Source organism: Planktosalinus lacus (genome assembly GCF_014640155.1).
In the GTDB taxonomy this organism is placed as follows: Bacteria; Bacteroidota; Bacteroidia; order Flavobacteriales; family Flavobacteriaceae; genus Planktosalinus; species Planktosalinus lacus.
The window spans coordinates 173,014-230,684 of sequence record NZ_BMGK01000004.1; the positions used below are offsets into that span (position 1 = coordinate 173,014).

The following is a 57,671-nucleotide window of genomic DNA, read 5'->3' on the forward strand; positions in this document are numbered from 1 at the left end:
AATTAGCCGACTTAAAAAACACTGCCAACCTAATTAGTTTCAACTACGAAAAATCGGTGATTATGGCCACCTATATGTTGTGCGGTTTTGCAAACTTTGCATCCATCGGAATCCAAATAGGTGGGATAGGTTCCCTGGCTCCCGGACAACGTAAAACCCTTTCAGAGTTTGGCATCAAGGCATTGATTGGGGGAACCTTAGCCTCATTGCTTTCAGCAACTATAGCCGGGATGATCATCGGCTAACCAATTCCTGCGACTTTGTACTACGAAGCTTTATATCCTCTGAAGCTTCAGTAAAAGAGGAAAGCGTAGTAGTAAGGCGGAAATCTTGGACATTAAAACTCAGTATTGGTTAATAACTTTTTATAGAAAAACTAAACTTTCCAAACACATTCAAAAGCTTTTTTTTATTTTCGGTTTGTAGTAAGAAACTCAACTATATAATCTTAATTGATTAACTCCATTGAACTTAAAGCTTACCTCACCAAGTTGAATTGGGGACAGAAAAAAGATAAAAAAGAAATATGAAACAATACCACGACCTCGTTAAACATGTAATGGAAAACGGCACTTTTAAAGGTGACCGCACCGGTACCGGAACTAAAAGTGTATTTGGCTACCAAATGCGTTTTGACCTCAGCGAAGGCTTTCCCATGGTGACCACCAAAAAACTGCACTTAAAATCCATCATTTACGAATTGCTTTGGTTTTTAAAAGGTGAGACTAACATTGGTTATCTTCAGGAAAATGGCGTGAAAATATGGAACGCCTGGGCCGATGAAAACGGCGACCTGGGCCCTGTTTACGGCCACCAATGGCGCAACTGGAACAGTGAAAACATCGATCAAATCAGTGAACTCATTGAGACCCTCAAAACAAACCCCAACAGCCGCCGAATGCTGGTTTCTGCATGGAACCCAAGCGTGCTGCCCGACACCTCAGTATCCTTTAGCGAAAATGTGGCAAACGGCAAAGCTGCTCTACCACCTTGCCACGCCTTTTTTCAGTTTTATGTATCACCACCCGATGAGTCAAAAGGAGAAACCAATGGTAAACTCTCCTGCCAACTCTACCAACGCAGTGCTGACATCTTTCTCGGTGTACCATTTAACATTGCTTCTTATGCGCTGCTTACTATGATGATTGCCCAGGCTTGTGATTTGGAAGCCGGCGACTTTGTGCATACCTTCGGCGATGCACACATCTATTCAAACCATATGGAACAACTGGAATTGCAACTTTCAAGAGAACCAAGAGCCTTACCCAAAATGATTCTCAATCCTGAAGTAAAAAATATCTTTGATTTTAACTTTGAAGACTTTACCTTAGTCGATTATAATCCGCATCCACATATAAAAGGAGCGGTTGCTGTTTAACAATTTAAAATACCCCAACTTATGAAATACCTTATTTTAGTACTTTGTTTTTCATTTACCTTTACAGGTTTTGCCCAGGAAACATGGGGAAATGTTGACAAAAACAAAGTGTCCATGAAAGAAATTGCCCCGGTTTGGCCAGGTTGTGAAAGCAATGACGTTGCCAAAACCGATGCCTGCTTTAACCAAAAACTGGCGCAACACATTCAATCCAATTTTCGCTATCCTACCAATGCCTGGAAAAATAATATCCAGGAACGCATTGTGGTGACCTTCATTGTCAACACCAAAGGAGAAGTGGAAATCAAAAAAGTTGAAGGCAAAAACAAAGAACTTAAGGAGGAGGCACAAAGAAACATCTTGTCCATTCCCAAAATGAAACCGGGCATGCTTGCCGGAAAACCGAAAGCCATTGAGTATATGGTGCCTTTTAATTTTAAAACCGGTAAATAACTATCAGTCTCAACACCACCATGAGTAAGCAAAATAACAACCCACAAAACGAAGACCGCGAGCAATTTCTGTACGCCCAGGACCGAATCCGTCAAAAAAAACGACTCAATCAACACTTTGTAGTGTTTCTTGTTGGCTCGGCTTTTATTATTGTTCTCGACCAGGTGATGGGGGTGGGTGAAAATATTCCCGTTCAAAATTGGTATATCTGGGCCATCCTTATCTGGGCGTTCTTTTTTCTCATTCACGCCTTAAACGTCTTTTTCACCAACCGCTTTATGGGTAAAAAATGGGAAAACGAGCAACTCGACAAACTCAAAGCAAAACAACAAAAAAGAATTAAAGAACTTCAGGCGAAAGTAGATAAAGACATGCCGTTACCGGAAATATCGGTACAAAAACCACAAAAAAATCAAACCCTTACCATCATCGCCGCAGCTGCTGAAAACGATGCCCTTGGAAAAGACAACGATTTAGTATGGCACCTGCCTGACGACTTTAAACGCTTTAAAAAGCTCACCACAGGACACCATATCATCATGGGCCGAAAAACATTTGAAACCTTCCCGGAACCACTACCTAACAGAATTCACGTGGTGATCACCCGTGATAAAACCTATAAGAAGTTTGGTGCCGTAGTCGTGCATTCCCTTAAAGAAGCATTGGAACTTGCTAAAAGTGACGATCAACCATTCATCATTGGCGGTGGCGAAATCTACAAACAAAGCCTGGAATATGCTGATAAAATCGAACTTACCCGGGTGCACGCCGAAGTAGCAGCAGATACCTTTTTTCCACACATTGACGAACACAAATGGAAAGTGGTAAACGAAGAACACCACCCCAAAGATGAGAAACACGAGTATGCGTTTAGCTATTTGACTTATGTACGAAAGTAATAACAATTCCCCTTTAAGGTTCTTTGCAAAAATACCTTTGAGAACTTTGCGTGAAAAACAGTGAATCCATATCAAATATCTTACAAAACATCCTCCAACAGGAAAAACTAAAACTCCTGAACCACCAGCCACTCAACGGTGGCGATATCAATGAAGTAACCCTCCTGAAAACCAACAAAGGCAACTATGTTCTCAAAACAAACGATGCCAACCGCTTTCCAAAAATGTTTGAAGCAGAAGTTAAAGGGCTCCGCCTTCTAAAAAGCACCCAAACATTTTGCATTCCTGAAGTCATCAATGTAGGTGAAACCGAAAACCAATCCTATCTCTTGATGGAATACATCGCCGAAGGACAAAAACAAACCGTCTTTTGGGTAACCTTTGGATTTCAATTGGCACAACTCCATCAAACCACATCACCGCAATTTGGCCTCGACCACAACAACTACATCGGCAGTCTGCCCCAAAAAAATGATGGAAACCATACCCATGCTGCTGATTTTTACCTCGAAAAAAGACTCCTCCCCCAACTGGACCTCGCAGCAACAAAAGGCTTTTCTTTTCAGAACCTCAATAGTTTTTACTACAACATACAGCAAGAGATTCCTGAAGAACCACCCGCACTCATCCACGGCGACCTCTGGAATGGCAACTATCTGACAGATGAAAACGGAAACCCTTGCCTGATTGACCCGGCGGTATGTTTCGCTTCACGCGAAATGGACCTCGCTATGATGCAGCTCTTTGGTGGTTTCCCCGAAAGGGTATTTGAAAGCTATCACCATGCATTTCCTTTACAACCCGGTTGGAAAACCCGCACCGACCTCTGGCAACTCTACTACCTGCTCGTGCACCTCAACCTCTTTGGGAGCGGCTACTATAATTCCGTAAACACCATCCTTAAGAAGTATTCCTGATTTATTTTGTTATTTTTGTTAAATTAAAGTAATGGAAAATTACCAAAACCACCGTTACATAAAACTTTGAACATTGAACCTAAAACATTGAACCATATTATGAACGCATATATCTTCCCCGGTCAAGGCGCCCAGTTTACCGGAATGGGCAAAGACCTCTACGACAACTCAGACATTGCTAAAAAACGCTTTCAGCAAGCCAACGAGATACTGGGCTTTGACATCACCAAAATCATTTTTGAAGGTACAGCTGACGAACTCAAGGAAACCAAAGTCACCCAGCCCGCCATCTTTTTGCATTCGGTGATACTCGCCGAAGTGCTGGGAGATTCATTCAAGCCCGATATGGTTGCAGGACATTCCCTTGGGGAGTTCTCAGCTTTGGTGGCCAACAAGACCCTTCAGTTTGAAGATGCCTTAAAACTGGTCTCCAAACGCGCACTCGCCATGCAAAAAGCCTGTGAAAAGCAACCTTCAACCATGGCAGCCGTTTTGGGTCTCGAAGACCATATCGTAGAAGCCGTTTGCGCTGATGTGGAGGGCATTGTGGTAGCCGCCAACTACAACTGCCCAGGCCAGCTGGTGATTTCAGGGGAAGTAAAAGCCGTGGAAGAAGCCTGCGAACGCTTAAAAGAACGCGGTGCCAGACGAGCATTATTACTTCCTGTGGGCGGTGCTTTTCACTCACCCTTGATGGAACCCGCCCGTGAAGAACTTGCCAAAGCCATTGAAAGCACACCCTTTGCAACGCCCATGTGCCCCGTCTATCAAAACGTAAGCACCTTTGCCGTAACCGACCCCGAGGAAATCAAAAAGAACCTCATCTTTCAGCTCACCGCCCCGGTTAAATGGACCCAAAGCGTCCAAAACATGGTAAGCGATGGCGCCACCAAATTCATCGAAGTAGGCCCCGGAAACGTGCTACAAGGCCTGGTCAAAAAAATACACAAAGACGCTGTGACTGAAGCTGCAAAATTTGATTAAAAAAAACCCTCTCAGGGTTTTAAACCCTGAGAGGGTTATATGCTGTAAAAATCAGCTCAATCTGAGCACTGCCACTGAATACTGAACACTATTTCTTGGAATTTGGTGCTTGCTTTTTGGTATTTAAAATGTTCCTGCAGTCCTAAGTCAACACCATCAATCCTTATAAACCACCCCATCCTTCATCACAAACACCACTTCTTCAACTGCATGGATGTTTTGGGTAGGGTCATCGTTGGTCGCGATAATATCAGCAATATAGCCGGCTTCCAGGGCGCCCAACTTTCCTTTCATACCGAGTAAGTCGGCATTGGTCACTGTGGCCGATTGTAAGGCTTCCATCACCGGCATCCCGGCTTCGGTCATATAGATAAATTCTTTGGCATTTTCGCCGTGAGGAAATACACCCGCATCGGTTCCAAAAGCGATGGGGACCCCTGCTTTATAAGCCCTGCCAAAAGTAGCTTGAATCTGCGGACCAATAGCCAACGCCTTGGGAACAATAATCGCAGGATAGAAATTCTCAACCTTGGCCTTTTCAGCTACATACTTCCCGGCAGAAATGGTGGGCACATAAAAGGCATTGTGTTGTTTCATCAGGTCCATGGTTGCTGCACTCATTTCAGTACCGTGCTCAATGGTTTTCACCCCGGCCTTGATGGCACGCTGCATGCCTTCATCGCCGTGGGCATGGGCGGCTACGTTCATACCATAATCCTTGGCAGTGGTTACAATAGCGGCAATCTCATCTTCAAAGAACTGCGGATTGGAACCGCTCTTAGCGACACTCAATACCCCGCCGGTAGCGGTAATCTTGATCCAGTCTGCGCCGTTTTTATAACGCTGGCGCACGGCCTTTTTGGCGTCTTCAAGGCTGTTGACCACGCCCTCTTTAGGTCCCGGGTCGCCCATCAGGTCCTTCTTTCGGCCGTTGGTGGGGTCAGCATGCCCGCCGGTGGTGGCCAGTGATTTTTCGGAAGTATAAATACGTGGTCCGGTTACTTTTTTACTGTTGATGGCATTCCGCAGAGAGACATTCACCCCACTGCCACCCAAATCCCGCACGGTGGTAAAACCGGCCATCAAGGTGCGGTGGGCAATTTCTTGTGCATTAAAAGCAACGTCAGCTTCGTTAAGTGTAAAGGCTTCCAGATATTTTGTGGGGCTGGTCTCAGACTCAATATGCACATGCATATCAATCCACCCGGGCATGACAGTTTTGGTTTTTAAATCGATTATTTTGTCGGCTGAATTGGTTGGGTTGACATAGCCATCTACAACTCTTGAAATGGTATTGCCGGAAACAACAATGGTCTTTTCAGTGAGCACCCGGCCGTTTTGAGTGTCAATGAGTTTACCACAATGGATATACGTGTTTTGGGCAAAGGCTACTGCTGTAAAAGCAAAGAGCAAAAGGGAGAGAAATTTTTTCATAAGCTTCATACACCGCCACGGGCGGAATTTAAGATTTAGTTGGATAAAAAATAAAGATAAAGGTTTTTTTGAAAACAAGCATTCTATTCAAAAGGTAGAAAAATTGAATGTTCACCATCAACTCGCGATTGCATCATAGTTATGCCAATAATTAAATATTATAGTTTTATCGGAAATAATATAACTTCAAAACACTTCAAAGTCTTTCAGAGGGAAAAAGTGTAAGGAATTTATAATCAAACGAACTAACGAAATAATCTTTAAATTGCAATAATGTAGATGTGTAAATCATGACCCAATGTCTTAACTCATCATTGACACAGGGATGATAAACTGTGATTGGAACAGCGCTGTTTTTGGAATATCTGAAGCCAATCATCAAAATATTTTTGTATTTTTAAGTGAAATCACCCAATGGGTAGTTTCATAAACCTAAATTGTTGAATTCTTAGAGTTGCAAGAATGACTTTTCATCAATGATCAGGGTTTTTAAAAGTATCCTGTCTCAAAACAAATGTACATTGAAAATCAAAAATGGTGTCATTGAACTCGTTAGGTGTACTCTTCTTACACTGATTATTAGTTCTTTTAAAGCCTAAAACCCATATCCGTATTTAACGGTTATGGTTTTATTGTTAGTGCAAAATTGTTCATTTTGAAAATAAAACTATGAAAACACATATAGCCATACCCAATTCAAACGGAGAAACCCTCCACGCCACCCTTGAAATACCTGCCGATAAAAAAGTAAATCAATATGCTGTTTTTGCTCATTGCTTTACCTGCAGCAGTCAATTATCCATAGTAAGAACCATCAGCAATGAACTCACTCAACATGGTTTTGGGGTACTCCGTTTTGATTTTACAGGATTGGGTAAAAGTGACGGGGAGTTTGCCGACACAAACTTTAGCCACAACCTGCAAGACTTAATCACGGTAAACACCTTTTTAAAAAATAATTATCAAGCGCCCACTTTGCTCATTGGCCATTCGCTGGGCGGCGCAGCTGCTTTGATGGCTGCCGGTAATCTATCCAATATCAAAGCACTGGTGACAATTGCTGCCCCTGCAGATGTTGCTCACGTCACTCAACTTTTGGGGGAAAGAAAAAAGGAAATCCAACAAAAAGGCGTAGCTTCGCTTTCAATTGGCGGAAGGCCTTTTAAAATTAAAAAACATTTTTTAGATGATTTGGAAAAGCACGACGCCAAAGAAATCATTCCCAAACTTCGTATTCCCCTATTGATTTTGCACTCTCCACAAGATAAAATAGTAGGTATTGAAAATGCTGCCAAAATATACCAATTAGCCCATCATCCCAAAAGCTTTATCAGCCTGGATGGAGCTGACCATTTGCTGTCAAAAAAAGAAGACAGTCTGTATGCCGCACGTTCAATTGCCACCTGGGCAGACAGATATTTGAATGTTTTTAAAGAACGCGCACTATTGAAGCCCCATCAATCGCAAGTAGTCGCTCATCTGGATTTGGAAAATGGCTTTACAACACATATTTCCAATGGCCGAAACACCTTGGTCGCAGACGAACCCCTCAATGTGGGTGGAGATGATGCAGGCTTTGCTCCTTTTGAACTGCTTCAGGCAGCGCTGGGAGCCTGTACAAATATGACTCTAAAACTCTATGCCGAACGCAAAAAATGGCCGCTGGAAGAGGTGTATACACATATGAGTTTTGTGAGAGACACTTTAGATAATGAAAAAATAGAAACCATCACCAAAATGATAAGTCTCGAAGGTAATTTGAATGAAAAACAAAAACAACGTTTATTAGAAATAGCCGCGAAATGCCCGGTTAATAAAACCTTAATGACAGGTGTAAACATTGAAACGCTGGTGGATACAAGTCAATAACCTTCAGGATTGGAATAAAATAATTGAATAATGAAATCATTACAACAGCAATTTGAACAAACCCGAAAGCGTACAGAGGAAATCTGTGAACCTTTGGAAACAGAAGACTTTGTGGTGCAGCCAATGAATAACGTTTCGCCACCCAAGTGGCATTTAGCACACACCACCTGGTTTTTTGAGCAATTTGTTCTGGTAAAATTCAACAGCAACTACAAAGAGTTTCATGCTGATTATGCCTTTTTGTTCAATAGCTACTACAACAATTTAGGGGAACGAACACAACGGGATCATCGCGGATTTATGACACGTCCGGGAGTAAATAAAGTGCTTGAATACCGTGAATATGTGACAAGGGCAGTTCTGCAACTCCTTGATCAAAATGATACTCCTGAAATGTTGAAACTCATAGAAATTGGCATCAACCACGAGCAGCAACATCAAGAGCTTCTGGTGTACGACATCAAGTATATTTTGGGCACCCAACCCACCTTCCCTGCTTTGGGACGTTTTTTTGAGTTGGAAGAAGAAGAATATAGCCACGAATGGATTGAATTTACAGAAGGCGTTTATACCATCGGTAATACCGGTAATTCATTTTGTTTTGATAACGAAATGCCACAGCACAAACACTATTTACAAGCTTTTGAAATTAGCAGTAAATTGGTCACCAATGCAGCCTATCTTGAGTTTATAGAAGATGGAGGCTATGAAAACTTCAATTATTGGCATGATGAAGGCTGGCATTTTTTAAAAGACAACCAAATAAAAAGTCCGCTTTATTGGCATTATAAAAATGGTGAGTGGCTGCAATACACCTTCAACGGGTTGAAAAAAATAAATCCGGAGGAGCCTGTAATGCACATTTCGATGTATGAAGCATTTGCATTTGCCGAATGGAAAGGAATGCGCCTGCCCACTGAATTTGAATGGGAAGTGGCAGCAAGCAAATTGAAATGGGGGAAGTTATGGGAATGGACTCAATCTGCTTACCTGCCTTATCCCGGTTTTACTAAAGCCCCGGGAGCTTTGGGTGAATACAACGGAAAGTTTATGATAAACCAAATGGTATTGCGCGGTGCCTCAGTGGCCACCCCAAAAGGTCATAAAAGGCACACCTATCGCAACTTTTTTCACGCCGCTTCCAGGTGGATTTTTTCAGGTATTAGATTGGTAAAGAAGTAAACACTATGGAAACATTTTTTGAACACGTTAAGGCCGGATTGTCTCAAAAACCCAAAAAATTATCTTCACGCTACTTTTATGATTCCAGAGGTGATGTACTGTTCCAGCAAATTATGCGCATGGAAGAATATTATTTACCTGCCTGTGAAATGAACATCATTAAAGACAAAAGCAACCACATTGCCAGGGATATTTCAAAAACACACAAAGCAATTCAAGTGGTAGAATTAGGTGCCGGAGACGGTAGTAAAACCAAGTATTTTTTGGAACAGTTTAAACCGTTTTTTGAAATAATTGAATACAAAGCTTTAGACATCTCCAAAAATATTTTGGATGCAAACAAACAGCAAATTGAAACCTTTGTTTCAAATATACAATGGACAGGAGTTCCCGGAAACTACTTCCAAACCTACAAGACCTTAGAGCCCACTACAAAAGGAAGGTTAGTGCTCTTTTTAGGAGCTAATATTGGGAATTACACCAAAGAAGGAGCCATTGATTTATTCAAATTCATCAAAAGTCAATTAAAACCGGATGATTTTATACTCATCTCTTTTGATTTGGTTAAAAACCCCCGTAAAATCATTAAAGCATACGACGACAGTAAGGGTATTACAAAGGCATTTAATATGAATTTATTGGAACGAATGAACAGGGAACTGGGTGCCAACTTTGATGTGTCAGCATTCGAACACTTTCCCTTTTACAATCCATTGACCGGTATAACATCCAGCCAAATAATAAGTTTGAAAAAACAAACAGTCCGATTTTCAGATGATTTTGAAGTGCACTTTGAAGCTTTTGAAGCCATCCACACTGAAATATCTAAAAAATACTACCTCTCTGATATTTCTGATTTAGCCAATGAAAGCGGCTTGCAATTGTATGAAACCTATTTTGATGACAATAAAGAATATGCCTTTGGATTGTTTCAACCAAAAGAATGAATAAACAGGGACTGCTCTTGACGGGGAAAAGTCTACATCCCGTGAAAAGTTGTTTAAAGAAGAAAAAGGTGTTCTGAAAAGAATCCTAAGCGATCTTACCCCTTTACATCCAACGCATCCCTGAGAGCGTTGCCAATAAGCATAAACGCCATCACCAGGCTCATTATAGCTGCTCCCGGTATGATGGCCAGATAAGCTTTTCCCAGAATGATATAGGAATAGTGGTCTTTAATCATTGCTCCCCAACTGGGCATCGGGGGTTGTGCACCAATACCCAAAAAACTCAAGCCGCTTTCTATTAAGATAGCTGCTGCAAAATTGGCTGCTGAGATTACAATCACCGGTGCCAGTATATTGGGAATGATATGATTTTTTATGATTCTAAAATCATTGAAACCAAGCGCTTTTGCGGCCGTAACATACTGCATTTGTTTTATGCCCATCACTTGACCCCTCACGACACGCGCAACTTCCACCCACATAGTGAGTCCCACGGCAATAAACACTTGCCAAAAACCCTTCCCTAAGGTAAGTGTAATGGCAATTACCAGCAATAAAGTGGGTATAGACCAGGTAACGTTGATCAACCACATGATAAAAGCATCGGTTTTACCGCCATAATAACCCGCGATTGCTCCAAGGGAAATACCAATAAGCAGCGAAATAAAGACCGCAATAAATCCAATGGACAAAGAAATGCGAATACCCACCAGCATCCTGCTCAAAAGGTCTCTGCCATACTTATCAGTTCCTAAAATAAACGTTTGCTTTTTGATGTATTTCTCTGCGATTTGTTCTGGCCTACTGATATTTGGAAATTGACTTAGTGAAAACTCCTTGGAAAGTCCCTCAGCATCTCCGTCAACATACTGCTGAATGGTAATCCCGTTTGCCGTTAATTGATAGTCTTGTATGGGAATGGCAGTATCAGTATTTTCTTTTCCAAAAAACACACTGTGCAACAAGCTCTTTGTATTGGCTTTACCGGAGGGCACTGTGAGCATCATCACTTCAAAACCCGGCCGTTTAGAGTGAACAGAGACATGCATTTGATTGGCATTTTGAGAGTCATCAGGAGCGATGAGGTAACAAAATACAGCAACTAAAATACAGAGAACCAGAAAGCCAAAACTAAAAACGCCCCAAAAGTTTGTTTTAAACTTTTGGAGCGCCAATTTAGAAAGGGATGTTGCTTTTTGACTCATTGCAAGTCGTTAATCTTTAATGTTTGCGAGTTTTTCTCTTTTAATATTGTTCATTTTAAGGTCTTCCAACACATTGACGGCTTCTTCAACATAAATATCGTGACTTAAATTTTTATGCCATCTGCTGCGTTTTTCACTGAGGATAGAGTCTAACTTTTTAAGCTCTTGTTCTTTGATATGCGAACTAAAGCCGAGGTTGTTTTCATATTCTGTTATGGAATCAAACTCTTTTGATTTTTCCCTGTTTTGTTCAATATCAGCTATGTATTTTTCGTAGTTTAAGGGCACAACATTATTATCTCTACGCTCTTTAATCCAGCGCGCTTGCTGGTCGATCAACTTTAATTGTTCACTTGCGGCAATTCTATTTTTACTTTCCCTGATGGTTCTTTCAAGATTGATATAACCATCCCAGGTTTGATAATCGGCCGGGGCAATTTTATCATAGGGCATCGGGTTTTTATAATCTCTTTCACCCAGGTCAAAATAGCTGTATCTATCAGGCACCACCACATCACTTTTCACACCTTCCAATTGTGTAGAGCCTCCATTGATTCTGTAAAACTTTTGTGTGGTTACTTTTAAAGCTCCCAGGTCGCCGTGCTGATTGTTACGCATCCAGCGGTTGAGGTCAATAACATTTTGAACGGTTCCTTTACCATAGGTTTGTTTGCTGCCAATCACCACGCCACGCTCGTAGTCTTGCATTGCTGCAGCAAGAATTTCGGAAGCTGAGGCTGATATTTCATTGACTAAAATAACCAATGGCCCATCCCATTCCACATCGCTGTTTCGGTCGTTGAGAACTTCTACCTCTCCGTCGCCCGAAGCTACTTGCACTATGGGTCCTTTTTCGATAAACAATCCTGCAATATCGATAGCCGTTTTAAGGGATCCACCTCCATTGTTTCTAAGATCAAGCACCAATCCTTCCATGCCTTCTTCTTTAAGTCTGATGACTTCCTCCTTCACATCGCTGGCGGCATTTCTGGCTTTGTAGTCTGTCATGTCAAAATAAAATCGCGGCAGGTCTATGAGTCCATATTTTTTTCCGTCCTTGTCAATTATAGTTGACTTAGCATAGGTTTCTTCCAGTTCAACCACATCTCTCACAATGGTTACATCTTTAAAGGTGCCATCCATCTTTTTGATGGTCAGCGTTACTTTGGTTCCTTTAGGGCCTTTAATGAGACCCACAGCATCGTCCAGACGCATCCCACCAATACTTACTGATTCGGTTTCACCTTCTTGTCTTACGCGGGTAATCAGGTCTCCCACTTCTATTTCTTCACCCCTCCAGGCAGGTCCTCCACTAATGACCTCGACCACTTTTACGCTTTCGCGTTGTTTTTGCAAACGGGCTCCGATTCCTTCAAGCTTACCTGACATAGCTACATCAAAACGGTCTTTATCCTGAGGAGCAAGATAGTTGGTATGCGGATCAAAATCTTCCACTATGGAATTGACAAAAATGGCAAAGTAATCCTTACGATTTAAATCGTCAATAAATGAAAAATAGTCATCCAAAGAAGAAAGGGTAGATTCCCTGGCTTCAATCTCTATTTCTGAATCTGTTTTGGGTTCTGTGGCTTCTGTAATGTTCTTTTCTGTAGGTTCTTCTTCAAAACGCTCATCTTCAGCCTCACCCGGTTTCAAATCTTTCAGTGCATTTTGTTCCTCCTTGATATCATAGAAAGTTGAGATGGTAGAAAATTTTAACTGCTCTTTCCATCGGGCTTCAAGTTCTTCAGGAGTATTGGCATAAGGAATCTTTTCATAATCTACATCAATGGTTTGATCTTCTGTAAAATCAAAAGGAGAATCAAGCACCTTTTTGTAAATGTCCTTTGCTTCCATCATTCTTTGTTCCAATCGTTCGTGAACTACATTGAAAAAAGTGAGGTCTTTATTTTTTAACTGATCGTCAATCTGATGTTCATAGACTTTAAACTCCTCTATATCAGACGCCAGAAAATAGCGTTTAAGGGGGTCTACATCGTTGATAAACTTGTTATATACCGAGGAAGAAAAGGTATCATCAAGCTCTTTATTGGCAAAGTGGGTTTTCTCGAGCACATAGGATATCAATTCTACCAGAAGTTTATCTTTTTCAGGGTTGTCAAAGCTTTTGGTGGTAAAGCTGCACGATGCGGCAGCTACAAATACTACCAGCAAAAGCACTTTAAAATTCTTTTTCATAAATCGCATAGAAATTCTTTTTTATTATACTAATTTATACAAAAAACCGTGCCATAATCAACAGATGGTACTAATTTTATGTTAAACATAGAATTGTCATGCAAGATAAAAAACTGGAGAGAAACTATTCAACATATTTATACTTTTTTTAAAATTTGATAACTTTTGAAAAGCTGACTACAGGCTTTGTTAAGATTGGAAATTAAATTATGTATTTTAGCACTAAATATTTGAAAGTATGCATAAAAAAAGGCCCTTAATACTGGTAACCAATGACGATGGAATTTCTGCCCCGGGTATCAGAATGTTGATTGCGATTATGAAAGAAATTGGTGATGTAATTGTGGTGGCTCCCGATAAACCCCAAAGCGCAACAGGTCATGCAATCACCATCAACAACACCCTGTACATCAATAAAATCAATATTGACGACGATGTTCAGCAGGAATACAGTTGTTCAGGTACCCCAGTTGATTGCGTAAAACTGGCAGTTCATGAAATCCTGAAACGCAAGCCTGATATTTGTGTTTCGGGGATCAATCACGGCTCCAATTCATCCATCAATGTAATTTATTCCGGTACTATGAGTGCTGCCGTGGAAGCCGGCATAGAAGGGATTCCCGCCATTGGTTTTTCATTGCTGGATTACTCCTGGGAAGCTGATTTTAAATCGGCTTCAAAATACATTCGAAAAATCACTTTAGAAGCCATAAAAAACGGCTTGCCCAAAGGGGTGGTATTGAATGTGAACATTCCCAAATTGAAAGAAAATGAAATAAAAGGCATCAAAGTTTGCCGTCAGGCCAATGCCCAGTGGATAGAAACGTTTGATAAACGCACCAACCCCCAAGGAAGGGATTACTACTGGCTCACCGGTGAGTTTGTAAATGAAGACAAAGGAGAAGATACTGATGAAGCTGCTCTGGAAAATGGGTACATTTCGATTGTTCCTGTTCAATTTGACTTGACCGCTCATCACGCAATTAAAGACATCAACAACTGGGAAATATAAACTGTTAAACATCTTATTACTGTGAAAAAAGAAATAATTATTGGTTTTTTGGTTGGAATCGCTGCAAATCTTGCCGGGATGTATTTATATATTTTCTTCTTCCTGGATTATGATTTTGAAACCTCCATTCAGTTAGCCAGAGAGAATGACAGCATTGGCAACCTGATTGGACTGGGTGCGATTTTAAATTTAATTGTATTTTTTCTGTTTATCAAAAAAAGACAATTGTATCGGGCGCGCGGGGTGTTGCTGGCAACAATCATTGCAGCACTTTTTATTTTGTTTTCAAAATTTTAAAATCAATATAAACCCATTTTTTCAGGAGTTTAAAAATGAAGTATTACATCATTGCCGGAGAGGCCTCAGGAGATTTACACGCTTCCAATTTAATGAAAGAAATCAAGCTCAAGGATACTTCAGCTGATTTTCGATTTTGGGGTGGTGAACTCATGGAAGCTCAGGGAGGTGTTTTAGTAAAACACTACCGGGAGTTGGCTTTTATGGGCTTTATTGAAGTACTTCTCAACCTGGCCACCATTTTAAAAAACATCAAATTCTGCAAGCAGGATATAGAAAACTTTCAGCCTGACGCACTAATATTTATCGATTATCCAGGCTTTAATATGCGCATCGCCAAATGGGCTAAACAAAAAGGCATTCCCACACATTATTACATTTCACCACAAATATGGGCCTGGAAAGAAAACCGCATCAAAGACATCAAACGCGACGTGGATGCGATGTATGTCATCCTTCCGTTTGAAAAAGACTTTTATGAAAAGAAGCACGATTTCCCTGTGCATTTTGTGGGACACCCTTTGATTGATGCCATTTCAAACCGGCCTTTGATCAACCCGAAAGACTTCAGGGAACATTTGGGACTGGATGCCCGGCCCATCATTGCCCTTTTGCCCGGCAGCCGTAAACAGGAAATCAAAGTGATGCTTTCGGTCATGCTGGAGGTAGTCAATGAATTCCCAAATTACCAGTTTGTGATTGCCGGTGCACCCAATCAGGACGAAGCCTTTTACCGACAGTTTATCAAAAAGGAAAACGTGCACTTGCTACTCAATAAAACCTATGATTTACTGAGTGTTTCCTATGCTGCCCTGGTTACTTCAGGAACGGCAACTCTGGAAACCGCTCTCTATAAAGTACCCGAAGTGGTGTGCTATAAAGGAAGCCGCATTTCCTATGAAATTGCCAAACGCGTAATAAAACTCAAATACATTTCGTTAGTAAACCTGATCCTGGATAAAGAAGTGGTCACCGAACTGATTCAAACAGATTTTAATAAAAAGCGTTTAAAGGAAGAACTTGAAAAAATCCTGGATGATTACAAACGCGCCAGTTTATTTCTGGATTATTATGATTTGGAAAAGAAACTTGGTGGAAAAGGTGCCAGTGCTAAAACCGCTCAACTGATCGTGGACAGTTTAAAACAACCTCGCTAATGAAATCGATTGTTTGTACTTTACTACTGAGTTTGCTCATAATTTCCTGCGGGTCTTCCCGAAAAAAATACGATTCAAAAATTAGTTTGGACCCTGAGGATCGATCAATTCCTAAAAACCGTGTTTCCAAGCCTGCCACTAAGCACAAAGAGGTGGTTATTTATAATGAAGACACCCCCAGAGATGAATTGCCTGAAGCTCTTAAAATAAATATAATTGTAGAAACTGCGCGTTCATATCACGGCACCCCTTATAAATATGGTGGAATGACTCAAAAAGGGATTGATTGTTCAGGCTTGGTGTATAATTCCTTTAAAGAAGGAGACATTATTTTACCCCGCATTTCGAGAGACATCGCCCGGGAAGGGAAAAAAATAGCATTTCATGAAATAGAAAAAGGCGATTTGGTTTTCTTCAAAACCAATCGAAACCGCAATGTCATAAACCATGTGGGCATCGTGGTAGATATCTTTCCGGGAAAAGTTTTATTTATTCATTCCTCTACTTCACAAGGGGTTATTGTATCATCACTTGATGAAACCTACTGGAACCAGACGTTTGTCGAAGCCCGAAGGGTTTTGTGATTTTATTTTAATATTTTTTCTCCCTCTCATAATTTTTTTCATTAGATTTGAATTTTACAAGCACAATGAAAAATCTAAACAATACTTATTATTACTATCCAATTCTTACAAGAAGAATCGGACAGTGATGTATTGTTAAAAAATAAATACGTTAACCTAAAATCCCGGTTCTGACAGAACCGGGATTTTTTTATGCCTAAAAATGAAGCGCTATGCAACAAAAGATGAACACTTACACCGTCGAAGACCAAAAAGTATGGAAACTTCTTTTTGACCGCCAATCTGAAAACCTGAAGATTAAAGGTTCCAAAGACTATCTGGAGTCGTTATCGTTAATGCGGTCCGTTTTAAACGGAAACGATATTCCGGAATTTAAAAAAATGAACCGCTGGTTTGAGTCAAAAACAGGCTGGAAAATAGAAGTGGTCCCGGGATTGATTCCTGTGGAAGATTTCTTTGAACTGCTTTCGCAAAAGCGGTTTTGTTCGTCTACCTGGCTGCGCAGTTTTGAAAATCTTGATTATCTTGAAGAGCCTGATATGTTTCACGACACCTTCGGGCATATTCCGTTATTGGCAAATCCTGTGTTTTCAGAGTTTGTCTATGAGTTTGGAAAGCTGGGGAAGGAATTTATCAATGATACCGAAAAACTGGTTCAGTTGCAACGCCTGTACTGGTTTACGATCGAGTTTGGGGTAATTAAAGAAAGTGGAATGATAAAATCCTATGGGGCCGGGATTATTTCGTCTTTTGGGGAAACCAATCAAATTTTCAATCAGGAAGCCAACTTTTTCCCATTTGATATTGAAACCATTTTAAACAAACCCTTTAGAACAGATGTGATGCAGGAAGATTATTTTGTGATTGAGTCACTGGAACAACTGTATGCTTCTCTTGAGGAAGTAAAAAAAATATTGCAGACACCTGTTCCAGCCGTAAACTTTTAAGCCGTTTTTGGTTTTCTTGTGCCTATGTAAATCATCAGCAATACGGCCGGAAACATAATGATGCTGTAAATCGCCGACGGTATCGTCATGACTGAGTTTTGCAGAATGCCGGCAGCAATGGCAATGCCCAGCGTGCCGTTTACAATGCCCACCTCAACGCCCACGGCCACCGCCCGGGCTTTGTTTTTGGTGATGGCTTTGGTGATATAATAACCGGAGAGCATCCCCAGCAAGTTGAGCAATAAGGATAACGGACCGGCTTTGATGAAAAATTCGACAAGGTTTGCCCGTTCTTTAATTAGCACGGCTGCAATTATCAGCACTAAAAATACAGCTGAAAGTATTTTCACGGGGCGTTCCGCTTTGTGGGAGAGTTTGGGATATTTGCTGTGAATAAACATCCCAACGCATACCGGAACAATGGTAATCACCAATATCTGACCAATGGTTTTAAAAAACGGAAGTTCAATCACCTGACTTTCCCCCATAAACTGCAACATCCCAAAATCAACCAGAAGGGGAATTGTAAAAACCGTAATAACACTTGCAGTGGCGGTTAAGGTAATGGAAAGCGCCACATCGCCTTTGGCTAAGTGCGTGATCAAATTGGTGGTTGCCCCACCGGGGCAAGCAGCCAGTAAAACAAAACCCACAGCCAGCTCAGGCTGCAAAGGAATTAAATACAACAGACCAAATGTCAATGCCGGAATAAAAAGCAGTTTCAACACCAGCCCCACGCCCACCGCTTTGGGAAACAAAATCACATTCCTGAAATCTTTTGGTTTTAGCGTCAACCCCATGCCCAGCATAATGATAAACAGGGCAAGGGGTAGAAAAAGTTGGGTGAGGAGGTTTGATTCCAATTTCTATTTATCTATAAGTTTTTTTAACTTCTGAATTTCATCGTAATCGTCAATATTTAAAATCACTGTAAGTGCTAAGAAAGATATTTTATCAAGCTTACAAAAGTATATTAACATATCCCTATTCTTTTTGATGAATTCGTCTTCATAGTTTTGTTTAAATTGTACTTTTCTAACTGATGAATCATTAAGCTTAATTTCAAAGTAATTATCTACGCCTGCAGATTTACAAGGGTAAGAAGTATTGACTAAAACAAAAGAAAACTTATCTTCATAATCATCAGACTTAATAGTAATGTTTAAAATTTCATCAAGTTTAAAATGTTCCTTTCCTAAAATTACTTCCTGATCTGTTAATATAATTTCACCACTTAAAACCCCATATAATTTTTCTTTTTCAGTTATACTAGAAAAAACAAAATAAAGCCATAAAATAATTAAAGATATTCCTACGAACTTAAGAAAAGAAATTAAATAATCAACCTCAAGAAAATTAAAACTCTCAATGATTATGATGACTATAATACACAATAGTGCTCCAAGTATAGTATAATACCTTTTATTGTAATTTTTTTTCTCTTGAGGAATAAAAATATAAACACTCATTAACCCTAATTTACAACGTCTCCTTCAACCACCTAAAAAACTCCCGCTGCCATACCATCCCGTTTTGTGGGGAGAGGATCCAGTGGTTTTCTTCGGGGAAAAGAACAAACCTGCTTTTGATGCCTTTTTGTTGCAACACCTGAAAAGCTTCCTGACTTTGGCCCACAGGCACACGATAATCTTTTGCCCCTTGAATAATCAACATGGGCGTGTTCCATTTACCGACATTGGTGATGGGGTTAAATTCTGAATAGGACTTTTGTGCAGCTTTGTTGTCAATGTCCCAGTAGGGACCTCCAATATCCCAGTTGACAAAGAAGAGCTCTTCTGTGGTGCCATACATGCTTTCAAGATTAAAAACTCCTGCATGGGAGATAAAGGTTTTAAAGCGGTTGTTGTGCATTCCGGCAAGTTGAAAGGCAGAGTAGCCCCCAAAACTGGCTCCCACGGCGCCAACCCTTGTATCATCTACATATGTTTCTTTGCACAAAGCATCAATAGCTGAGAGGTAATCATCCATGGCCTGGCCTCCCCAGTCCTTACTTATTTGCTCGTTCCATTCGACACCGTGACCCGGCATCCCGCGACGGTTGGGTGCCACCACAATATAGCCTTGCGCAGCCATCACCTGAAAGTTCCAGCGGTAAGAATAAAACTGCGTTAACGCACCTTGAGGCCCTCCCTGAAGGTACAATAGTGTGGGGTACTTTTTTGTTGCATCAAAATTGGGCGGATAAATCACCCAGACGAGCATTTCTTTTCCATCAGTGGTTTTGACAAATTTCCGTTCAGCTGTGCTTAAATCAATACTGTCATACAAAGCGGTATTCACATGGGTGAGTTGCAGCCATTCTTTATTTTTTAAATCGAATGAAAAAACTTCGGTGGCGTGGTTGAAATCAGTTCGGGTAAGGATGATTTGACCTTTGGAAAAACCTACGATTCCGGTGATATCAAAATCACCTTTGGCAACTTCATTGACAATGATAGCCCTTTTGGTATTTCCTGGAAAATTTACTTCATATAGGTTTACAGTTCCGCCTGAAGGTGCTACAAAATAGATTTTTGAACCATCGGGGCTCCATTTAAAGGAATTGACAGTTCCATCCCAGCCAGCTGTGAGGTTCATTTCCATTCCATTGTGGCGTACGATAACGTCATTTTTATCGCTCTCATAGCCGTCGCGCTTCATTTGAAGCCATGTTAAGTGTCCATCTGGTGAAAAAGCAGGGTATTTATCATACCCGTGATTGTCTGCTGTCAGGTTTTTGGTTTGCCCTGTGTTCAATTCATATTCATAAAGATCAGAATTGGTACTGTTTGCATATTGAGTTCCGGTAAGTTTTTTGCTAACGTAAATAATTTTTGTTCCATCAGGATTCCAGATATAATCAGCCTCTCCTCCAAAAGGTTTCATAGGCGTGTGGTAAGGCTCGTCTTTCATGATATCAATGCCTTCAGCTCCTTCTTTGTTTTCCTTATAAAAAACGTGATTGAACTTGCCCTCATTGTAGGTATCCCAATGCCGATAGTCAAGTGCATTATAAATTAAGACGTTAGCATCTTCCATTTCAGGATAATAATCTTTACCCAAAACCTTTTCAACTTTTACGGCTTCGTGATACAGGACATGCCTGCCATCCGGAGAAAGTTTTTGATCCCTTAAGAACGATTTGTGGTCTTCAATTTTAGTGGCTCCTCCACCTGAAACAGGAACTGTATAATAAGTAGTATTAAAGTTATTTTTTTCAACAGAAGGTGTTGAAACCCTGTACACAAGCTGGTTGCCATCTTTTGAAACCCCCAATGCAGAAACCCTGCCCAGTTCCCAGAGTTTTTCGGGTGTCATTACATTTTGAGCAGTTAAAGTACCTAGGCTAAAAACGAGTAGTAAAAGGATGCTAAAATTTTTCATTGTATTCATTTGAATTGCTTATTTGAAGAAGCATTAAAAGTAATTAAAAAAAAATTAATTAAATTTGGATTCATCACAGAAGCATTCCCCACCTAAAACTCCTCATTTAAAATCAATAAAGTAATTGCCGCAGTATTTACTATTTAATAGTATTGACTATGCGTTTGGTTAATTACACGGCCTTTAAAATCACGTTGATTTTTATACTCGGAATCCTCTTCAGTCACTTTTCAGGTATATCAGAATCAACACTATTTAAGGGGCTGATTTTTTCAGCAATCCTCCTAATTCTCGTTTGGATCAGAGCTCGCTATCAACTATTTCAGGATGTGCTTTTTGGCTTGGCAACTTATGGAGTTCTTTTTGTATTGGGGGCGTGGTTGTATGAATACAAACAACCGGTAAACCACAATTCACATTACAGCCACTCACAAGTTCTAACAAAACCTTTTCTGGAACTTAAAATTAAATCACAGCTCAAACCCGACTTGTATCACGAGAAGTATATTGCAACGATCAATGCAATTGACAGGAAGCAGGCAACCGGCGATTTTTTATTGCTGGTGATTAAAGACAGTGTAATAGACAGCTATAATGTTGATGAGGTGCTTTTGGTAAAAACCACTATTGAGGAGGTTCCTGAGGTAAAAAATCCATATCAGTTTGATTATGGGGACTATTTAAAACAATTGGGAATTTATCATCAACTAAAAATAAGTTCGTCAGAAGTTTTGAAACAAACCAGGGGTACTATTACATTAAGGGGAATAGCTGCTAGTTTAAGAAATCAAATCAATGCCCAACTTAAAGAAAATGGATTTTCAGGCAATTCACTCACGCTGATCAATGCTTTACTACTTGGTCAGCGACGAGATTTGTCTCCCGAAATTTATGCAGATTTTGCAGCAGCAGGTGCTGTACATATTCTGGCTGTTTCCGGTTTACATGTGGGGATCGTCATGTTGTTTTTTCAGTTTATGTTTAAACCGGTGGAGCGTTTTCGATATGGAAAAACAATTAAAGTCATCTTAGTGGTGTTGTTTTTGTGGGGATTCGCATTGATTGCCGGTTTGTCGCCATCGGTATTGAGGGCTGTGCTAATGTTTTCATTTTTAACCTACGCAATGGAAACCACCCGTGAAACAAGCACGTTCAATACTATGCTTGCTTCAGCTTTTGTATTGCTTGTCATTGACCCTAATATACTTTTTCACATTGGGTTTCAGATGAGTTATCTGGCTGTTTTTTCGATTATCTGGATCAACCCATTATTGCAAAAATATTACAGACCTCGTTTTTTTATTGACAGAAAGATCTGGGAAACCATTACCGTAACAACCTCTGCTCAGATAGGCGTAGCCGTTTTGAGTATCTATTATTTCAATCATTTTCCTGGATTGTTTTTTATAACCAACATTGTTATTTTACCCTTTTTAGGGATTGTATTGGGCTCCGGAATTATGATGATTATCGGCAGCCAGTTTACAAGTATTCCAAAACTGATTGTTGATGGTTACTCAAACTTGCTCGATTATAAAATCTCATTTATCAAATGGGTTGCAAGGCAAGATAGCTTTTATTTTGAGGGCTTGAGCCTTTCAATTCCCGAAGTAATCTTCATTTACTTATTGATTATAGCCTTTATTTTAGTGTTTCAGCGCAGAACCTATTTGCGCATTGTGTTCTTTCTAGTTTCAGTGGTGTTTTTACAAACCGTATTTATTTTTAAAACTTATCAAACTTCTTCACAAGAACTGGTCATATTTCAAAAAAGCAGGTTTAGCATCTTTGGCGTCAAAAACGGAACACAATTACTTGTACAGACTAATTTAGATTCTACCGAAGTTTTCAATGAGCGCTTATTGGAAAGGTATATTACTAAATCAAATATCAGTCAGGTTTCGACAGATTCCATTTATAACAGTTTCCAATATAAGAACCTCCGGTTTTTAGTGATTGACAGCCTGGGTATTTATCCAACAACTGCACTTGGGACTGATGTGGTAGTTTTAAGAAATAGTCCGCGTATACATTTGGAACGTATGTTAGATTCCATTCAACCCGGAAGGATTATTGCAGATGGAAGCAATTACACTTCTTATGTAAACCGATGGCGGGAAACTTGTCATCAAAGAAAACTCCCTTTCCACCATACCGGTAAAGAGGGAGCTGTGATATTTGATTAATGCCTAAAAAGTTATTGAAACGTAGGCTTGAAGTTTTTTTGATATTCATTCCAGGCAGCAGAAGTAGTCAAATTTTTATAATCATCATTGGCCATCATCTTCAGATATATTTCTAATTGTTGAGGGGTTTTGTAACCAGGAACAGCTTGAATAAATGTTCCTTCTTCGTCAAAATAAGCCAGACTTGGATAACCGGTTACTTTCAATGCTCTTGTAAAAAGATGTGTGGCATTTCTACCCTTTCTACCTTCCTGGTATTGAGGGTTTTTGTATGTAAAGCCGTTGTATGTTACTACTTCTTTTCCTTCAGCATTAAACTTTACCGGATAAAAATGGGTGTTGATATAGTTTATCACATCCCTGTTTGAGAATGTGTTTTTGTCTAGCAATTTGCAGGGGCCACACCACACCGTGTATACATCAACAAATATTTTTTTAGGTTCTTCTTTTTGAGCTTCCAAAGCCTCATTCATTGACATCCATTGTATTTCCTGTCCTGAACTCACAAAAGAGGTGAGAGCTAAAAATGCACTGAGAATAATATATTTCATTTCTTATTTATTTAGTTGTTTTTAAAAGATCATTAAATGATCAAATCAGTTATTTTGATTTATCAGCCTTAAACCAATTCGTCATAAATTAATTTTTAGTTTTACTTGAACTGATTCCTTTACTTTAATTTTTACAAATTCAAAAAGCGTTCCAAATATATGAAACGCTTTTCAAAGATTAAAAATTGTAATAAATCTTTAACGGATTCCGTGCATCATTTTGATTAGTTTTCCGTTGAGCAATAGCATAACTATACCTGCTCCAATAGGCACCAGTGTAAAAATCATAAAGAAAGTTGCCATTGAGTAATTTTCAACAATCACATCGATGTAACTTCCTGTAATACCTCCCAACAAGTTGGCAAAGAAACTGGAAACAAACCAAATACCAAACATCAACCCAACTAGTTTTTTGGGTGATAATTTACTTACATAAGAAAGACCCACAGGAGAAAGACACAGTTCACCAAGCGTATGGAATAAATAAGCAAAAATCAAAAAGATCATACTAACGGCAGCCGTTGAAGCTCCCTGAGGGATGGACATTGAACCGTAGGCAAGAATCCCAAAACCTAAACCAAGTAGTATGAGTCCAACTGCAAACTTGACCGGTCCGGATGGATTGTATTTACTTTCCCACAGTTTAGAAAAGAGGGGTGCAAATGCAATAATAAAGAAAGAGTTCAAGATTCCAAACCAGGAAGCAGGCACTTCAGATTGTTCTGAGTTGAATTCACGGTAAAGCATCCAAATTACAATAGCCCATATAATCACAAAACTGGTTCCCAGAAATATGTTAGATAGCGCATACTTTTTAAAAGTTTGTTTGAAAAGCATGATCAGTACCCAGGTTATAATGACCAGTGGTACAATTGTCAACAAGGTGTTGAATATTTTAAAAATCAGTGCTCCATTATCAACCAGTACACGATCTGTATAATCCTTTGCAAAAATGGTCATTGACCCACCGGCCTGTTCAAAAGCCCACCAAAAGAAAATGGTGAAAAATGCAAAAATCCCGATTACTTTTAATCTGTCATTGCTCACGTGTTTTGGCACTTCGACCTCGGGTAAATCGGGGTTTTCGTCTTCCTGAATATCTACCCCGGGAGCAGCGTCAATAAAGCTGTCGGTTTTAGCGGGTTTCATACCTATTTTCCCAAAAATACTTTGTGCATAATGAAATTGTAGCATTCCGAAAAACATAAAGATTCCTGCCAGGCCAAAGCCCCAGTGCCATCCTACTTTTTCACCAATATAGCCACAGAGCATAATTCCAAGGAAGGCTCCTGCGTTGATTCCCATATAGAAAATAGTATATCCGGCATCTTTTTCTTTACCCTCGGTTTTATACAATTGACCAACAATTGAAGAGATATTTGGTTTGAAAAGACCGTTCCCTACAATTAAAAGTACAAGCCCCAGATAGAAAAACGGATCTGCAAACACTTCCAACGCCATAGAAAGGTGCCCTAAAGTCATTATGAGCGCTCCTAAAAATACCGCTTTTCGGTAACCCGTTATTTTATCGGCGATGAGTCCTCCCAAAATTGGAGTAATATAGACCAACGAGGTATACCATCCATAAAGGATTAAAGCATCTGCACGGTCCCAGCCCCATCCTTCATCAAGCAATGAAGTAACTAAAAACAGCACCAACAAAGCACGCATTCCATAGTATGAAAAGCGCTCCCACATTTCTGTAAAAAACAAGACAAACAACCCTGAAGGATGCCCCAGTACTGTTTTTTGATTTTCAGTCGAACCTCCAAATTTAAATTCCATATAATTTCAGTTAATTAGTTAATATTCGTTTTTTATAAATTTTCCAAAATGAATTTAGTCATTTTATTGTATAAATGTAAGCGGGTATTGCCCCCGTAAATTCCGTGGTTTTTATCAGGGTAAATGGCCCATTCAAATTCTTTGTTTGCCTGCACCAGTTCTTCTACTAACCGTGTGGTGTTTTGAACATGCACATTGTCATCTGCACTTCCGTGCACCAAAAGATATTTTCCTTTGAGCTTGTCTACATGTGAAATGGGGGAATTATCATCATAACCAGAGGGGTTTTCCTGGGGTGTCAACATATAACGCTCAGTATAAATTGTGTCATAAAACCTCCAGCTTGTTACCGGTGCCACTGCTATGGCAAGTGCAAAAGTGTCTGCTCCCTGAAAAAGCGCATTTGAAGACATAAAGCCGCCATAACTCCATCCCCAAATTCCAATACGGCTTGCATCTATATATGAGCGGCTACCCAGTTCTTTAGCTGCGTCAATTTGATCGATGGTTTCATATTTACCCAATTCTTTTTGAGTCATTTTTTTGAAGTCACGCCCTTTCAGTCCGGTACCCCTTCCATCCACACAAGCAATGATATAACCTTGTTGGGCCAGCATTTGATGCCAGTAATCATTGGTGCCGTTCCAGCTGTTGGATACCGATTGTGATCCCGGTCCGGAATATTGGAACATCAACATTGGATATTGTTTTTCCGGGTCAAAATCCAATGGCTTGATTAAATACATATTGAGAGCTTCACCATTTATACTAATAGTAGAGAATTCTTTTGGCGAGATTTTATAATTGTTCAGTTTTTTTGTGAGGTCTGTATTTTCTTTGATGACTCTTATTTTTTTTCCGCTTGAAGCATTTCTAAGTGTATAAGCAGGCGGTGTGGTAGTATCTGAAAATGTATGAATAAACAAACTGAAATCAGCACTGAATGAAGCTTCGTTTCTTCCGGGGCTTGCTGCTAACGCAGTTTTGCCGTTTCCGTTGAGTTTTACTGAATATACTCCTCTGTTGATGCTTCCATTTTCAGTGCTTTGATAGAACACACTGTTGGTGTTTTCATCAAAGCCATAATAACGGGTGACTTCCCAGTTTCCATTGGTAATTTGGTCACGCAGTTTTCCCGTTTTATCATAATGATAAATATGATTCCACCCACTTTTTTCACTGGTCCATATAAAGCTGTTGTCTTCCAGAAATGTAAGGTCATTTGTAACATCCACATAAGCAGCATCGGTTTCTGTCAGGATGCGTTTAGTAGAGTTGTTTGTCGCATCAACAAAAACAAGCTGGAGTTGATTTTGCTTTCTGTTTGTGAGTTGTACACTTAAAATATTCTTTTCGTTGGTCCACTCCAATCGGGGAATGTAATAACTTTCATAATTGGAAAGGTCAACCGGAGATGTTTTTCCGGATTTGAGGTCATAAATGTGAAGAGAAACTTCGGCGTTCTTTTCTCCCGCTTTTGGATATTTAAATACTTCTTGTTTTGGGTATAAATCACTTCCGTAAACATCCATTGAAAATTCGGGGACTTCAGTTTCGTCAAACCTGATATAGGCAATTTTATCACCCGTTGCATTCCAGTCAAAAGCTCTAACAAAGGCAAATTCTTCTTCATACACCCAATCTGTGATCCCGTTGATGATGTGGTTTTTCTTTCCATCAAAAGTAAACTGAAATTTCTCTCCGCTGGAGATGTTTTTAATAAACAAATTGTTTTGATAGCCGTATGCTATTTTTGAACCATCAGGTGAAAACTTGGGCTCCTGAATTTCGTTGTCTGAAACAAGTGTAAGGTTTTTATCTTCCAGATCAAACACATAATATTTTCCCAGTGTTGATCTTCTGTAAATTGATTTCAATGAAGTTGCAATCAAGAGCTTTTTTTCATCTATACTAAAGGTGTATGACACAATTTGATCAATCTCATCAAGGTCCGCAGAGTTTATCAGGGTGATAACCTTTTCGGCAGTGTTGTAATCATAAACATCAATTGTTGAAGCCCTGTTGCTTCTGTCGTAATTCAATACACTGTATTGATTTCCATTTTGCAGTGAGTGCAGGCGCTCTAGGCTTTGAGTTCTGAATTCACCATCCCAAATTTCTTCGAGTGAGATGGTTTTTAATTGAGGGTAGACAACAGATGTAAAGAGTAATAAAAGGGGGATAATCGCTTTGTAAAAACGCATAGGTTCTTTCTTAAAAAATTGCAAGGTCAAGTTTACTAAAAAATCTCCAAAAAAAGACATTTTTAAGTGTTAAATGCATTTTTGTAAGTGATCAAACTTTAGGCACCAGAAAAGTGACCAGATTTCAAATCCTGAAAAATCATTTGATGTTTGATAAATTCTATCTTTGCAAAGATAAATTTGTAAGAACTATGCCTAAACCTGTCACCGGATTTTCAAAACTCAGCAAGCATCAAAAAATTGATTGGCTAATAACACATTATTTCAATAAGGACGAATCGTTTAAAGACATACTACTTGCTTATTGGAACAGTAGCCAAAAACTTCAACAGCTGCACGACGAGTTTATTGAAAACACCATTAGTAACTTTTATTTACCCTTTAGTGTGGCACCCAATTTTTTAATCAACCACCGTTTATTCACTATTCCAATGGTTATTGAAGAAAGTTCGGTGGTAGCGGCAGCCAGCAATGCCGCTAAATTTTGGATGGATCGGGGCGGTTTTGAGGCCGAAGTGATTTCAACCACTAAAAACGGTCAGGTACATTTTAATTATTATGGTGAAAAAGAAACCATTTTTGAGTTTTTCAATACTATAAAACCGGAGTTATTCAAATCGATTGTACCCCTTGAGGCCAGTATGAAAAAACGTGGTGGCGGTCTTTTAGACATGAGTCTGGTTGACAAAACCGAAGCTCTTGAAGGATATTTTTACCTGCATTGCACCTTTGAAACGGCCGATGCTATGGGCGCCAATTTTATAAACAGCTGCCTTGAACAATTGGCCAAAACCCTAAAAGAACAAGCCGAAAAAAATTCGTTGCCTCTGGAAATCGTTATGAGTATTCTTTCCAATTATGTTCCTGAATGTTTGGTAAGAGCCCGTGTTTCATGTAAAGTGGATGCACTTACAACACCCGAATTTGAAGGAAAACAGTTTGCTGAAAAGTTTGTAAGAGCAGTAGCCATTGCCCACAATGAACCTCGCAGAGCGGTGACCCATAACAAAGGTATTATGAATGGAATTGATGCAGTGATACTTGCCACAGGAAATGATTTCAGAGCGGTTGAGGCCGGTATCCACGCTTATGCTTCCAAAAACGGTACCTACACAAGTTTAACCCACGCCCAAATTAAAGACGACATCTTTCATTTTTGGATTGAAGTTCCTTTAGCTATCGGAACCGTCGGCGGATTGACTTCACTACATCCGCTCGTGAAAGTAGCATTAGCTATGCTTCAAAAACCAAAGGCCACAGAATTGATGAAAATAATAGCAGTAGCAGGACTGGCTCAAAATTTTGCGGCAATTAAATCGCTTGTGACAACCGGAATTCAACAAGGGCACATGAAAATGCATTTAATGAATATACTCAATCAACTCGAAGCAACACCTGCCGAAAAAGAACTGGCAGTCAATCATTTTAAAGACACAACGGTCACACATAGTGCGGCCATTAATTATATCAAATCCTTAAGGGAAAACTAATTTGAAAACCACCTTTTACAGTAACGGAAAACTACTACTCAGCTCTGAATATTTCGTTTTAGACGGCGCTGAAGCCTTGGCTATTCCCACTAGTTACGGACAAAAACTAGAAGTGAATCCTATTGTTGGAACAATTTTAAATTGGAAGAGTTTTGACCATCAAAACCACCTTTGGTTTGAAGGAAATTTTGATATCGGAGACTCTTTTCAAATACGCTCGTCTTCAAACAAAAAAATCGCTCAAACTTTACAGAGTATTTTAACTGAGGCAAAAAGTCTAAATCCATTTTTTCTTTCTGAAAACAAAGGGTTTGAAGCTCAAAGCCATATGGATTTTCCAAGAGAGTGGGGCTTGGGAAGTTCTTCAACTTTAATCAATAATGTTGCCCAATGGGCCCAGGTGGATGCTTTTGAGTTACTTCAAAATAGTTTTGGAGGCAGCGGTTATGACATTGCGTGTGCGCAACACAACACCCCTTTGGTTTATTCCAATAAAACTTCCCCTCCAATTGTTAGAAAGGTGGAATTTAACCCTGCTTTTAAAGATGCACTCTTTTTTTTGTATCTCAATAAGAAACAAGACAGTAAAGAAGCAATCCATCACTACAAGAAAACAGCGGTTGCCACAAAAGAACAAATAACCGCTTTTGATAAGCTCACCCAGGAGATTCTAAATGCAACAAATTTAAGGGATTTTGAAAACGCATTGAATACTCACGAAAACCTGATTTCAGAACTACTTGGATTGGAAAAAATAAAAGATCGCTTGTTTTCAGATTATGAAGGGGCTGTCAAAAGCCTTGGGGGTTGGGGTGGAGATTTTGTTTTGGCCACCGGTTACCAAGCTGTTTCCTATTTTAGGAAAAAAGGCTATAAAGTTATAATCCCTTTTAAGGAAATGATAAAATAAAAAAGCCCTTCAGAAATCTGAAAGGCTTTTTTATTAGGTGATGAATTTTTAATTAATAAAAATTCGCTCTTCTGTCATCGATATCTGCTTTCTTTTTCAGTGCATTGAATACTCCCGTAGTAAGGCCAGCTGTTCTTCTGTTTTTCAATTGAGAAACATAAGCTGAATAGTTTTCAACATCAGCAGCTTCTGTTTTTGAAAGCACTCTTACTTTGTAAATACCGTTTCTGCCTTCTATAAGTCCGGAGGTTTCACCTTGGTTCAATCCAAATGCGGCGCCCACAACTTTTGGCTCAGTACCTGCATCGGGAATTACAGGTGATTTCCTGTTTAAAGCATTTGCTCTTTTAACTGTTGTATTGTGGGCAGATGCGATTTCTTCAAGAGTGGTTTCTGTAACTGAAGCCATCAATTGCTCAGCTTTTTTCTCATTTTTAACCAAGGGTGTCACCTGAGCTGAAGCATCTGAAGCAGACAAAAGACCTTTTTTAGTTTTTGCAGTTAACTGTACTATTGCATATCCACTATTCACATTGAAACGTTTTACATCACCTACGTTAGTTTCTTTGTTGAATGCCCAGTTAACAATTTCTCTGTTATTCCCTATTCCGGGAATGTTTTCTTCCAGTTCACCAATTCTGTTAACAGGCCTTACATCCACCATAGCTTCTTTTGAAGCAGCCATAAAGTCGGTTTTTGAGGCATCAGATTCAAAGCGAGTGGCTTCTGTGAATGTTTGGTTTAAAGTTTCTTCAGAAGGCTCAATATCCTTTGTAATGAAAGCAACTTTAATTGCTTTTTGAATATTTTTTTGATCTTCAATACTGATTACGTGAAAACCAAAATCGGTTTCAACGACACCTTTCTCCCCAACATTATTGTTGAAAATAAAATCATCAAACTCTTCTACAGTAGCCTGTGGAGGTAAATAACCCAAGTCACCATTATTTTGAGCAACGCTTGGGTCGTTTGAAAACTGACCAGCCAATTCTTCAAATTTTGAAGCATCCCGTTTGATGACATTTAACAAGCTGTCTGCTAGTGTTTGTGCCTGTTCTTTGGGTCTGCTTACATCACCTGCTGTTTGTAAACCATCCCAGGAAATCAAAATGTGTTTTGCCTGAACTGAATCTGCAAGTTGGCGTTGATCAACTATTTTTGCTAAGTTATATTGCTGTTCAGTTTTATAGGGGCCGAATAAGGCTCCAACATTCATAGAAAATAAAGTATCTGCAACATCTTGAGGAAGTTGACTTTTAAAATACCAGCGATCATTGTAAGGACTGTCAGAATGCTGTGTTAGATAGGTTACATAGTCAGTCACATTTGCAAATCCGGGTACAGTATCGTTTTGCTTGGTGATAGCGTTGTATTCAAGTTGTGGTTGTAATAAAGCGGTAATTTCTTCTTCAACTTGAGCTTCGTCAGATGAAGTAGGTTCTTCAGAAAACAAAACATATTGAATGTCAACAGCAGCTTCTGCCTGGTAACGTTGAGCATTTCTCTTGATGTAGTCTTCGATATCGCTTTCATTTACCTGAATTTCATCATCTGAAATATTTGAATAAGGGATTTGAATAAATTCAATATCAACTTTGTCGTTTTCAAGCTTGTATTCTTGCTTCCCTTCATAGTTGATTGGGTTAAGCCCGGCACTAATTAAAGTATAATATGTTTGCTCTTTTGCATTTTGGCTAACACTGTTTTCAAATTGCACAAACTGAGTGTACATTTCAGGTGCGTTTACTTTTACATCTGCAAGATATTCCTGCAATTTGTAGTTATCAAAAACACCAGCTTCATTGGTAAAAGTTGGGTTTCCGGCCAGATTTTCTGCTAAAGCATTTTGTAGTTGGTCATCACTTATCTGAAGACCTAGTTTTTCAAACTGCTCTTTAAGCAGGGTTGAACGTAACTCATTGTTCCAAACAGCATTTACAGCCTGAAGACTTGTAGCATTACTGCCCATATTTCTGAGAGCATTCTCAACTTTGGTAACAAATTCTGTCCTTGAAATGTCATTCCCATTTACAGTTGCAATAGTGTTTTGCTCCTTGTTTGATGTAAATCCACCTGAATCAATAACATCCATAAAAACAAAAGAAAAGAGCGCAAGCGCTATAATTACAATTAAGAATACTGATTGTTGTCTAATTTTATTTAATACTGCCATCTTTCGTATAGATTTATAGGGGGCGAAAATACCAATTTTGAACAACTTATGAAAAACTTATTCATCAAAAGTTTACTTATTTTTTGAAAATAATTTTTTGGAGGGTAAAAAAAAGGAATTAGTAATATATAATTCTGTTTTACAGCCAATTAAAACAAACACTCAAAAGTTGATATTAATTATCTTGCTGTCGTTTTTCAAGTTTTTTTCGGAAGTTGCGCTTAAAGAAGTACATAAAAATGGAAACCACTGAAAAAAACAAAAATAAATAGGCGCGGTCTCTGTCAGAATTCCAACTTGTAACAACTGCAACAACAGAGAGCACAAACATTACCAAATAGGCATATTCAAATATTTTATAAACTTTTTTATTCATCTTCTATAGTTTTATCTACGATTTGCACTCCCACATTTCTTCTCGAAATGAAATTACTAAAATCCTCACTTGAATCAAAGCGAGATCCATCATTAAAAGAGCCGTCTTTAAATTCAATACGGTAAGGTTGGTCGGTAAACACCCATTTGTTTTTTTGATCCCAATACAGTTGGTTGGCGTTTAAGGTGACGCTATCACTGGTAACAAGTACCACATTTCCTCTTAAATCAACAAGGTTTGATTGGTCAAAATGAATTCCGTAATCTGAAGTTACTGTGTTTTTATCACCCTTTTCATCCCAAAAAACAACTTCAACACCATCGGGAAATTCTGTAAAAGAATAGTTGTAATTTGAGAAATCAAGTAAAGTTGGAGTGATTAAATTAGCTACAAGTTTACCGGAATCAGTATGTTTAAGATTCACCCCCTTACCCTCAGCCACTGGACCCAGGTCTGCTATGCTGAGTTGTTGTATCTGCCTGTAATTATCTTCACAAGCAAAAAGCGTTAGGACTGCAAGAACAGTCATAACGCTTTTAAAACTTGTGTGTAAAAATTTCATTCTTATAGATTTGGAACTCTAACACTGCCACCCACCCAGCATTTGCCGAATGAGATGGTCTTGCCTTGCATTCCTTCCTGGAAAATAAGTCCTCGGCTTGGAGCACGTTGCATATAACTGTTTGCTGCAGCATTAGCATTTCCGGCAACAGAAGGGTCAACGCGTGCTGCGGTTCGAGCAAGGTCTGCAGCCAACCAGTTTATAGCTCTTCTTTCAAATACATTATCTCCACAGTTGTTTGAACTGTTAGCAATCATACTTGCAATTTGAAGATATGCTCTACCATAAGATGGTTTTGCTTCAATTGCCTTTCTATAGAAAGTTCTGGCGTTGCTTAAACTTCCGGTTTTTCTATAGTTTTCACCAAGCTTATAGTAAGTATCTGCTTTTTTGTTGTTATTCGTTTCAAGTTCTGCTGATTGTAAAAAATAATCCAACGCAACTTTTGATTTGCCATCAGCTTCTGCCAATTGACCTAGGTAATAGGCAGATCTAGAAGAAGGATTCAGGTTGTGAAGTTCTTGTACCAATTTAAAGAACAATGGATCTTCACATTCTTTTGCCGAAAGTCTTCCCGCTGCAGACTGTAGCCAGTCTACATCAGTTTTCTTTTCTTCAAAATCTTTATTGTATAAAGGAATTAAGTTTTCACAATCTGCCAGGATTCCCAATTTACCGTTTACACTTCCTTTAACTTGAGAATAAGCTCTTAGGTTAGTTTCACCAGCACTCAAGAGTTTTTCTTCAGATTGGCTCAGTTTAGTACCAGCATCCTGCTTTTCGATTAAAGGTGTAATTCTTGCAGCCAAAGAGTTTTCTTCTTCTTCAATTTTAGCAATTAATTCATCATATAGTTCAAAAACTTCAGAAACGTCTTTTTTACCTGCTGCTTGTAAGTCTACTGCCAAGGAAAAATAGGTGTATAACGACTTTGGACTTGTAAAATTTTCTTTATCTTTTTTATAAGCAGCATCAAACGCATCAAACATGTCCATAGCAGTTCCTATTCTGTTATCAAACATAACTTGGGCAAAATCTGCCAACATGGTTCCTTCTTTGGTTTTTTCAGGAAAATACTGCAAACGCTCCCTGTATAGTTTTTTGTATTCATTATACTCGGCCATTTTCTGATCTTCTTCTGCGTTTTCGATACGGTGTTTGTATAGTCTTTCACCATATTGATACATCGATAAGTGAAAATCAGGACAATCTCTTCTTAAGTTTTGCAAATGGGGATATGCTTCAGTGTAGTTTTCAACTTTAGCAGCGTCGGTAAATAAGGTTAGTGTTATCACACACTCCTCATTTGTATTTGCAACAGTTGCATTGCTTACAAGGAAAAAACTAAACAGTAATAATGTGGCTTTGATTTTCATTTTCATTGTTTTTATCTAAAAATATATATTAATCATAAAGTGTTTTTATAAACCAGCGATCGTTGAGCGATAAGCTTATAATAGTATTGAAAAAGTTTTCCTGAACGAGTCCGCTGTTTTTTGTACCGCGGCTTCCAACCTCAAATCCGATGTTGAAATTGGAAAACATTCTACCCACCGGTAATCCTACTCCAAAAGATATGCCAAACTCATTTATGTTTTCGTTGTTCACAATAAGACCGGTATCTTCATATCTTACTCCTGCTCGATAAGTAACTTTGTTAAAGTAACTTGAAAGAGAATTGTAACGAGGGGTATAAAAACCTCCTAATTTATATTTTGAGGCATCTTTAAAACTCACATTGTCCAACGTAAATGTTCTATTGCTATTCCCACTTGTTTTTTGAGAAGTATATTCAGCACCTATAAACCATTTTCTGGGTTGACCAACTCCAAAACCTACTGTAAATTGTGAAGGCAATGTAAGCTTCGAGTCATCAACATCCACTTCACGAACATCTACATCTACCTGAAAATTCAAATCAGGTACAAAAACGCTGGCAAATTCCCTAAAATTTTCGGAAGTCAATTTGGTTTCTGGAGTAAATGTTGCTGAAGAATACATCTCCAGTTTATCAGTGAGCATTCTTTTGTATGTAGCCCCAAAGTTCAAGCTAAATCCAGATAGGTTTGACCTGTTTGTTTCACGGGTCCCAAATTCTACATTCTGATTAAAAAGCAGGGTATTATTGATGATGTTTCCAAAATTGTAATTTGCATCTATCCCAACACTCAACTCTTTATTAATTGCATAAGCCAATGAAAGAAACACCTTATTCATACCACCTTCTCCGGTATTTTGAACAATAGCCTCTGAAGATTGCCCCTCAAGGCTATATCCTACAGAAGTTAGTGGTAATATTCCAAAACCAGCACCAAATTTTTCACCCAAAGGAATTCCAAGAGCCAAATAATTTACAGAAGTAGAAGAGGCTTTGCCTGTTTCCAATTCAGTTTCCTGAGTGATGTATTTATGAGTACCGCCAACTGAAAACGTTACTAGTTTAAGATGAGCCAATCCGGAAGGGTTTTGCAGATTCAAGTGGATGCTGTCTGAAAACATACTTATTCCACCCATGCTTCTGTTCTCGACCGTTCCTTTAAAATTGAGGGACCCAACTCCAAAATAGGAATATGGAGAAGAAGTAGCCTCTTGTGCCGAGGCAATAGAAGTAATGCATATCAGAACGATTACTAAAATTCTTTGTATCATGCAGTTTGGTTATATTCTAATAAAAAGTTTAACCCTTCAAGGAGAAAATTTGAATTCGCAAATATGCTATTTTTTAATCTATCTCGCAAAAAATGCGCATTTCCACCTGTTAAAATAACTGTTAAATCTTTATTTTCTTGTTTATATTGGGAAATAACGCCATCAATTTCAAAGCTAATACCAAACACTACACCAGAATGAATGGAGGTTTGTGTTGAATTACCAATAATATTTTCTGGTGCATTTACATCAAGCAAAGGGAGTCTTTCTGTAAATGCATTGAGCGCCTTGTAGCGCATATTAATTCCGGGGGATATAGCTCCTCCTTTATAATGCCCCTCAGAGTTTATAAAATCATAGGTGACACAAGTGCCCATATCAATCACTAAACAATTTTTGCCTGGAAATTGATCAAAAGCCGCAGAAACCAAAGCAAGACGATCTACTCCAAGGGACTTTGGAGTTGTATATTCATTCAAAAATGGCATCTTACTTTCAGGCGTGAAATAGATTGTCTGAAAGTGTTTATTGATTCTTGAAGTGCTCTTTTCAGAAAAACTTCCAACCACACTTAATATCGCCTTCCTTACCTCAGAGAATTCTTCCAAAACGAGATCCAGGGTTTTGTCAAAATCATTTTTTACTACAATTTTTTTATATACGATGGTTTTACCGCTAAAAACGGCCATTTTCACCAAAGTATTACCAACATCAACTACTAAGTTCATTTTGAAAGTACTAAAGTGGCAAAAATACGATTTGGTTTTTAAATTGGTCTCTCAAAAGTTAGAAATAAAAACTTTTTTTATTTTTATGTTTTGTGCAAACTAAAATAACTTTATATTTGCAGCCGCTTAGGCAACAAAAAATGTTGTTTTTGCAGGCAACGTTCAAAATTTTGCCGGTACCTTAGCTCAGTTGGTAGAGCAACGGACTGAAAATCCGTGTGTCCCTGGTTCGATTCCTGGAGGTACCACTTTAAAACCCCTGTAAGCACTATGTTTATAGGGGTTTTTCTTTTTTGTGTGCTGATTTGTGTGCTATTAAAAAACAGCTACATTAAAAATATAGCGGTCTTTATTAAGTGTGTAAAACAAATCCTTAAGATGTCGTACCATCTAATTCAGATTTCCTGTTTAATAACGCATTATAAATCTTTCACGCATCGAACACTAAAGCCACTTCGCTTATCATTATAAAATTTCACTACAAAACTATTGCTATAACTTAAATGGCGATACCAGGCATTGTGTTCATTACTTTCTTCTTCACTCCAGTAGAATACTAAATTAGTTATGGCTTTAAATTCCCCTAAAGAATTTCTTGCTCCACTTGCAACTGCATTGAATCCACTGGTATTTACAGCTCCCACATTTGGTTCAGCCCAATTTGTGCTTCCTATTTCCTTCATTTTTCCAGCAGCTACATTATCTCCACCTAAACAATCAACCAATGGAGTCCATTCTTCAGATTTTGGAACGTGCCAGCCTTCCGGCGCAAGACCTCTTGGATCATTTACAGCATACCAGTTGTAAAGCTTTCCGTGAACTAACCCTACTCTATTTTCATTCTCATAATAACACCAGGCACCTGTTTTTAATTTAGCCCATTCCTCCTGATCTTGAACCTGCGGGATTGTATCTCCATTTCTATAACGAGAAACATTCAAATTTTCTATCATCCACTCTCTTCCGTCACACATTTCCAAGGTTCTGTAGACATTTCCATCTATATCTTTTACAGATGAAGATTTATAGACTGGAATTACTGTGTTTGAAGTAAATTTTTCTTCACTTTTTGTGTTTGTCTCCTTGTTCTTACAGCTTAACATAGCTGTAAAAACCATCAACAAAACTATCCTTATTCTAAACATACTTTTAAAGTGTTTTAACACAACATTAACAAATCTAAACAAAACATTCAACAAAAAAAACTATCCTAACAACTTTATTTGAACAAAAAAATATCCATTGTAAGTAGTAGTTGACCAATACGACTCAATGAGTATATTTAACATTCTTTCAAGATTGTAAAAACCAAAGAACCCTTACTTTCGTAAATAAAATTAACCAACACTTTTCTTATGGACAATAACTATTACGATCCGAAAGACCTAAAAAAATTTGGAGATATCACCGAATGGAGTGAAGAACTGGGCACCAAATATTTTGACTACTACGGCAAAGTATTTGAAGAAGGAGCACTCACTGCAAGAGAAAAGGCACTAATCGCCCTTGCTGTTGCCCACACTGAGCAATGTCCTTACTGTATTGATGCTTACACGGTAGATTGCCTGAAACGCGGCGTCACCAAAGAACAAATGATGGAAGCTATACATGTGGGAGCCGCTATCAAAAGTGGTGCAACACTGGTGCACGGGGTGATGATGATGAATAAAGTAAACAAACTGGACGGATAATTGTTCAAGGTTCAAATGTTTATGGTTCAAAGTTCTTTTGTGCCCAATAAAATTAAATTATGACAAAACTTAAATTACAATCCCTTCATAAACGCGAAAGCGAACTGGCTTACGCCGAAAGGCAATTGGAAATTCTCTCCAATGGTATTTTCAAAAGTGGTGAATTACCTAAATTCAAAGACAAAATTGCTGAAATAGGTCAGTCGCCATTAAAACCAAAAAAACTGGAAATCCTGCAAATCAACCTGGGTTATATGTGCAACCAAGTGTGCTCCCATTGCCATGTGGATGCCGGTCCGGATCGAAAAGAAATAATGACCCGTGAAACCATGAAACAATGTCTGGAGGTTATCAAAAACACCGGAGCACACACGCTGGATTTAACAGGAGGAGCGCCGGAAATGAACCCCGATTTTCGCTGGTTTGTGGAAGAAGCCTCCAAAGCAGGCATCGAAGATTTTATCGTACGTTCCAACCTGACGATTATTCGTGCCAATAAAAAATACCACGATTTACCGGAGTTCTTTAAAAAGCACAATGTGCATGTGGTTTCCTCTATGCCCCACTGGACAAAAGGAAAAACAGACAAACAACGTGGCGACGGGGTGTTTGACAAATCAATCAAAGCCTTGCAGGAACTTAACGCTGTGGGGTATGGTTTACCTGATAGCCGGCTACGATTGGATTTGGTTTACAATCCTTCGGGCGCCTTTCTTCCCGGCGATCAAACCAGCATGGAAAAAGATTTTAAGAAAGCACTACAAGAAGATTTCGGTATCCGGTTTCACAACCTTTTTGCCATTACCAACCTACCCATTTCACGCTTTCTGGACTACCTCATTGCTTCCGAAAATTATGAAGACTATATGTACTCCTTAGTGGAAGCCTATAACCCTACTGCAGTAGAAAATGTGATGTGTAGAAATACATTGTCCATAAGCTGGGACGGCTGGTTGTATGACTGTGATTTTAATCAGATGCTGGGGCTTAAAGTAGACAGCAAGATCAAACACATTAAAGAGTATAATGAAGATTTGTTAAATAATAGAAACATCATCATTTCCCAACACTGTTATGGTTGCACCGCCGGTGCAGGGAGCAGTTGTCAAGGTTCTGTAGCTTAATGAAACATCTCCTATACATACTCCTGTTTACATTGAGTTTCCAGACTTTCAGTCAGGAGACTTTGGACGATGTTTTGGCCAAATACACTACAGGAAGTGTACCCTACATTTCTGTGGAACAATTACAGAAAACAATGAAAACCGGTGAAATCATAGTGCTGGATGCCCGTGAAAAAGAAGAATTTGCCGTGAGCCATCTTTCCAATTCTATTTGGGTGGGTTTTGATAGTTTTTCACTGGAACAGACCCTACAAAAATTCCCAGATAAAAATGCAGAAATCGTGGTATACTGTTCCGTTGGGGTGCGGTCAGAAAAAATTGGTGAAAAACTCCAAAAAGCGGGATATACCCAGGTAAAAAACCTTTATGGTGGTATCTTTGCCTGGAAAAACAACAATCTACCTGTTTACGATAGAAAAGGGAATAAAACCGAAAAAATTCATGCCTATTCCAAAAAATGGGGCAAATGGTTGGAAACAGGTGAAAAAAAGTATTAAAAACCTATGAACACAAGCAGATTACTACTCATTTTTACTAAAAACCCGGTGCCCGGTCGTTGCAAAACCCGCCTGGCAAAAACCATAGGCGATGTGGCCGCCACAGAAGTATATAAAGTATTATTGCGACACACAGCCTTAGTTACTAAACCATTAGACGCCATCAAAGAAGTACATTATTCCGATTTTGTAGAAGAAGACGATATGTTTTCAGATACCTTTATTAAAAAGGTGCAACAAGGAAATGATTTGGGCGATAAAATGAAAAACGCTTTCGCAAAAGGATTTCAGCAGGGGTTTAAACACATCATTGTCATTGGTTGCGATTTGCTGGACATCACTACCGAAGATATCGACGGGGCTTTTAATGCACTGGAAACCTTTGACTATGTACTTGGCCCTGCCGAAGACGGTGGTTACTATCTGTTAGGCATGAACAAACCCAACAACACGCTCTTTGAAAATAAAGACTGGGGCAATAACAGCGTTTTACAAGACACGCTAATCGACTTAAAGGACGAACATCTTGCACTTTTGGACGAACGCAACGACATCGACACTTATGAAGACCTGGAAGAGTTCAAAGAATTAAAAGAATATTTATTAAACAATTAAATTATTTCCCAAACCTACAGGGAGTTAAGAATGACAATGAAAGAACATTTAAACAAAACCGTACAATTTCTAAAAGAACGCGGCTTCGGCACTCCTGAAATTGGTATTATTCTAGGCACCGGCCTCGGTAAACTTGCCGATGCCATTACCATTGAAGTGGAAGTGAGTTACAACCATATCCCATATTTCCCCACTGCAACTGTGGAGTTTCATCAGGGGAAATTCCTTTTTGGTGAGCTTTCCGGGAAAAAAGTGGTAGTAATGCAAGGGCGGTTTCATATATACGAAGGATATTCCATGCAGGATGTAACCTACCCTGTTCGAATCATGGAGCAATTAGGAATCAAACAATTATTAGTATCAAACGCCGCCGGAGCCATCAACCTCAACTTTAAAAAGGGCGAACTCATGCTCATTGAAGACCATATCAACTTGCAAGGTGACTCACCACTAGCGTTCAAGGGAGTCTCTCAACTGGGGGAACGTTTTGTGGATATGAGCGCTCCTTACGATAAAAAAATGAGCGAAACACTTATTTCAATTGCAAAAGAAAAGAACATCACACTGCATCAGGGCGTGTACGTTTCCGTTGTGGGCCCACAACTGGAAACACGCGCCGAATACCGTATGCTCAAAATCATGGGTGCTGATGCCGTGGGGATGAGCACCGTGCCGGAAGTGATTGTGGCCAACCACCTTAAACTTCCCGTTATTGCAGTTTCTGTATTGACTGATGAATGTGACCCCAATAATTTAGCACCGGTCAACATCAAAGAAATCATGGCCATGGCCAACAAAGCCGAACCTAAACTAGTCACCTTGTTTAAAAATTTAATTGCAACGTTTTAAAAAATAATCCAGCCACACTCTTCTATTGAAGAGGTTATAGAAAATAATTTATGAACTACTTAGACACTACCTACGACGTTTACAAAGAAGCAGCCCTTACTCCCGATGTGGGATTATGCTGTACCACCAATCCCATTTGGGAATTACCCGGATTGAAAATCCCAAAAATCATGCAGGAAATGAACTACGGTTGCGGAAGCACCGTTCATGCCCGCGACCTTTCCAACAATCCAAAAATGCTCTATGTGGGCGTGGGCGGTGGAATGGAACTCCTTCAATTTGCTTACTTCAATCGTCAAAAAGGAGGTGTTGTGGGGGTCGATATGGTGGATGAAATGCTGGAAGCCTCCCGCAAAAACTTTATCGAAGCAGAATCCCAAAACCCCTGGTTCAAAAGTGACTTTGTTGAACTCAAAAAAGGAGATGCACTCCACCTTCCGGTAGAAGACAATTCTATTGATGTGGCTGCACAAAACTGCCTGTTCAACATTTTCAAAGCCGAAGATTTAAAAAAAGCCATCGATGAAATGTACCGTGTATTAAAACCCCACGGAAAACTGGTGATGAGCGACCCCACTTGTGAGCAACCCATGAACGAAACCTTGCGCAACGACGACCGATTGCGTGCCCTTTGCCTAAGCGGAAGTTTGCCCATTGCAGAGTATGTAAAAGCACTTACCGATGCCGGTTTTGGAACCATTGAAATACGCGCCAGAAAACCTTACCGCATCCTTGATCCAAAACACTACCCTACTGACGAACTCATTTACATTGAGTCTATAGAAGTCGCAGCCATTAAAGACCCAATGCCTGAAGACGGCCCGTGTATTTTTACAGGAAAAGCAGCTATTTTCTATGGTAATGAAACTTATTTTGATGATAAAAAAGGACACATATTACTAAAAAATCAACCGTTGGCCATTTGTGATAAAACTGCTGATGCCTTAGTTGATTTAGGTCGTAATGATATTTTTATTAGTGAATCAACTTTCCACTATGATGGTGGCGGGTGTTGTTAAACCAATCCTATGAAAACAGTTCTGATATTTTTATTCGTTTCAATTTGTTCATTTGCCTACTCCATTGAACAAAAATTAGATCATTCCCTTTGGAATGAATTACTCGAAAAACACGTTGACACGAAGGGCAATGTTGACTATAAAGGGTTTTTAAATGACCGTGACGAATTAAAAAAATACCTCGATCACTTATCTCAAAACCCTCCAAGTGAAAACGAATCTAAAAACGCACGTTTGGCTTACTACATCAACGCATACAATGCCTTTACAGTTGAATTAATTCTAGAAAACTATCCGGTAAAAAGCATTAAAGACATCCGAAATCCCTGGGGGCAAAATTTTATCACGCTGGGCAATGAAACAATTTCACTCAATGATATCGAACACAACATTTTAAGAAAAATGAACGAGCCCCGTATCCATTTTGCCATCAACTGTGCTTCAGTTTCCTGCCCCAAACTGTACAACAAAGCTTTTACTGCCAATCAACTGGAGGCACAACTCGACAAAGTTACCCGTGCGTTTATCAACTCCCCTGAAAACGTCATTTCAGGAAACGAACTGGGACTTTCCAAAATATTTAAATGGTATGAAAAAGATTATCTGGTTAATGGAATCCAATCCCTTGCCCATTTTGTAAGTCAGTATACCGATGTAAAAATCAACCCCAATGCCAAGGTGCATTTTCTGGATTACAACTGGGATTTGAACGAAAATGAATAAGCCCATGACCCTGAGCATAATCATTCCGGTTTTAAATGAAGAAGAAAACCTTAAGGTGCTGCTCCCCTTTTTGAAAAAAAACGCAAGCGGAAACATAGAAATTATTGTTGCCGATGGAGGAAGTATAGATGCTTCCCTTGACGTGGCTAAACATGAAAATGCTGTTGTAATTCCTTCAGAAAAGGGAAGAGCCAAACAAATGAATGCCGGGGCAAAAGCAGCAACCGGATCGGTTTTATATTTTTTACATGCCGACACCCTTCCGCCGAAAGGCTTTGACAAACACATTCTTGAATCCCTAAAAAAAGGAAAGCCTGCAGGATGTTTCAGGATGCGGTTTGACAGCAACCACTGGTGGTTACAACTCGCAGGATGGTTTACAAGATTTAATATAAAGTCCTTTCGGGGTGGTGATCAAAGTCTTTTTGTGACCAAAAATTTATTTAACGAAATTGGCGGTTATGATGAGGCGTATATTATCTATGAAGACAATATCCTGATTGCTGAACTTTATAAACGAAATACTTTCACCGTTCTCCCGCAAGCGGTTACAACTTCCGCCAGAAGGTATCGCGAAAAAGGTGTTTGGCGGCTACAGTATCATTTTTGGAAAATCCATTTTATGAAACGAATGGGGTATTCACCGGAACGGCTTTATGGATATTATAAAGAATTCATCGCCAATTAATGTATCTTTAAATACAATTTCAAGACATGCAACACATCGTCATTATAGGAAACGGCATCGCAGGCATCACTGCAGCCCGGCACATCCGGAAACTTTCAGACAATAAAATTACCGTCATTTCCGGCGAGACCGATTATTTTTTCTCTCGCACGGCCTTGATGTACATCTATATGGGACATATGAACTATGAACACACCAAACCCTATGAAGACTGGTTTTGGGAGAAAAACCGTATCGAACTCAAAAAAGCGTGGGTTTCCAAAGTTACCCCTGAAGAAAATAAACTGACTTTCGCTAATGGCGAAACGATGCACTATGACCAACTCATCATCGCTTCAGGCTCCAAGTACAACAAGTTTGGCTGGCCCGGTCAGGACTTAAAAGGCGTTCAGGGATTGTATTCCAAACAAGATTTAGACCTACTGGAAGAAAACGCCCCCAACAACGAAGTATGCAAACATGCAGTGATTGTGGGTGGCGGATTGATTGGTATCGAACTCGCCGAAATGCTCTCTACCCGAAAGATTCCCGTGACCTTTCTGGTGCGCGAACATAACTTCTGGGATAATGTGCTTCCGGAAAGTGATGCCATACTCATTAATAACCACATCAAAGAACACCATATTGATTTGCGATTGGGCGTAAACCTGAAAGAAATACTCGGGGATGAAAACGGACGGGCCCACGCTGTGATTGTAGAAGAAACGGGGGAAGAAATACCCTGCAACCTAGTGGGGCTTACTGCCGGGGTTACACCCAATATCGATTTTTTAAAAGACAGCGGTATTGAACTCGGCAAAGGAGTTAAAGTAAACCGCTATTTGAAAACCAACATTGAAAATATCTATGCCATTGGCGACTGTGCCGAGCAGCAAGAACCCACAGGAAACCGAAAACCGGTGGAAGCTGTCTGGTACACCGGGAGGATGATGGGCGAAGTGGTGGCACAAACCATTTGCGGAAACAACATGCCCTACAAGCCCGGACATTGGTTTAACAGCGCCAAGTTTTTTGATATTGAATACCAGACCTACGGCTGGGTGTTTTCCAAACCCAATGAAGGCGAAAGCCATTTTCACTGGCACCACGAGGATGGCAAAAAAGGCATCACCATTTGTTATGAAACCCAATCCCGAAAGTTTTTAGGCATCAACACCTTTGGCATCAGATTGCGTCATGAAGTCCTGGATCGCTGGCTTACAGAAGGTAAATCAGTCGAGGATGTTGTTGCTAACCTCCACCAAGCCAATTTTGACCCGGAGTTTTATAAGCGCTATGAAAAGCAAATACAACAAGAGTTTACAACAGAACAAAAAATCAACGTATAATGGCCCACAACATTTCAGCAACCGGAGATACCACTTACGCCCTTTCGCTTCAGCAAAAACTGGCTACGTTACTTGGTTTTGTGGGTCTGTTTATACTCACACTGGCGACCTTTAATACAAGTTTCCCAAATAAGACCCTGTGGCTCACGCTTTCCCTGGGAGCCATTTGCGTCGGGATTACCTGGTTTAGTGTCAACCAATACCAAAACAAAACTGCCGGTATCAAAAACGATGGCGTGTATATTAATGCGTTTACTTCCCGTGGTTTTTGGGCGTGGATGCTGGGAATCTTTCTTACAGGCTTCTATATCGTGCTGTATTTTTATCCGCAATACCTTGGCTTACGCGAAAACGACAACACCGGACTCATCGCCCTTTTTGACCCCTTGAGCAAACTCTTGAGTGGCAATCCGGCGAGTCAGTGGTTTGTCTATGGCACCCTGTACACTATTGCCATCGTGTTTTTTGGGGTAAAATTTATTTATAAATACCGCCACAACCATTATCAGCGGCTACGCACCTTTTCGGTGATGTTTTTTCAATTGGGCTTTGCCTTTTTGATTCCGGAATTTATGATGCGTTTAAACAGCGAAAGTTTCGCCCTGCCTTACTACGACCTGAAAAATATCTGGCCACTCAACTATTACAACTTTGAGCAATACCGTGTGGATGAGTTTATTAGTGCGGGGAGCATCGGTATTGCCTTGTTGATTTTTGGTCTAGCATCCATTTTTATTATCACCCCTATACTCACCTACAAATATGGCAAACGCTGGTACTGTTCCTGGGTGTGCGGCTGCGGCGGACTCGCAGAAACTGCGGGTGATTCCTTCCGGCATTTAAGTGATAAACGCTTATTTGCATGGAAAGTGGAGCGCTGGGTAGTGCACAGCGTATTGGTTTTTGTGGTGTTGATGACCACAGCGGTGGTCTATTCTTATCTGGGTGATGGCTCAAAAGGCTACTGGCTGACGCGTGATGTATTTCTGATTGGAGTAGCTCTTTTGCTCACAGCTGTTTTTGCCGGCGTGATGATTTTCAAACGCAATGAATTTAAAAAAGATGCCTTCTATGGCGCTACCGGTTACTTTATAATCATACTCGTGCTCATTGGCCTTCATTATTTTCAAGGGTCGCAATTGTTTTTGTTTGAAACCGAAACCCTAAGAAGCACCTATGGTTTCCTTATCGGAAGTATTTTTGCAGGTGTGATTGGTACCGGGTTTTATCCCATTTTTGGCAACCGGGTATGGTGCCGTATGGGTTGCCCGATGGCAGCCATACTGGGTTTTCAACAACGCCTGTTTTCAAAATTCAGGATCACCACCAACGGCGGGCAGTGTATCTCCTGTGGGAATTGCTCTACCTATTGCGAAATGGGCATCGACGTGCGAGCCTATGCACAAAAAGGCGAAAACATCGTGCGCTCCAGCTGTGTGGGTTGCGGTATTTGTGCCGCGGTTTGCCCCAGAGGCGTACTGAAACTGGAAAACGACAGTATGAAAGGTAGAATTAATTCCAATGATGTTTTATTAGGGAATGATGTGGATTTGATGACGTTGGTAAATGAAAAATAATAGTATCTTGATTAAAACAGTAATTATAGTGTGTCTTCTTTTTACTGTTGATAGTTTTTCACAGGAAAAAGAAACCATCCCTCAAGGCACATTCAACTATGAAATGTATTTTGCCGAGTTTGGCGGGAGAATGGAAAACAGTACCTGTAATGTAGAAATTAAAGACAACAGAATCAAAGTTTTACAAGATGGAACCACAAACTTTATGGGAGGGAAAGTTATATTTGAAGGTTTAGTCATAAGACACAAATCTGATGTATGGATTTTAGCACGTGATGAAGAGGATAAAAACGCAGAAGAGATTGGTGGCTGTACCGAATTTCCTGTCATTTATTTTGATTGTAAATTGATTGAATGGTGTTGATTTTAGAAGTCAAAAGATGAAGTTTAGACTCTTAAAATGGCATTAGTGTATAAAAGATCAATTCTTTACTGGTCGTTTTTATTTGCTTTTTCGATATCCTCCTCAGACTGTTCCAGTTCTTCTTCCGTTGGTTTTTCTCTTTCTTGAATGACCGTCATTTCAGGTTCAAAGCTCAGCTTGGCAAAATAGGGAAAATGATCAGAACCCACATGGTCTCCCAGGGAAATATCTACCACCCGAAATTCTTTAGAAACAAACAAGTGATCCAATGGCCAGCGTAGAAGCCAGTTATTCGCGCTGTAGGAATTAAACATTCCTCTGCCAACCCTAGGATCCAGTAAGCCACTGACATTTTGAAATAACAAGGTAGATTGTGACCAAGCCACATCGTTAAAGTCTCCGGCTACAATTACCGGTAGTTTGGAGTCTTTTGCCATTTCAGCAATCATTTGCATTTCTGCATTCCGGTCTGTGGCTTTAGGATTGTGTTGTGGCATGGGTGGTGTGGGGTGTATTACATGCAATTTGACCTCTTGTCCAGAAGGCAATAGCAAGACGGAATGCGTGGAAGGTATTTCATCATCCACTAAATATTTTATTTCTGGAGCAATCAATTTGTATTTGGAGTACAACAACATCCCAAAAGTATTTGAAAGCGGTTCTTCTACTTTAAAAGGATAGTTCTCTGACAATATTCGTGACACTTCATTCATCCATCTGTCGTTGGTTTCCAAAAGTATCACCAGGTCTGGGTCATACTCCTTTATTTCATTTAAAACCTTCGAATATTCTTCACTTTTCTCCAAAACATTGATCGACAAAATACTGATAAAATTAGTAGCGTCTTTGCTATTAGCATTCAAAACCTCAACGTTTGCCACAGTGGTGTATGGAAATATCTTCACTATTTGAACCAAAAAACAAACCGAAATAATTAAAATAAATGTATAATCCCCCCAATAACGCATATCAAATCGAAAAAAGTAAATCAACAAAGCAAGAATTGTAAACGCCGTTAATTGCAAATGAGGAAAATCAAAAACCCGTATCCACCAATAGTCAAGCGCCACAAAAGGCAAAATAGTAAAGAGAACGGCAATTCCGCCAACAATTTGTAAAAAAACCTTGAATTTCATAGGTAGTTACTATGGGGAATTAAACGTATAAATCCCTTAAATATAACCATTTCCGTGTTTGTCTGATTATTTCTTTCTCATAAAATTTACCCAAAACGAACATATCAAAGCCGCCACAGTAAGTATCAGTGTCCAGGTATTGACCAAATCTGCACCGGGCAACCAACCCGTAAACTTCTCAATTAAAAAAGCGATGTAGCTGTTGGGCATGCCCGTTTCACCCAGTTTGCGCAGTACTTGATAATGCCAATCAGTTAAAAAACAATAGCCAAACCCATACCAGATGCCCAAAACACCCCATGAAAACAGGGTAATCACCAAACTGTAAAAATGCAATCTTCTGGTTTTGGGAACCAACCATCCAAAAAGGTTGAATATGATCAACACTGTGTGAAAGACAAAGAAGAAATAATTTAAAAAATGCAACCAAAAAGCGTCCATAACCGTGTTCGTTTTAAACTGAAAAAAGGTACGCATTTTTTAAAACACATACCTTTTTAAATCACAACACCAATGGGGAAGGAAGTCCATTGGCGTTGTTCAGCTAATTAACACACAAAACAAATTATGCTTCTTCTTATAAGTTTGGTAGTAATACCCTGTCTATCACATGCACCACTCCGTTTGTAGTTTGCACATCCGGAATGACCATATTGGCTTCAGCGCCTCCGTTTCCGGCGCCGGTAACAGTAAGCGTTTCATTCATAAAGGCTCCTAAAGTCAACGGATCGCCACCCAAAGGAGTCACTGTTCCCGCATCGAGTTCGCTGGTAAAGCTGTCACCCACAAGTACGTGGTTCAACAACACCGTTGCAACAACTTCCTGTGGCAATTGTCTGATATCTGCCGGTTCATTGAACGTCAGTCCGAGTGCGGTGCCTAAATCCTTAAATGCCTGGTCAGTGGGCGCAAAAACTGTGAATTCAGAACTGCCGGGAGCGGCTGTCAGCGCCTCTACAAGATCAGCATAGACTACCGCTTCCACTAAAAAGGACAATTCAGGTGATGTAAACACACTGGCACTTTGAAGCGCGATGGCAGACTGTACTATATCTACGCCTGTAGCGATCATTACTTTATCGATGACGTGTACCGTTCCATTGCTGGCAGCTATATCGGTCGCAAGGATTTTAGAGCCGTTGATATAGGTATCATTACCTCTGGTGATAAAACGTCTGTCAGGTCCCAAAGCGGAAGCAGACATACCACCGGCCATAATATTACCGCTCAATAAGTCTCCGTTGGAAACGTGATAGAGTAAAGTGCTTGTCAAAAAGGGCTTTTGCAACACCCCCAGGGTTTCTTCATTCAATCCCAAACGGGCAAACGCGTCATTGGTAGGTGCAAAAACGGTATAGCTTCCTGAGGGATCATTGGGGTTTGGGTTGCTCAATGTTACGGCAACTTCGCCTGCAACGGCTGCTGCTTCCAGCGTACTGAAATCAGGGTTTGAAACTGCTATGTAGGCAATAGAGGGCAATTCGTCTTCAAAATTGGATTCAGTTTCACAACCGAACAGCATCAGAGTTACCGTGAGGGGCAAAAAAAGGAACTTGAATATATTTAGATTTTTCATTGTGTATATTTTTTTGAGTTAGTAATTAAAATGAGTAAACGAGTCCGCCATAAAAACCTGTGGCTTTACCAACATTTCTACCGGCAACATAGGTTGAGGCGCCTCCTGACACTCCTATACCTGACACTACAGGCACATATAAATTGACACCCACTCTGGTGTAATTAACCCGGGTGGCAGGGAAAAAGCCTTCAAAGCCTTCACCTAAAATATCCACACCATCTTTTTCAGAAAGCTGGTTGGCCACAAAGGCATCCACATAAAAATGAGTGCCTGCATACCCCAGTTTTAATTCAGACAATAAGGCGTGGGGGGCTTTGTTTCCGCGAAAGCTGTATCCCGCCTGCCCGGTTGCGAAAAGACCGAAAGCAGATTTATAATGTACGGTTCCCAGCATATTGAAACTCGAGGATTCATTCCCAATGGCAATAATGGATTGCAACCCTTCATCAGCGCTGTAATCGCCCAGGGGTGTTTCCAATCCAATGGCCCCCATCAGGTCGATGGTACTAGAACCGGTGTTGAATGTGTGAAAAAGATACTTGGCATAGATTTTCACATCCTGAAGACCGCTTCGGGTGTTTTCAAAACCGTTGTTTTCCAGTACGGCTTCACTGGCATTTCCTTCAGATTCGATGTAAGGAACGTTTAAAATAACATTCAATCGGTCTGTGATTCCCACTTCGGTGAAAAGTGAAATGCTTGAGATGTTCACCTCATTAAAGACAGGTACTCCATCTACTTCCATCGGAACCAGAAATACCTTGTCATACGATTCCTGTGAGTAAGAAACCACTACGGAACCTTCACCGGCTTTTTTCATAAATCCGCTTACAGGGCTTTGCGCCGTAAGTAAGACAGAAAACAACAAGCACACGCTTGTAATAACTTTGATTTTCATTTTCATCATAAAATATTTAGAATTGTTAGTCATACCCTACTTACGACAAAAAGTTTCGTATGGTTTTTAATTCCAAAAAATAAAACCAAAACTCCTTACAATTCGTAACTAAACTGAGACACATTTGATCGTGTTAGTTACTAGCTACTAATACGACCTATAAAAAGTAGAGACAATGATTTTAAAACTTTTTACAAGCTTTTTCTGTATAATCCTGATGTTTACTTCGACATCCACGGAAGAAGAATATAAAAAAGAGTATTATGCCTCAGGCGTCTTAAAAGCAGAAGGCCGGATGGAGAACAACCAAAAAACCGGTTACTGGAAATATTACCATCCCAATGCAAGCGTGCAAAAAAAAGGACCCTATCATAAGGGTGAAAAGCATGGTTATTGGTACTTTTATTCCCGCGAAAACAACCTGCTTAAAGAGGGTCATTTCAGGAACGGAACGAGGAACGACTGGTGGGTGTTCCACAACGGAAAATATGCCCTTAAAGTACAGTATCAAGACGGACAGCGCGAAGGGTACGCATTGGTATATGAACAAAACAAATTGCGCAAGGCACTCAAATATGAACACGATAAAAAGGTAGGCGAATGGACCTCAATCATCCGTTTTAAAATAGACAACCCCACAGTTAACTTTTAGATGAACACAACTATTAAAGTCATCATCCCGGCATTCAATGAAGAAGCTTCCATCGGAAAGGTGGTTGCTGAAATCCCTGACTATGTTTCTGAAATCATTGTGGTGAACAACACCTCATCAGACGAGACGGCAGCCGTGGCCAAGGCCGCCGGTGCCACCGTGCTTTCAGAAACACAAAAAGGCTATGGCTATGCGTGTTTAAAGGGCATGGATTATATTGCACAACAAGCTGAAAAGCCCGATATCATTGTCTTTCTCGACGGTGATTACAGCGATTACCCTGAAGAACTCACCAAAATCGTTGCCCCCATTCTTGAAGAAGATATTGACCTGGTGATTGGCGCCCGTGTAAAACGCTTACGCGAAAAAGGCTCCATGACCTTCCCCCAACTATTCGGGAATTGGCTGGCTACTAACTTGATGCGCTTGTTTTTCCGGTCGCGGTTTACAGATTTAGGCCCATTCAGGGCCATAAAATACCCAAAACTTTTAGCTTTGCAGATGGAAGACAAAACCTATGGCTGGACAGTCGAGATGCAGCTGAAAGCCCTGAAAAGGAAGTATACCTATACCGAAGTGCCCGTGCGTTATAAGAACCGTATTGGCGTTTCCAAAGTATCGGGAACCGTGAAGGGGGCTGTTATGGCCGGTGTCAAAATATTAGGGTGGATCTTTAAATACAGTTTTAAAAAGTGATTGTAGAAGGCATTATTATCGTTATGTATACCCTTGCGCTGGTGTTTATCCTCATCTACGCACTGGCACAACTCAACCTCCTTTTTAATTACGTCAGGAACAGAAACAAACAACAAACGGGCAGAAACATCAACTGGAAGAACCTGGCCGAAGTCCCCCACGTGACCATCCAATTGCCGGTGTATAACGAAAAGTATGTGATGGCACGCCTGCTCAAAAACATCGCTGAAATAGATTACCCTGCTGAGCGACTGGAAATACAGGTACTCGATGATTCCACAGACGAAACACTGGCCGACACGGCACAGCTGGTAAACGAACTCCAACAAACCGGACTGGACATCCAGCACATCACCCGCACCAACCGCACGGGCTTTAAAGCCGGTGCCCTCAAGGAAGGACTGAAAACCGCCAAAGGCGAATTCATCGCCATCTTTGATGCCGACTTCCTTCCCAAACCCGATTGGCTCAAACGCACGGTGCCCCATTTTACTTCAGACAATATCGGGGTTGTCCAGACCCGCTGGGGGCATATCAATCGCGATTATTCCATCCTGACCAAAGTACAGGCCTTTGCGCTCGATGCCCACTTCAGCCTTGAACAGGTGGGTCGCAACAGCCACAACCACTTTATCAACTTTAACGGCACGGCGGGCATCTGGCGCAAGCAATGCATCATCGATGCCGGCAACTGGGAAGGCGACACCCTCACTGAAGACCTGGATCTGAGCTACCGCGCCCAACTTAAAGGCTGGAAGTTTACCTATCTGGAAGATGTGGAAACCCCTGCAGAGCTTCCGGTGGTGATCAGTGCGGCGCGCTCGCAGCAATTCCGGTGGAACAAGGGTGGGGCCGAAAACTTTCAGAAAATGAAGTGGAAGTTAATTACCTCCCCTTCCATTCCGTTTAAGACCAAGATACACGGACTCCTGCATTTGCTCAACAGCACGATGTTCCTGAACATCTTTATTGTGGCGGTACTGAGCATCCCGATGCTCTATATCAAAAACGAATATGAACACCTGAAAGTCTATTTTATCGTGATGAGCTTCTTTGTGCTCAGCACCTTTATCTTTTTTGTCTGCTACTGGGTGATGTTCAAAAAAATATACGGTGGCGGGTTCATGAACTTTTTTAAGTACATCGGTATGTTCTTTACCTTTTTTTCCATCGCGATGGGCTTTTCACTGCACAACACCATCGCCATTCTTGAGGGGCATTTGGGTAAAAAGAGCGAATTCATCAGAACCCCCAAATTCAACATCAACACCCTCAAAGATTCCTGGAAAGGCAATATTTACCTCAAGGAAAAGCTGTCCCCACACGTGGTCATTGAAGGCCTGTTGATGCTCTATTTTGCCTTTGGGATGTACAGCGCTTTTGTGGTGGGCAAAGAAGGTGACTTCGGTCTCTTCCCGTTTCATTTGATGTTGTTCCTGGGCTTTGGCTATGTGTTTTTTAAATCGCTGCGATTAAAGTAGTTTTTTATTTTTTGTATTTTTAATATCCCGCTTTAGCTTATTGATACCATAAGATGCGATATGAAGGACTTTATTAAAATCTTGCTTATACTACTTCTTTCATATCCGCTATATTTACTTGTATACAACATGATGATTAACGGATTGACCCTTTTGGCAGGAGGTGAATTCTTTTTTTATACTTACGCTAGTATTTGTAAGGTCGACCAAACCCTTTCTTTTATAACCTATTATTCCGTCGTTTTTTTAATCAAAACAGCACTGTTCCTCACGGTCCCTGTATTTAAAATTCATCGCTCAAAGAATATGGTGTTACGTTTATGTGGCGTGCTACTTATCGTGCTTTTCAGCTTTGAAGTATTGAATTTTATCGCGTATGCCATAGATTTACATTTCGATACCTTTTACCGTTCCTTCTTTTACGTATCTTCCGGTACTTATGCTCTTAGCCTCGCTTTAAACCTTCCCGTTTTAATAATGCCGGCATTATTTTTATGCATTGCCTTTTTTCTAATCTATCCGCTGCTAAAAATTACTAAGACAAAAGAAGTTGTTCTTTTGCTTATACTTCCATTTTTCAGTGTTCTTTCATATCATTTACTATTTAAAAACATCTTCATTACCAGCTGATGGGAAAACTCAATCTTTACCGCATCCCCCTGCTGATGGTGGCAGCCAGCCTTGTGTTTTACGGGTCTTTTGCATACCAACTGGAGCGCAGTGACTTTATCAAGCTGTTCAGCCTGTATGCCGCGCTCTTCTTTTTGTTCTACAAACTGGTGCAGCTCAACGCCGGGAACTTTAAATTCCTCCTGTGGACGGGCATCGCACTCCGGGCTGTTTTTATCTTTTCCATCCCCAACCTCTCGCAGGACTTTTACCGCTTCCTCTGGGACGGACGCCTGCTGGTACAGGGCATCAATCCGTATCTTTCTACCCCTGATTCCTTCGCTTCGCTTGGAATGACGGGTATCCATCAAGCACAAACGCTTATCGATGGCATGGGCACCCTCAATGCCGGTCACTACAGCAACTATCCACCGCTGTCGCAAGGCATCTATGCCCTGGCGGCCTTACTTGCCGGAAAGAGCATCCTCGGGTCTGTCATCGTGCTGCGGGTCATCCTCATCGCCGCAGACATCGGGACGGTGTTGTTTGGTAAGAAGCTGTTGGAAAAGCTCCAGCTGCCGGCACACCATATCTTTTGGTTCTTTTTGAACCCGTTTATCATCATCGAGCTCACCGGGAACCTGCACTTTGAAGGTGTGATGGTCTTCTTTCTGGTGGGGGCACTCTACTTTCTGGCCACCAAAAAATGGCTGTGGAGTGGGGTTTTCCTTGGACTTTCGGTAGCAACCAAATTGATCCCTTTGGTGTTTTTACCTTTGTTGCTGCCTTATTTTATCACGCAATTCCCCACCAAAGCCGCCGCACTCAAAAAGCTAATCATTTATTATATCACAGTGCTCGCAACGGTGTTGGTGTTGTTTCTCCCCTTCCTCTCAGAGGCCTTTCTTCAAAACTTTGGCAAGACCCTGAGCCTGTGGTTTGTCACTTTTGAGTTCAATGCCGGTGTGTATTACCTCATTCGTTGGATTGGTTTTGAGACCGTGGGCTGGAACATCATTGGCACCGTGGGCACCATCCTGCCGGTCATCACCCTGTTGTTTGTCCTCTACCTCAGCTTGTTCAGGAAGGCCGCCTCCATACGGCAACTGATTGTCCTGATGCTATTAGGTATGTGTTTATACCTGCTGCTCTCCACCACCGTGCATCCCTGGTACCTCACCATCCCGCTGGTACTGAGCCTTTTTACCCGCTACCGCTTTATGCTGGTGTGGAGCTTTATGATTGTTTTGAGTTATGCTGCCTATAGCCCGGGCGGTTTTCAGGAACACCTCTGGCTCGTGGCACTGGAATATGTGGTGGTGCTGGGGTATTTTATTTGGGAGGTTAAAAACCACGCGATGCAATCGCACGGGAACTGAGGCACTTCCCTGACTAGGGTTGACCGTTTTTAAGCATTATTTTCATTGTCAAAAAATAGTGATTGATGGTTTTAAAAATTACTTTAAATAGCATTACCATGCCTTTATCACGCCTTAACCATGCTATACATGTAGCTTTTTTGTTGCATTAGAGTTGAGTAAACGTTGCCTTAGAGTTACATTCGACCCCCTTGAACCATACATTACCTCAACTTGAATATTGCATTAACCCATCATGAACCATACATTACCTCAGTTTGAACATTGCATTAATACGAAAAAAAGACATACTACCATCAGCTTTCGGCCAAGCTGAACACTGTGTACTTAAAAAAGCGGTCAACTTATATCAGAGACGTACACCCTGCCTATTATATGCCAAACGAGATATCATTTTTATATCTGTTTTTTATAGTACCGCGCAATGTTTATCTTGTATTAGGTGGTTCAGCTGTAATACTACTCTTAGGAGAATGGTTACGTGGCTTACGGTCTCTCGAAAAGGGAAGGTTAAGGATTTTTCCTGATAAAATGATCATTGAAACTCCATCAAAAAAATGGGACCTTTCATACAATCAAATTCATAAAATCAAAGGATCATCCAATATAATGCATAACTATAGGGAACTCACTTATATGCTTTTACTTTTGGACGGTTCCAAAATTGAAATACGCACCAGTAAGGAAATTTTCAATGAATTGACAGATCACTTCCCTGATAAAGTATAATCAATTCTAAGAAATAACATATTAATTTTTCACGGTACACGGCGATTATTACAAAAGAATTAAAAAAAACAACCCAACTGTTCAGAGTGGGTTGGAGTGTGTTTAGTATAGAAACTTAATCCATGTCGTCTTCATCCTCGGCGTCCTCGGGGAGGTCTTCGGGGGGTTGTACTGCTTCCGGGTCATCGTCAGCGAAGTCTTCATAGTCGTCTTCGTCATAGTTTTCCATGGTGCGTTCCAGCTTGGTGCTCACTTTGACCAGGTAAATGGTGTCTTCGGTGCGCACTTCGACACATTCAACGATTTCGCCGGCAGCGTTTTTAAACGTAATGATGTTTAAATCGTCATAACCGTCCGGGTACTTTTCGACCAGGAGTTTTAAAATTTCGGGCGTTAGTTTCTTAAAGTCAACGATGATTCTCTTCATAAATTACATATCTAATAGGTAAGCAAATATAAGAGGTGCCACGATAGTAGCATCACTTTCTATGATAAATTTTGGGGTTTTGATGTCAAGTTTTCCCCAGGTGATTTTTTCATTGGGGACAGCGCCTGAATAAGAGCCGTAACTGGTGGTGGAATCTGATATCTGGCAGAAATAACTCCAGAAGGGCGTGTCTGTGCGTTCCATGTCCTGGTACAACATCGGTACCACGCAAATAGGGAAGTCACCGGCAATACCGCCTCCTATCTGGAAAAAGCCAATGCCTTTTTCAGAATTCTCAGTGTACCAATCTGCAAGAAAGGTCATATACTCGATACCGCTTTTCATGGTGCCGGCTTTGAGTTCGCCTTTCAGCACATAAGAGGCAAAAATATTCCCCATGGTGCTGTCTTCCCAACCGGGAACGACCATGGGAAGGTTTTTTTCGGCGGCCGCATACATCCACGAATCCTTGAGGTCAATTTCATAATACTCTTCCAAAACGCCGGACAAGAGCATCTTGTACATAAACTCGTGGGGTAAATAGCGTTCGCCCTTCTCTTCAGCTTCTTTCCAGATTTTGACGATGTGTTTTTGCAGTCTACGGAAAGCTTCTTCTTCAGGGATGCAAGTATCTGTCACGCGGTTGAGGCCTTTTTCAAGCAATTCCCATTCCTCTTCCGGGGTTAAATCGCGGTAATTGGGAATGCGTTTGTAATGCGAATGCGCCACCAGGTTCATGATGTCTTCTTCAAGGTTGGCGCCGGTGCACGAAATAATGTGTACTTTGTCCTGACGGATCATTTCGGCAAATATCTTCCCGAGCTCACCGGTGCTCATCGCCCCCGCAAGGGATACCAGCATTTTGGAACCCTGGTTGAGTTGGTCTTCATAGCCTTTGGCGGCATCGACCAAGGCTGCTGCGTTGAAGTGTAAATAATATTTTTCTATAAAATTTGAAATGGCTCCTTTATTCTTCGTCATCATCGTCGTTTTTTCTGTTTTCATATTTGAATTTATAACTCAGCATTTTGTAGTACAGTTTCGCCGCAAGGAAATCTGATGATTTCTCGTTTTCATTGGGACACAGCTCTACAATATCAAAGCCCACCACGTTTTTCTTTTTAAACATGAGCTTTAAAAACTCCATG

Annotated in this window: 56 protein-coding genes and 1 tRNA gene (2 of these 57 only partly in view); 34 read left to right on the plus strand and 23 right to left on the minus strand. The window is 40.2% G+C overall.

The window, feature by feature from the left end; genetic code table 11:
* From IEV69_RS06095 to fabD, 6 genes are all read left to right on the plus strand, one after another.
* Positions 1-245 carry the 3' portion of a nucleoside transporter C-terminal domain-containing protein gene (locus tag IEV69_RS06095; RefSeq protein ID WP_188440537.1) on the plus strand. 1,450 nt of this gene lie to the left of the window's left edge, so only the last 245 of its 1,695 coding nucleotides appear in the window; the start codon falls outside the window, past its left edge; it ends in the stop codon at positions 243-245.
* A 281-nt stretch (positions 246-526) separates the two neighbouring features.
* The gene (locus IEV69_RS06100) at positions 527-1,378 is read left to right on the plus strand and encodes a thymidylate synthase (RefSeq protein ID WP_188440539.1); all 852 of its coding nucleotides are present in this window, start codon (positions 527-529) and stop codon (positions 1,376-1,378) included.
* Between the two features lie 21 nt (positions 1,379-1,399).
* A complete protein-coding gene (locus IEV69_RS06105) occupies positions 1,400-1,831 on the plus strand; it encodes an energy transducer TonB (RefSeq protein WP_188440541.1) in 432 nt (143 codons plus the stop codon).
* A gap of 20 nt (positions 1,832-1,851) precedes the next feature.
* The gene (locus IEV69_RS06110) at positions 1,852-2,730 is read left to right on the plus strand and encodes a dihydrofolate reductase (RefSeq protein WP_188440543.1); all 879 of its coding nucleotides are present in this window, start codon (positions 1,852-1,854) and stop codon (positions 2,728-2,730) included.
* A 50-nt stretch (positions 2,731-2,780) separates the two neighbouring features.
* Complete coding sequence (locus IEV69_RS06115) at positions 2,781-3,647, plus strand: fructosamine kinase family protein (RefSeq protein WP_229741360.1); 867 nt, start codon at positions 2,781-2,783, stop codon at positions 3,645-3,647.
* Between the two features lie 99 nt (positions 3,648-3,746).
* Entirely contained in the window at positions 3,747-4,631 is an 885-nt protein-coding gene (gene fabD / locus IEV69_RS06120) for an ACP S-malonyltransferase (RefSeq protein WP_188440544.1), read from the plus strand.
* A gap of 156 nt (positions 4,632-4,787) precedes the next feature.
* Here fabD and IEV69_RS06125 read toward each other — a convergent pair whose 3' ends face one another.
* Positions 4,788-6,065: a metal-dependent hydrolase family protein gene (locus IEV69_RS06125; protein WP_188440546.1), complete on the minus strand. Its 1,278-nt coding sequence runs from the start codon at positions 6,063-6,065 to the stop codon at positions 4,788-4,790.
* Positions 6,066-6,734: 669 nt separating this feature from the next.
* Here IEV69_RS06125 and IEV69_RS06130 point away from each other — a divergent pair.
* From IEV69_RS06130 to IEV69_RS06140, 3 genes are read left to right on the plus strand one after another with little or no spacing between them, the layout of a single operon-like run.
* Positions 6,735-7,934 (plus strand): bifunctional alpha/beta hydrolase/OsmC family protein, encoded by a 1,200-nt coding sequence (locus IEV69_RS06130; protein ID WP_188440548.1) that lies wholly within the window; start codon positions 6,735-6,737, stop codon positions 7,932-7,934.
* Between the two features lie 30 nt (positions 7,935-7,964).
* Positions 7,965-9,116 carry an ergothioneine biosynthesis protein EgtB gene (gene egtB, locus IEV69_RS06135; protein ID WP_188440550.1) on the plus strand — a complete coding sequence of 384 codons (1,152 nt, stop codon included), beginning with the start codon at positions 7,965-7,967 and terminating at the stop codon, positions 9,114-9,116.
* A gap of 5 nt (positions 9,117-9,121) precedes the next feature.
* Positions 9,122-10,063: an L-histidine N(alpha)-methyltransferase gene (locus IEV69_RS06140; RefSeq protein WP_188440552.1), complete on the plus strand. Its 942-nt coding sequence runs from the start codon at positions 9,122-9,124 to the stop codon at positions 10,061-10,063.
* 95 nt (positions 10,064-10,158) lie between these two features.
* Here the strand turns inward: IEV69_RS06140 and IEV69_RS06145 are convergent, their stop codons facing one another.
* Together IEV69_RS06145 and IEV69_RS06150 are read right to left on the minus strand one after the other, a co-directional pair.
* A complete protein-coding gene (locus IEV69_RS06145; RefSeq protein WP_188440554.1) occupies positions 10,159-11,268 on the minus strand; it encodes an ABC transporter permease in 1,110 nt (369 codons plus the stop codon).
* A gap of 9 nt (positions 11,269-11,277) precedes the next feature.
* A complete protein-coding gene (locus IEV69_RS06150) occupies positions 11,278-13,467 on the minus strand; it encodes a carboxy terminal-processing peptidase (RefSeq protein WP_188440556.1) in 2,190 nt (729 codons plus the stop codon).
* Between the two features lie 238 nt (positions 13,468-13,705).
* Between IEV69_RS06150 and surE the strand changes: the two genes are divergently transcribed.
* The 5 genes from surE (at position 13,706) to IEV69_RS06175 (ending at position 17,464) form a co-directional block, all read left to right on the plus strand.
* Entirely contained in the window at positions 13,706-14,479 is a 774-nt protein-coding gene (gene surE, locus IEV69_RS06155) for a 5'/3'-nucleotidase SurE (protein ID WP_188440557.1), read from the plus strand.
* Between the two features lie 21 nt (positions 14,480-14,500).
* Positions 14,501-14,776 (plus strand): hypothetical protein, encoded by a 276-nt coding sequence (locus tag IEV69_RS06160; protein ID WP_308420131.1) that lies wholly within the window; start codon positions 14,501-14,503, stop codon positions 14,774-14,776.
* A gap of 35 nt (positions 14,777-14,811) precedes the next feature.
* Complete coding sequence (lpxB, locus tag IEV69_RS06165) at positions 14,812-15,933, plus strand: lipid-A-disaccharide synthase (RefSeq protein WP_188440560.1); 1,122 nt, start codon at positions 14,812-14,814, stop codon at positions 15,931-15,933.
* Positions 15,933-16,517, plus strand: coding sequence for a C40 family peptidase (locus IEV69_RS06170; RefSeq protein ID WP_188440562.1), 585 nt, complete (start codon positions 15,933-15,935; stop codon positions 16,515-16,517). The genes lpxB and IEV69_RS06170 overlap by 1 nt, the downstream gene beginning before the upstream one ends.
* A gap of 212 nt (positions 16,518-16,729) precedes the next feature.
* Complete coding sequence (locus tag IEV69_RS06175) at positions 16,730-17,464, plus strand: phenylalanine 4-monooxygenase (protein ID WP_188440564.1); 735 nt, start codon at positions 16,730-16,732, stop codon at positions 17,462-17,464.
* Here IEV69_RS06175 and IEV69_RS06180 read toward each other — a convergent pair.
* From IEV69_RS06180 to IEV69_RS06190, 3 genes are read right to left on the minus strand one after another with little or no spacing between them, the layout of a single operon-like run.
* Positions 17,461-18,327, minus strand: coding sequence for a bile acid:sodium symporter family protein (locus IEV69_RS06180; protein WP_188440566.1), 867 nt, complete (start codon positions 18,325-18,327; stop codon positions 17,461-17,463). The two genes, IEV69_RS06175 and IEV69_RS06180, sit on opposite strands and share 4 nt — an antisense overlap.
* Before the next feature lie 3 nt (positions 18,328-18,330).
* Positions 18,331-18,933, minus strand: a complete 603-nt coding sequence (locus tag IEV69_RS06185) for a hypothetical protein (RefSeq protein ID WP_188440568.1) — start codon at positions 18,931-18,933, stop codon at positions 18,331-18,333.
* Positions 18,934-18,943: 10 nt separating this feature from the next.
* Positions 18,944-20,848, minus strand: coding sequence for a S9 family peptidase (locus tag IEV69_RS06190; RefSeq protein WP_188440790.1), 1,905 nt, complete (start codon positions 20,846-20,848; stop codon positions 18,944-18,946).
* 158 nt (positions 20,849-21,006) lie between these two features.
* Here IEV69_RS06190 and IEV69_RS06195 point away from each other — a divergent pair, with 158 nt between their 5' ends.
* Positions 21,007-23,034 carry a ComEC/Rec2 family competence protein gene (locus IEV69_RS06195; RefSeq protein ID WP_188440570.1) on the plus strand — a complete coding sequence of 676 codons (2,028 nt, stop codon included), beginning with the start codon at positions 21,007-21,009 and terminating at the stop codon, positions 23,032-23,034.
* Positions 23,035-23,045: 11 nt separating this feature from the next.
* Here IEV69_RS06195 and IEV69_RS06200 read toward each other — a convergent pair whose 3' ends face one another.
* From IEV69_RS06200 to IEV69_RS06210, 3 genes are all read right to left on the minus strand, one after another.
* Positions 23,046-23,585 carry a thioredoxin family protein gene (locus tag IEV69_RS06200; protein WP_188440572.1) on the minus strand — a complete coding sequence of 180 codons (540 nt, stop codon included), beginning with the start codon at positions 23,583-23,585 and terminating at the stop codon, positions 23,046-23,048.
* A gap of 198 nt (positions 23,586-23,783) precedes the next feature.
* Positions 23,784-25,370, minus strand: a complete 1,587-nt coding sequence (locus tag IEV69_RS06205) for a peptide MFS transporter (RefSeq protein ID WP_188440574.1) — start codon at positions 25,368-25,370, stop codon at positions 23,784-23,786.
* Positions 25,371-25,402: 32 nt separating this feature from the next.
* A complete protein-coding gene (locus IEV69_RS06210) occupies positions 25,403-27,574 on the minus strand; it encodes a S9 family peptidase (protein ID WP_188440792.1) in 2,172 nt (723 codons plus the stop codon).
* Between the two features lie 146 nt (positions 27,575-27,720).
* On the opposite strand from IEV69_RS06210, the gene IEV69_RS06215 reads away from it, so the two are divergent.
* Both IEV69_RS06215 and IEV69_RS06220 read left to right on the plus strand, forming a co-directional pair.
* On the plus strand, positions 27,721-29,064 hold the full coding sequence (locus tag IEV69_RS06215; RefSeq protein ID WP_188440576.1) for a hydroxymethylglutaryl-CoA reductase, degradative: 1,344 nt from the start codon (positions 27,721-27,723) through the stop codon (positions 29,062-29,064).
* 1 nt (position 29,065) lies between these two features.
* Entirely contained in the window at positions 29,066-29,974 is a 909-nt protein-coding gene (locus tag IEV69_RS06220) for a GYDIA family GHMP kinase (protein ID WP_188440577.1), read from the plus strand.
* Positions 29,975-30,026: 52 nt separating this feature from the next.
* Here the strand turns inward: IEV69_RS06220 and IEV69_RS06225 are convergent, their stop codons facing one another.
* From IEV69_RS06225 to IEV69_RS06250, 6 genes are all read right to left on the minus strand, one after another.
* On the minus strand, positions 30,027-32,147 hold the full coding sequence (locus tag IEV69_RS06225; RefSeq protein WP_188440579.1) for a peptidylprolyl isomerase: 2,121 nt from the start codon (positions 32,145-32,147) through the stop codon (positions 30,027-30,029).
* 175 nt (positions 32,148-32,322) lie between these two features.
* Positions 32,323-32,523, minus strand: a complete 201-nt coding sequence (locus IEV69_RS06230) for a hypothetical protein (protein WP_188440581.1) — start codon at positions 32,521-32,523, stop codon at positions 32,323-32,325.
* Positions 32,516-33,085, minus strand: a complete 570-nt coding sequence (gene lptC, locus IEV69_RS06235; protein ID WP_188440583.1) for an LPS export ABC transporter periplasmic protein LptC — start codon at positions 33,083-33,085, stop codon at positions 32,516-32,518. Before lptC ends, IEV69_RS06230 begins: the two co-directional genes overlap by 8 nt.
* Before the next feature lie 2 nt (positions 33,086-33,087).
* Positions 33,088-34,461, minus strand: a complete 1,374-nt coding sequence (locus IEV69_RS06240) for a tetratricopeptide repeat protein (RefSeq protein WP_188440585.1) — start codon at positions 34,459-34,461, stop codon at positions 33,088-33,090.
* 28 nt (positions 34,462-34,489) lie between these two features.
* Positions 34,490-35,734, minus strand: a complete 1,245-nt coding sequence (gene bamG / locus IEV69_RS06245) for a BamG family beta-barrel-assembly machinery protein (RefSeq protein WP_188440587.1) — start codon at positions 35,732-35,734, stop codon at positions 34,490-34,492.
* Complete coding sequence (locus IEV69_RS06250) at positions 35,731-36,462, minus strand: type III pantothenate kinase (protein ID WP_188440589.1); 732 nt, start codon at positions 36,460-36,462, stop codon at positions 35,731-35,733. The genes bamG and IEV69_RS06250 overlap by 4 nt, the downstream gene beginning before the upstream one ends.
* Before the next feature lie 175 nt (positions 36,463-36,637).
* Here IEV69_RS06250 and IEV69_RS06255 point away from each other — a divergent pair.
* Positions 36,638-36,710 (plus strand) — tRNA-Phe (locus IEV69_RS06255).
* Between the two features lie 171 nt (positions 36,711-36,881).
* Here the strand turns inward: IEV69_RS06255 and IEV69_RS06260 are convergent.
* Positions 36,882-37,607: a fibrobacter succinogenes major paralogous domain-containing protein gene (locus IEV69_RS06260; protein WP_188440591.1), complete on the minus strand. Its 726-nt coding sequence runs from the start codon at positions 37,605-37,607 to the stop codon at positions 36,882-36,884.
* 210 nt (positions 37,608-37,817) lie between these two features.
* Between IEV69_RS06260 and IEV69_RS06265 the strand changes: the two genes are divergently transcribed.
* From IEV69_RS06265 to IEV69_RS06315, 11 genes are read left to right on the plus strand one after another with little or no spacing between them, the layout of a single operon-like run.
* On the plus strand, positions 37,818-38,153 hold the full coding sequence (locus IEV69_RS06265; protein WP_188440593.1) for an arsenosugar biosynthesis-associated peroxidase-like protein: 336 nt from the start codon (positions 37,818-37,820) through the stop codon (positions 38,151-38,153).
* A gap of 59 nt (positions 38,154-38,212) precedes the next feature.
* On the plus strand, positions 38,213-39,277 hold the full coding sequence (gene arsS, locus IEV69_RS06270; protein WP_188440595.1) for an arsenosugar biosynthesis radical SAM (seleno)protein ArsS: 1,065 nt from the start codon (positions 38,213-38,215) through the stop codon (positions 39,275-39,277).
* Positions 39,277-39,774, plus strand: coding sequence for a rhodanese-like domain-containing protein (locus IEV69_RS06275; protein WP_188440597.1), 498 nt, complete (start codon positions 39,277-39,279; stop codon positions 39,772-39,774). The genes arsS and IEV69_RS06275 overlap by 1 nt, the downstream gene beginning before the upstream one ends.
* A 6-nt stretch (positions 39,775-39,780) precedes the next feature.
* Entirely contained in the window at positions 39,781-40,389 is a 609-nt protein-coding gene (locus IEV69_RS06280; protein ID WP_188440599.1) for a TIGR04282 family arsenosugar biosynthesis glycosyltransferase, read from the plus strand.
* 36 nt (positions 40,390-40,425) lie between these two features.
* Positions 40,426-41,238 carry a purine-nucleoside phosphorylase gene (locus tag IEV69_RS06285; protein ID WP_188440601.1) on the plus strand — a complete coding sequence of 271 codons (813 nt, stop codon included), beginning with the start codon at positions 40,426-40,428 and terminating at the stop codon, positions 41,236-41,238.
* A gap of 50 nt (positions 41,239-41,288) precedes the next feature.
* A complete protein-coding gene (gene arsM / locus IEV69_RS06290) occupies positions 41,289-42,257 on the plus strand; it encodes an arsenosugar biosynthesis arsenite methyltransferase ArsM (RefSeq protein WP_188440603.1) in 969 nt (322 codons plus the stop codon).
* Positions 42,258-42,266: 9 nt separating this feature from the next.
* Positions 42,267-42,980, plus strand: a complete 714-nt coding sequence (locus tag IEV69_RS06295) for a DUF547 domain-containing protein (RefSeq protein WP_188440605.1) — start codon at positions 42,267-42,269, stop codon at positions 42,978-42,980.
* 4 nt (positions 42,981-42,984) lie between these two features.
* The gene (locus IEV69_RS06300; protein WP_229741364.1) at positions 42,985-43,668 is read left to right on the plus strand and encodes a TIGR04283 family arsenosugar biosynthesis glycosyltransferase; all 684 of its coding nucleotides are present in this window, start codon (positions 42,985-42,987) and stop codon (positions 43,666-43,668) included.
* Positions 43,669-43,694: 26 nt separating this feature from the next.
* Positions 43,695-44,996, plus strand: coding sequence for an NAD(P)/FAD-dependent oxidoreductase (locus IEV69_RS06305; RefSeq protein WP_188440609.1), 1,302 nt, complete (start codon positions 43,695-43,697; stop codon positions 44,994-44,996).
* The gene (locus IEV69_RS06310; protein WP_188440610.1) at positions 44,996-46,573 is read left to right on the plus strand and encodes a 4Fe-4S binding protein; all 1,578 of its coding nucleotides are present in this window, start codon (positions 44,996-44,998) and stop codon (positions 46,571-46,573) included. Before IEV69_RS06305 ends, IEV69_RS06310 begins: the two co-directional genes overlap by 1 nt.
* A gap of 7 nt (positions 46,574-46,580) precedes the next feature.
* Positions 46,581-46,937, plus strand: coding sequence for a hypothetical protein (locus tag IEV69_RS06315; RefSeq protein WP_188440612.1), 357 nt, complete (start codon positions 46,581-46,583; stop codon positions 46,935-46,937).
* 65 nt (positions 46,938-47,002) lie between these two features.
* Here IEV69_RS06315 and IEV69_RS06320 read toward each other — a convergent pair whose 3' ends face one another.
* The 4 genes from IEV69_RS06320 to IEV69_RS06335 all read right to left on the minus strand — a co-directional run bounded on the left by IEV69_RS06320 (position 47,003) and on the right by IEV69_RS06335 (position 50,550).
* Positions 47,003-48,073 carry an endonuclease/exonuclease/phosphatase family protein gene (locus IEV69_RS06320; RefSeq protein ID WP_188440614.1) on the minus strand — a complete coding sequence of 357 codons (1,071 nt, stop codon included), beginning with the start codon at positions 48,071-48,073 and terminating at the stop codon, positions 47,003-47,005.
* 66 nt (positions 48,074-48,139) lie between these two features.
* Complete coding sequence (locus IEV69_RS06325; RefSeq protein WP_229741368.1) at positions 48,140-48,550, minus strand: DUF2784 domain-containing protein; 411 nt, start codon at positions 48,548-48,550, stop codon at positions 48,140-48,142.
* A gap of 100 nt (positions 48,551-48,650) precedes the next feature.
* A complete protein-coding gene (locus tag IEV69_RS06330; protein ID WP_188440616.1) occupies positions 48,651-49,649 on the minus strand; it encodes a fasciclin domain-containing protein in 999 nt (332 codons plus the stop codon).
* A 25-nt stretch (positions 49,650-49,674) separates the two neighbouring features.
* Complete coding sequence (locus IEV69_RS06335; protein WP_229741370.1) at positions 49,675-50,550, minus strand: hypothetical protein; 876 nt, start codon at positions 50,548-50,550, stop codon at positions 49,675-49,677.
* 175 nt (positions 50,551-50,725) lie between these two features.
* Here IEV69_RS06335 and IEV69_RS06340 point away from each other — a divergent pair, with 175 nt between their 5' ends.
* The 5 genes from IEV69_RS06340 to IEV69_RS06360 all read left to right on the plus strand — a co-directional run bounded on the left by IEV69_RS06340 (position 50,726) and on the right by IEV69_RS06360 (position 56,096).
* Positions 50,726-51,202, plus strand: coding sequence for a toxin-antitoxin system YwqK family antitoxin (locus IEV69_RS06340; protein ID WP_188440618.1), 477 nt, complete (start codon positions 50,726-50,728; stop codon positions 51,200-51,202).
* Positions 51,203-51,898 (plus strand): glycosyltransferase family 2 protein, encoded by a 696-nt coding sequence (locus tag IEV69_RS06345; RefSeq protein WP_188440620.1) that lies wholly within the window; start codon positions 51,203-51,205, stop codon positions 51,896-51,898. It abuts the gene before it with no gap.
* The gene (locus tag IEV69_RS06350; protein ID WP_188440622.1) at positions 51,895-53,379 is read left to right on the plus strand and encodes a cellulose synthase family protein; all 1,485 of its coding nucleotides are present in this window, start codon (positions 51,895-51,897) and stop codon (positions 53,377-53,379) included. Before IEV69_RS06345 ends, IEV69_RS06350 begins: the two co-directional genes overlap by 4 nt.
* 629 nt (positions 53,380-54,008) lie before the next feature.
* Positions 54,009-55,367 carry an MptA/MptB family glycosyltransferase gene (locus tag IEV69_RS06355; protein ID WP_188440624.1) on the plus strand — a complete coding sequence of 453 codons (1,359 nt, stop codon included), beginning with the start codon at positions 54,009-54,011 and terminating at the stop codon, positions 55,365-55,367.
* Positions 55,368-55,742: 375 nt separating this feature from the next.
* Positions 55,743-56,096, plus strand: coding sequence for a hypothetical protein (locus IEV69_RS06360; RefSeq protein WP_188440626.1), 354 nt, complete (start codon positions 55,743-55,745; stop codon positions 56,094-56,096).
* A 115-nt stretch (positions 56,097-56,211) separates the two neighbouring features.
* Here the strand turns inward: IEV69_RS06360 and IEV69_RS06365 are convergent, their stop codons facing one another.
* The 3 genes in view from IEV69_RS06365 to speB are tightly spaced (at most 3 nt apart) and all read right to left on the minus strand, a layout consistent with a single transcriptional unit that may run on beyond the window.
* Positions 56,212-56,523, minus strand: coding sequence for a hypothetical protein (locus IEV69_RS06365; RefSeq protein ID WP_188440628.1), 312 nt, complete (start codon positions 56,521-56,523; stop codon positions 56,212-56,214).
* Positions 56,524-56,526: 3 nt separating this feature from the next.
* Positions 56,527-57,504, minus strand: a complete 978-nt coding sequence (locus IEV69_RS06370; protein ID WP_188440797.1) for a deoxyhypusine synthase family protein — start codon at positions 57,502-57,504, stop codon at positions 56,527-56,529.
* On the minus strand, positions 57,491-57,671 hold the end of the coding sequence (speB, locus tag IEV69_RS06375) for an agmatinase (RefSeq protein WP_188440630.1). Its footprint extends 704 nt past the window's final position; the window shows 181 of its 885 coding nt (coding positions 705-885); its start codon lies off the right edge, out of view; it ends in the stop codon at positions 57,491-57,493. The genes IEV69_RS06370 and speB overlap by 14 nt, the downstream gene beginning before the upstream one ends.

Bases quoted from the DNA above. Each gene is read 5' to 3' on its own strand.
- IEV69_RS06100 (WP_188440539.1), top strand. From the start codon at position 527: ATGAAACAATACCACGACCTCGTTAAACATGTAATGGAAAACGGCACT.
- IEV69_RS06105 (WP_188440541.1), top strand. From the start codon at position 1,400: ATGAAATACCTTATTTTAGTACTTTGTTTTTCATTTACCTTTACAGGT.
- IEV69_RS06110 (WP_188440543.1), top strand. From the start codon at position 1,852: ATGAGTAAGCAAAATAACAACCCACAAAACGAAGACCGCGAGCAATTT.
- fabD (WP_188440544.1), top strand. From the start codon at position 3,747: ATGAACGCATATATCTTCCCCGGTCAAGGCGCCCAGTTTACCGGAATG.
- IEV69_RS06125 (WP_188440546.1), bottom strand. From the start codon at position 6,065: ATGAAAAAATTTCTCTCCCTTTTGCTCTTTGCTTTTACAGCAGTAGCC.
- IEV69_RS06130 (WP_188440548.1), top strand. From the start codon at position 6,735: ATGAAAACACATATAGCCATACCCAATTCAAACGGAGAAACCCTCCAC.
- egtB (WP_188440550.1), top strand. From the start codon at position 7,965: ATGAAATCATTACAACAGCAATTTGAACAAACCCGAAAGCGTACAGAG.
- IEV69_RS06140 (WP_188440552.1), top strand. From the start codon at position 9,122: ATGGAAACATTTTTTGAACACGTTAAGGCCGGATTGTCTCAAAAACCC.
- IEV69_RS06145 (WP_188440554.1), bottom strand. From the start codon at position 11,268: ATGAGTCAAAAAGCAACATCCCTTTCTAAATTGGCGCTCCAAAAGTTT.
- IEV69_RS06150 (WP_188440556.1), bottom strand. From the start codon at position 13,467: ATGAAAAAGAATTTTAAAGTGCTTTTGCTGGTAGTATTTGTAGCTGCC.
- surE (WP_188440557.1), top strand. From the start codon at position 13,706: ATGCATAAAAAAAGGCCCTTAATACTGGTAACCAATGACGATGGAATT.
- lpxB (WP_188440560.1), top strand. From the start codon at position 14,812: ATGAAGTATTACATCATTGCCGGAGAGGCCTCAGGAGATTTACACGCT.
- IEV69_RS06170 (WP_188440562.1), top strand. From the start codon at position 15,933: ATGAAATCGATTGTTTGTACTTTACTACTGAGTTTGCTCATAATTTCC.
- IEV69_RS06175 (WP_188440564.1), top strand. From the start codon at position 16,730: ATGCAACAAAAGATGAACACTTACACCGTCGAAGACCAAAAAGTATGG.
- IEV69_RS06185 (WP_188440568.1), bottom strand. From the start codon at position 18,933: ATGAGTGTTTATATTTTTATTCCTCAAGAGAAAAAAAATTACAATAAA.
- IEV69_RS06190 (WP_188440790.1), bottom strand. From the start codon at position 20,848: ATGAAAAATTTTAGCATCCTTTTACTACTCGTTTTTAGCCTAGGTACT.
- IEV69_RS06195 (WP_188440570.1), top strand. From the start codon at position 21,007: ATGCGTTTGGTTAATTACACGGCCTTTAAAATCACGTTGATTTTTATA.
- IEV69_RS06200 (WP_188440572.1), bottom strand. From the start codon at position 23,585: ATGAAATATATTATTCTCAGTGCATTTTTAGCTCTCACCTCTTTTGTG.
- IEV69_RS06205 (WP_188440574.1), bottom strand. From the start codon at position 25,370: ATGGAATTTAAATTTGGAGGTTCGACTGAAAATCAAAAAACAGTACTG.
- IEV69_RS06210 (WP_188440792.1), bottom strand. From the start codon at position 27,574: ATGCGTTTTTACAAAGCGATTATCCCCCTTTTATTACTCTTTACATCT.
- IEV69_RS06215 (WP_188440576.1), top strand. From the start codon at position 27,721: ATGTTTGATAAATTCTATCTTTGCAAAGATAAATTTGTAAGAACTATG.
- IEV69_RS06225 (WP_188440579.1), bottom strand. From the start codon at position 32,147: ATGGCAGTATTAAATAAAATTAGACAACAATCAGTATTCTTAATTGTA.
- IEV69_RS06230 (WP_188440581.1), bottom strand. From the start codon at position 32,523: ATGAATAAAAAAGTTTATAAAATATTTGAATATGCCTATTTGGTAATG.
- lptC (WP_188440583.1), bottom strand. From the start codon at position 33,085: ATGAAATTTTTACACACAAGTTTTAAAAGCGTTATGACTGTTCTTGCA.
- IEV69_RS06240 (WP_188440585.1), bottom strand. From the start codon at position 34,461: ATGAAAATCAAAGCCACATTATTACTGTTTAGTTTTTTCCTTGTAAGC.
- bamG (WP_188440587.1), bottom strand. From the start codon at position 35,734: ATGATACAAAGAATTTTAGTAATCGTTCTGATATGCATTACTTCTATT.
- IEV69_RS06250 (WP_188440589.1), bottom strand. From the start codon at position 36,462: ATGAACTTAGTAGTTGATGTTGGTAATACTTTGGTGAAAATGGCCGTT.
- IEV69_RS06260 (WP_188440591.1), bottom strand. From the start codon at position 37,607: ATGTTTAGAATAAGGATAGTTTTGTTGATGGTTTTTACAGCTATGTTA.
- IEV69_RS06265 (WP_188440593.1), top strand. From the start codon at position 37,818: ATGGACAATAACTATTACGATCCGAAAGACCTAAAAAAATTTGGAGAT.
- arsS (WP_188440595.1), top strand. From the start codon at position 38,213: ATGACAAAACTTAAATTACAATCCCTTCATAAACGCGAAAGCGAACTG.
- IEV69_RS06275 (WP_188440597.1), top strand. From the start codon at position 39,277: ATGAAACATCTCCTATACATACTCCTGTTTACATTGAGTTTCCAGACT.
- IEV69_RS06280 (WP_188440599.1), top strand. From the start codon at position 39,781: ATGAACACAAGCAGATTACTACTCATTTTTACTAAAAACCCGGTGCCC.
- IEV69_RS06285 (WP_188440601.1), top strand. From the start codon at position 40,426: ATGAAAGAACATTTAAACAAAACCGTACAATTTCTAAAAGAACGCGGC.
- arsM (WP_188440603.1), top strand. From the start codon at position 41,289: ATGAACTACTTAGACACTACCTACGACGTTTACAAAGAAGCAGCCCTT.
- IEV69_RS06295 (WP_188440605.1), top strand. From the start codon at position 42,267: ATGAAAACAGTTCTGATATTTTTATTCGTTTCAATTTGTTCATTTGCC.
- IEV69_RS06300 (WP_229741364.1), top strand. From the start codon at position 42,985: ATGACCCTGAGCATAATCATTCCGGTTTTAAATGAAGAAGAAAACCTT.
- IEV69_RS06305 (WP_188440609.1), top strand. From the start codon at position 43,695: ATGCAACACATCGTCATTATAGGAAACGGCATCGCAGGCATCACTGCA.
- IEV69_RS06310 (WP_188440610.1), top strand. From the start codon at position 44,996: ATGGCCCACAACATTTCAGCAACCGGAGATACCACTTACGCCCTTTCG.
- IEV69_RS06320 (WP_188440614.1), bottom strand. From the start codon at position 48,073: ATGAAATTCAAGGTTTTTTTACAAATTGTTGGCGGAATTGCCGTTCTC.
- IEV69_RS06325 (WP_229741368.1), bottom strand. From the start codon at position 48,550: ATGCGTACCTTTTTTCAGTTTAAAACGAACACGGTTATGGACGCTTTT.
- IEV69_RS06330 (WP_188440616.1), bottom strand. From the start codon at position 49,649: ATGAAAAATCTAAATATATTCAAGTTCCTTTTTTTGCCCCTCACGGTA.
- IEV69_RS06335 (WP_229741370.1), bottom strand. From the start codon at position 50,550: ATGAAAATCAAAGTTATTACAAGCGTGTGCTTGTTGTTTTCTGTCTTA.
- IEV69_RS06340 (WP_188440618.1), top strand. From the start codon at position 50,726: ATGATTTTAAAACTTTTTACAAGCTTTTTCTGTATAATCCTGATGTTT.
- IEV69_RS06345 (WP_188440620.1), top strand. From the start codon at position 51,203: ATGAACACAACTATTAAAGTCATCATCCCGGCATTCAATGAAGAAGCT.
- IEV69_RS06355 (WP_188440624.1), top strand. From the start codon at position 54,009: ATGGGAAAACTCAATCTTTACCGCATCCCCCTGCTGATGGTGGCAGCC.
- IEV69_RS06360 (WP_188440626.1), top strand. From the start codon at position 55,743: ATGCCAAACGAGATATCATTTTTATATCTGTTTTTTATAGTACCGCGC.
- IEV69_RS06365 (WP_188440628.1), bottom strand. From the start codon at position 56,523: ATGAAGAGAATCATCGTTGACTTTAAGAAACTAACGCCCGAAATTTTA.
- IEV69_RS06370 (WP_188440797.1), bottom strand. From the start codon at position 57,504: ATGACGAAGAATAAAGGAGCCATTTCAAATTTTATAGAAAAATATTAT.